The sequence below is a fragment of the Gaoshiqia sediminis genome, assembly GCF_025907915.1.
Classification (GTDB): domain Bacteria; phylum Bacteroidota; class Bacteroidia; order Bacteroidales; family Prolixibacteraceae; genus Gaoshiqia; species Gaoshiqia sediminis.
The window spans coordinates 1-57,671 of the sequence record NZ_JAPAAF010000003.1 but is presented as its reverse complement, the minus strand read 5'-3'; the positions used below and the strand labels follow the sequence as shown (position 1 = coordinate 57,671).

The following is a 57,671-nucleotide window of genomic DNA, read 5'->3' as shown; positions in this document are numbered from 1 at the left end:
AGGTGGAAATCGTTGTTCGAGCCGTCGAAGGTATTTTTTGCCTTCACATTCCGGCGGTAGTTATTGATGAACGTATTCTTCATGATCGTGTAAATCCACGCCTTGAAGTTCGTGTTCTGCGTAAACTTATCACGATAGGTCAGCGCTTTCAGGAACGTTTCCTGAAGGAGGTCCTGTGCTTTTTCCTGGTCCGAAGTCAAACTTAATGCATAGTACAGTAGTTTGTCCTGTAACCCTAAAAGTGCGTTGTTGAATTGAAGTTGTGTCATGGCAGCGAGTTTTATCGTTATTGTTTAGAACAAATATAAATAACGAGTAAGGATAAAAAAAGAATTCAAGGTCTTTTATTGTTCGATTTTATTTATTTGAGATAAAGAAAATTGATAGTCCTTGATTTCTAAGATGTAAGTATGAATTACGGATTTACGCGAATTTGTTTACCAATTGCGGCATGTTGTCAAACAAGAATATTTCGTGTCAGTTTTGACTACTGATGAGTGCTTAATGTGGTATTTAAAGTGGTAGCGTGACTAAATCAGGTCTTTTTCGCTGCAGATATTTCTTTACATTTGCAGCTTTCTTTTTAGAAATTTTAAATCAATGAAAATGTTTAATGAAAACCCAAAGCGGGCTGAAGTGCTCACTTTCAGACGTTGGGGCGGTCGCAGTTATTCATTGTTTCAGGCCATCCGAAAACAGGTACACATTGCTACGCTGGCAATTGCCTATCTGTACGTGGCCCTGCCCAATGAAAGCTTTGCCCAAACCGAACGTGTTGAAGTGAACATGGAGTATGACCTGGATGAGATCGAGGTCAGTGCCCAGCGAGCGCCTGCAACCTATTCGCAGGTGGCACGGATTGTATCCGTGATTGAGCGTGAACAAATTGAGTCGGCCCCGGCCGGTAGTATCCAAGACCTCCTGGAGTATGCTTTAGGTGTTGACATCAGGCAACGAGGTACCTACGGTATTCAGGCTGACGTTTCTGTCAGGGGAGGTTCGTTCGACCAAACCCTCATTCTTCTCAACGGAATTAATCTTTCCGATCCGCAAACCGGCCATCACAATCTCAATTTGCCGGTGAATCTCAAAAACATCAAGCGTATCGAAATCCTGAATGGTCCGTCGGCCCGTGTTTATGGCCCCAACGCTTTTTCCGGCGCTATCAACATTGTTACCGAAGCAGCCGATGCCAACTTGTTTGATCTGGATGTCGCTTTTGGAGAACATCAGTTGCGTGATGTGAATGTGGCTGCCAACGTGCAGCACGGCAAGCTGAACAGTTTTGTTGCCTTTAGCAACACGTCCTCCGATGGTTACTCCGCTAACACCGATTTTGAAACCTACAATTTGTTTTATCAGGGCAACCTAAAAACCGGTGCAGGGGATCTCGACTTTCAAATTGGGCATTCCAACAAGGCATTTGGGGCAAACAGTTTTTACACGCCAGCCTATCCCAATCAGTTTGAGGAAACCAAAACTACCTTCGCCTCCGTGAAAATGGGAACAGGGAAGGCGCTTCATTTTACGCCAGCCCTTTACTGGCGACGCCATCAGGACAGGTTTGAGCTTTTCCGCGATGAACCGGCTTCGTGGTACGCCGGGCACAACTATCACCTCACTGATGTGCTGGGGATGAACTTGAACAGCTGGTTTAACAGTGCTTTGGGGAAAACAGCATTTGGAGCTGAAATCCGTTCGGAAAATATCTGGAGCAACAAGTTAGGTGAGCTGATGACCGAACCTATTGCTGTTCCGGGCGAGGACGGACAAGAGTTTACCCGCTCACATTCGCGCACCACCGTGTCCTATTTTGCGGAACACACGTTTTACATCAACCGGTTTACCGCGTCCGCAGGGGCAATGGCCAACTGGATTTCGGACCGGAACTTTGAATGGAATGTGTATCCGGGAATCGACCTGAGCTATCAGTTGAATGATCAGTTTAAGGCTTATGCTTCTATCAATAAATCGATGAGGATGCCCACTTATACCGATTTATATTATTCGGCGCCAACCAACCAGGGGAACCCGGATCTGAAGCCGGAACATTCAACCACGTTGGAAGGAGGAGCCCGCTTCAAGAATCCTTGGCTAAACGCTCATGCCTTGTATTATCACCGGGTAGGGAAGGGCCTGATTGACTGGGTGCGCGAAAGCGAGGAATATTTGTGGGAAACCCGCAACCTGACCAAGATTGTTTCGGACGGGGCAGAGCTGTCGGTTGATCTGGATGTCACTAAAGCCATTGGGAAGAAGGTGTTTTTGCGCCATCTGGGGGCCAATTATTCTTTCAATACTCAAGATAAGGGCAGTAGTAATTACCTGTCCAACTATGCGTTGGATAACCTGAAGCACAAATTGGTGATCCATCTGGACCATGCGATTTGGAAGAATGTATTTGCCTCTTGGAAGTTCCGTTTTCAGGATCGTAACGGGAGTTACGAACGTTTCGAGAATGCCCAGTATGTTGGCGAAGCCAGCTACGATCCGTTTTGGCTGACCGACCTGAAGGTATATTATCGGTCGGAGGCAGCTCAAGTTTATGTAACTGCATCAAATTTGTTTGATCAACGTTATGTCGATTTGGGGAATGTGGTCCAGCCGGGCCGTTGGCTTAGTTGCGGAATTAAATATCGAATCAATTTTAAAAAATGATATCAGAGGGGGGTAACTCATTGGTCATTCATTCTGAACTTGTTTCAGGATCTGTTTCTACGTTGAAAAAGCGTTGGGATACTGAAATCATTTCAGAATGAAGCGCTTTTCCAGAGTTTACTCCCCCTCTTGTTTTTGCCCACAAAAAAGACTGCCTTTTGGGAGACAGTCTTTTTTGTATAATGTAAGTTTTTTAATATTTACGGAAGAAAATTCAGCAGCGTATCGCCCCTCAGTCCGCGGCGCAGTGTTTCCAGCGGGATTACCTCATTGTTGGCAATATTGCCCAAATTTACATTGGCTCCCAATAATTTGATGAACCAAACCTGTTGGCTTTTCAGCGGGGCCTCCCACAGGATGTCGTCGGCATTCACATGTTTGCGGATGTCGAGTACCAAATCACAATCAGCCGAACCGTCTTCTTTGTAAATACCAATATTGCCGCTTTCCCGTGCTTCGGCAATCACCTTCCAAGCGCCGGCCTGTAATTCAGATTGCATCCACGAGATCCATTGCTCGTGTGTAATTTCCTTACCTTTCAGTTTGGTGCCAACTTCTGATAAGACCACATAATCTTTGGCTAGGGATTCGATATAACCGCATTTTTTTCCATGCTCAATCGGTAAAACACCGTCAGATACTTCCACGGTTTCCACACCACTGTCGGCAATAAATCTCCGGTAATCGTCAAACATGTTCCGGGCAACAAATGCTTCAAAAAGGGTCCCCCCGAAATAGGGCTTTAATCCGGCCTGCTGGTAAAGTTTGATTTTTTCTTTCAGCTTCGGGGTCAATAAACCGGTTCCGAAACCAAGTTTTACCAAATCGGTATATTCGGTGCAAACTTCACAAAAATCTTCCGCCTCACGCAGGCTTAATCCTTTGTCCATAACCATGGTAAGACCTGACTGTCTTGGTTTTTCGGGCCTTTCAGGGATGAATGGCAAATTGAAATTCATTTTTTATAGTTTGGTTGATTGATGTTTCTTAATCAATTTACGGATGGATTCATTTTGGACCGCTTCCGGATAGTAATCGAACAGGTCGCGATAGCCGTTGAAGTCAATTTCCAATGCTTTTTCAAAGTATCCGGTGGCTGAAGTTTCATCTTTATTTTCAAGCAGGTATGCTGTCAGCCGGTAGTTGATGCCTGAATCTTCCGAGATTGCTTTGCTGGCACTTTTTAAAATATCGATGGCTTTGTTAAGGCTTCCGCGGTCGTATTCCATTTCAGCATACGAAACCCAACCGTCCGGGTTGTCCGGATCCAGCGATGTCGCTTTTATATATGCTGTTTCTGCCAGGTCAAAGGCATCCAATTCGTGGTTTATTTTGCCGTAAATCAGCCAGAAATCAGGGTTTTCATCATCCAGTTTCAAGGCTTTTTTCATCACCGACAAAGCTTCGGTCAGTTGGCCTTCCATCCACATGATCAGTCCCGACCCGTACCAGGCATTCGAATTGTTTTTATTGATGCGAATAGCTTTCCGGTAGTTCACCAGCGCTTCGTTGTAACGTTCCAGGTTTAGGAAACATTCGCCCAGGTAGCAATACGCATCGTCATTTTCTTTGTCACGTTCCAGGTATTCTTCGTAGCAAACAACCGCTTCCTCGTAGCGGTTGCTGTTCGAAAGCGCATTTGCTTTATTGAAATAAGCCTGCTCAAAATCATCCTGAAGTGCGATCGAAAAATCATATGCATCGATGGCTTCTTCGTGTTTGCCCATGCGATTGTAGGTAATCCCCATGTTGTACCACACCGAAGCGTTAAACGGGTCAATGTCAAGATAGTAGTCGTAGAATTGCAGGCTTTTTTCATATGCCTGAATTTTATCGTAATAATATCCCAGTTCATACAATACCAATTCATTTTGCGGGTTGGTATCATAGGCCCGTTCCAGAAAACTGATCGCCTTTTCGGTTTCGCCGGCCTGTCCAAGTGTTACGGCAATATTGTAAAGCAAATCGTCCATTTCTTCGTAGTTATGAAGGATGGACTGCTCAAAAGCAGCAATGGCCTCTTCAATCATGCCAACCATAATCAGCGAGGAACCTTTAATGAGGAAGACATCCGAATTGCTGTCCTCAATTTTTTCAGCGATAGTAATCAGTTCCAATGATTCTTCGGCCCGCCCGTCAATTAAGAGGATTTGGGCTTTTTTTATTTGAAGGGCAATGGAGTTGGGGTGAATTTCGAGTCCGTTTTCGACAGCTTGCTGGGCAAGTTTTATTTTTCCTTCATCCAAAAAGTATTCAACAATTCCTTCTATTTCAAATACATCAAAATATTCAAAGCGGTTGTCTTTGATCATTTTCTTGAAACGGTCGACAGCTTCAATGATTTCTTCGTTTTCAAAATAGTCCCTTGCGTCCTCGTCCATAAACAGATAATTGCAGGTGCAAATTTAATAATAGTTTTCAAATTCAACTTACTCCGGTTGGTGCTCTTTTCTTAAAAGGTCGTTCACCGTTTTTACCGGGTTGAAAGTGATGATGGGAACTTCCACGAACAGCGTGTTCCAATCAGACATGGCTCCGTTCCACAAGCCGGGCAGTTCCTGGGCTTTCAGTTCCTTGCCATCTTTCGATTTGCTGGAAATGAATCCGGTTTCCGGGTCGCTGTAGTTGGAAAGGTCGTATTTTTCACCTTTGTAGTTTTTAAAGGCACAAACCAAATCAACCGGGTTGAAATGGGTCGCTTCATCTATAAGGGCTTTTTGATCAGGGTCTTTCAGGTCGATTTGCGAGCTTTCAACCACTTGCAACGAGGTTGAACCATCGCTGTTCTTTGCCCAGAAAGGGCCTCCGCCCGGTTCGCCTTGGTTCTTCACCATACCGCAAACGCGAATAGGACGGTTAAATTTCGATTTCAGGTAATGGTACAATTCTTCTTTTTCGGAATAATATTGGTTGCTTGGCGGTTTTACGTTCAATATATTTTCGAGGAAATTGGCCGCTTCGGCAAAAAATGCACTGTCCAGGCTGTAGTAATGGTGTGTGTTGAGAATGCGTTGGTAATTGAATATTTTTTGTTGCAGATCGAGCAGCAAACCCGCCAGCGCTTTTTTGTATGTAACGGTTTCGGGCTTCAAATAATCGGGCACCACATTGTCGATATTTTTTATGAAAACCACATCGGCATCCAGGTCGTTCAGATTGGCCAGCAGTGCCCCGTGCCCGCCCGGACGGAACAACAGGCTGCCGTCATCGTTCCGGAAAGGCTCATTGTCCGGTGTCACGGCAATCGTGTCGGTGGAGGGTTTTTGCTGACTAAATGAAATGTCGTAGGTCACCACGAATGCCGCTTCGTATTTTTCTTTGATTGCCGATAAATGCGCTTCAAATCCTGTCTGATGTTCGGGCGAAACGGTAAAATGTATTTTTACGCTGCCGTTCTTGTTTTTGGCATAAAGCGCACCTTCCACGCAATGCTCTTCAAACGAAGTCCGGTTCTCCGTTCCGTATTGATGAAATTTGAGCAATCCCTTGGGCAGGTTGCCGTAATTCAGTCCTTCCTCAGTCAACACCAGGTTCAAAATTTCCAGTAATGATAACTGTTCCGGATCTTTCCCGGCCAATTGTTTCAAATCGTTGTAGAAAGCAAATTTTCTCAGGTTTGAAAAGAAGTATTGCATCTCTGATTTTGAAAGGACTTCCTGTTCCGGAACCCCTTTCTCCAATTGCTCTTTTGCTTCGAAAAGCGCCTTGAACATGCGGCTGGCAGCTCCCGATGCCGGGACAAATTTCAGCAAGCTGACGCCTTCTTTCGCGCAGGCATCAAAAAAAGCGACGCTTTCTTCAATTTCAGCGCCGTTTAGTTTGATAATTCCTTGCCCGATTGTGGCTGCATGTATGATGGATAGAAACGGAAAGCCTTTCTTGAAATTCTCAATCTGTGTGGAAACGGTTTGTACATTGCTCCCTCTTGCCTCCATGTCTGAAACGTCTTTTGCACTAAACATAGCCTGTTATTTTAGAGTTTTTATAAAATTAGGAAATCAGCCGTACATAAAGAACGGCTAACTCCGTGAGGGGTTTTAAAGTTTTCAACATTTGTTGATAACGTGGGCTGCTGGCTTTTGGTCATCCGGAAGGAAAAAGATCGAAGTAGCTGATTCCGTCAATTTTAATTCCAACAACTTTATCATTAATTTCGTGGCTCAATCAAGAGTAATGACAACAGAACAATTTCCCTGGGGCCATCAAAAACGGTATCATGATTTTCCAACCCATTTCAGGCAACTGTTTGACGGGCGGGTACAAAAGGTATCGGTCGATGCTGGTTTTACCTGTCCGAACCGCGACGGCACCAAAGCATTTAACGGTTGTTCGTATTGTAACAACGATTCCTTTAAGCCCGATTATTGCCGGTTGGATAAGAGCATTACCGAGCAGTTGCAACAGGGAATTGATTTTTTTGCGAGAAAGCACAAGACGATGCGGTTTCTGGCCTATTTTCAGGCCTATTCAAATACGTATGCAGATATGCAGGTTTTGAAGGCGCGTTACGAGGAGGCGATGTCCCATCCCGGAGTGATTGGCTTGGTTATCGGTACCCGACCGGATTGCGTCAATGAAGAAATTTTGGAGTATCTGGCCGACTTGTCAAAATCAGTTTATGTGATGGTGGAGTTTGGGGTAGAGTCGGTTAAAGATGAAACGCTGATCCGGATAAATAGGGGGCATTCATTTGCTGTTGCCAGGCAGGCATTGGAAGAAACAGCCCGCCGGGGAATCCATAATTGTGCTCATCTGATTTTAGGACTGCCCGGCGAAACCCGATCCGATTTTTTGGAACAGGCTCGCGTGGTTTCGCAACTTCCTGTTGAGAACCTGAAGCTTCATCAACTGCAAATTCACCGGGGAACCCGAATGGCTGTGGAATATCAACGGAATCCGGATGATTTCAACTTATTCTCGGCAGAGGAATATATCGATTTGATTGTGGATTATCTGGAACTGCTGAATCCCCGGATTATTGTGGAGCGGTTCGTGAGCCAGGCACCTGCGGGTATGCTGCTTGCACCCAAATGGGGGTTGAAAAATTTCGAGTTTGTGGCCAAGCTGGAAAAGCGGCTGGCTGAACGCGAAACCTGGCAAGGGCGCTTATACCGGGATGAATAAATAGCGTTTGGTCGTTTTGTTGTTGTGATGCCTGAAGTTTTTGAAATACTTGTGGTTCCGGGGTCATTTCCAGCATAATTTTTTGTTATTTTGCAGGGCAGACCGCTCTATCGCTGTTTCAGGTAAACTGGAAGAGAGGAAAGTCCGGGCAACGCAGGGCACCATGCTTCCTAACGGGAAGAAGGGCGAAAGCTTTTAGCCGCGTAACAGAAAATAACCGTCCGGCCCTGCCGGATAAGGGTGAAAAGGTGAGGTAAGAGCTCACCGGTTTCGGGGGTGATCCCGAAAGCCGTACGCGTCATGGGTTGCAAAGCCAAATATATCACGGCCGGCAAATGTTGCCGACAGGGTTGCCCGCCCTGTTCTGACCGTCAGGTCAGTCCCGGTTCGTCCGGGAGTCGTGAGGGGTAGGCTGCTAGATCGCACCAGCAATGTTGCGGCCAGATAAATGATAGAGGTTTCCGGTTTTCCGGAGATACAGAACCCGGCTTACAGGTCTGCTTTTTTTGACACCCATGAAGCCAATTATACTTTCATTTTGCCTGCTGTTGTTGTTCCGGCTCCTGTCGGCACAACCCTTATCCGGTCAATCTTCTGTTTCGTTGCAGAGCAATTTTTTGTTCTCGGACAAACAGCTTCCTTTTTGGTTGGAGGTGAACCGGTTGGGAACGGTCAGCAACAAACACGGCGCTCAGCAACTTTGGGGGATTGACTGGCAGCACCGAGGAAACCCATTTGGGAAGCGTGGATTTTCGATCGATTTTGGAGCTTCACTAAACGGGCGGACAGGAAATGAGCCATCGGTTTTTGCGACGGAATACTGGGGGAAATTTTATGCCCGAAAGGCTTATCTGCTGGCCGGGGCACAAAGCGATCCGGTTTATGCAGAAGGGCTTTCGCTCTCGAACGGTGATCTGTTTCAGTCGCGAAATGCGCGCCCATTGCCGCGTGTTGAGTTTGGGGCATCAGATGTTACGCCATTTCCATCCGGCGGGGCAAGTTTTTTTTCTTTCGATTTTAAATATGCCGAGCATTTCCTGATAGACGACCGGATTGTTTCGCATCCCGGTTTACACCACAAATGGATACGGTTTAATTTCAAGATTACACCTGAGTTAACGTTTCGTACAGCCTTGGACCATTGGGTTTTTTGGGATGGCTATTCATCGGAATACGGCGATTTGCCCGGTTTCAATTACTACTGGAAGTATGTTCGCGGCAAAGAGGGGGGAGATGAGTCGCCTGAAACCGATCAGAATAATGTAGCCGGAAATCAGCTTGGGCAATATGTATTTCAATTGAATTACCATCAGGATGGTTACTGTCTTGATATTTACTGGCATCATCTTTTTGAAGACCGTTCAGGGATGGAGTGGGACAATGCAGAAGATGGCTACGGCGGATTGGCGCTGACTTGGCTGAAAGAAACGCCACTGCTGAAATTAATTGTGATGGAATATGTCCATACGATGGATCAAAGCGGCGCATTTCACTTGGACAAACCCAATCCCGAAAATCCGGCTCGACCCACTGGACGGGGAAGGGATAATTATTTCAATAACAGCGTTTATCGCTCGGGTTTTGTGGCATACAACCGAATGATGGGACTGCCGCTGTTTGTTCCAACGATAAACGAGGATGGGGTTTCTGTTGGTTTTGCAAGTACCAGGTTGTGGGGGATTCATTCCGGTTTCTCCGGCTATTTTTCTGAACAGGTTCAGTGGACGGGGATGATGACCTGGTCACGCTATTTCGGAAATTACGGATCCCGGATTTCTCCGTCTCAGAAGCTTTTTTCTCTGGCAGTTTCCTGTCAGTATCAACCCAAACAAAAACCCATCAGTTACAGTGTTAGAATGGCAGCTGATTTGGGAGATTACGAAGAGCCTTCGCTGGGCGTGGAATTTAGCCTTCGCTATCAGCTTAAATAAACCATTTTATAATTATAGCCAGACAGGTTGCGCTTTTGGGTAATGCATTGGATCCCTGGATGTTTTCCTGAAAAGAAAAAACTGCACTTCTCGTCGAAATGCAGTTCTTCTGGATAAATATGGTGGCACTCTTTTTAAGCAGAATAACTATCTATACCGGCGGTTTCGGCTGTGCGGTCCACTTTTTTGATCAACCCCTGCAATACTTTTCCGGGGCCAATTTCGGTGAATACAGTAGCTCCGTCTTTTAGCATGTTTTCAACAGTCTGGGTCCATCTGACGGGTGCGGTCAGCTGGGCGATCAGGTTTTGTTTGATGGTTGCCGGGTCGCTTACCGGAGCGGCGTTCACGTTCTGATAGACCGGACAAACAGGCGTGCTGAATGTGGTTGCTTCGATGGCGGCGGCCAGTTCTTCGCGGGCTGGTTCCATCAGTGGCGAGTGGAAAGCGCCGCCAACAACTAATTTCAGGGCACGTTTGGCGCCTTTGGCGGTCAGCAGTTCACAGGCCTTGTCAATGCCTTCCATGCTTCCGGAAATCACCAATTGCCCGGGGCAGTTGTAATTCGCCGGAACAACTACTTCTTCGATTGAAGCACAAACTTCTTCCACCACAGCATCTTCGAGCCCTACAATAGCTGCCATAGTTGAAGGTTCTTTTTCGCAGGCCTTTTGCATAGCTGTGGCACGTTGCGATACCAATTTTAATCCGTCCTCGAAGGTGAGCGCCCCATTGGCGACCAACGCTGAAAATTCACCCAGCGAGTGTCCGGCCACCATTTCCGGCTGAAAGTTGTCGAGCGTTTTGGCTAAAATCACCGAGTGCAGGAAAATGGCCGGTTGGGTCACTTTGGTTTGTTTCAGGTCGTCAACCGAACCTTCGAACATGATATCGGTGATGTTGAAGCCCAAAATTTCGTTGGCTTTATCAAATAATTCTTTGGCCAGGGGCGAATTTTCGTAAAGATCTTTTCCCATGCCGGGAAATTGTGCGCCCTGTCCGGGGAATACATATGCTTTCATAATGAAACGTTTAAGTTTTTCAGGCGACAAAGATAACATGTTTTTTCAAGTGACGCGACTTCTGGAAATCAGATTTGTTTGATCACTGGAGTTTCTGGTATGATTGGATGTTATCGTCTTGGTGGTCAATAAGAACGTTTGCTTTTAGATGCGCAGTGCCCGTTATTCGCTATTCAATTTTTATTGCATGAATTGAAAATGTCGGATTATCTGTAAAAGCTGGCCTCGTATGTGGCCCGGTTATTTTTTGCGTCGCTCACCACCAGTTTGAAATGTTGCTTTTTGTTGAACTCCATGCGCTGCGGGTCGAAATAGTATTCGAGCAACCGGTTTTTGGCGTCGTACTCAAACAGTACCCAATTTCCGTTTATTTCGCCCCGGTAACTTTCGATCCCCGAGAAATCATCACCAATTTTAAAGCTGATTTTGTTCTTATCGGTAAGGATCGTTTTATTCTTAATGTTGACAGGCGTAATGGTAGGAGCTATTGTATCAACTGCAATGGCGAAGCTCCCGAGTTGCCTGATGTTTGCTGCCACCCAGCCATTTTCGTAGTTACCTCCAAGTGCCCATTTTTTGCCGGTCTTTTCATCAATAGCAGCTATCAGCGCTTTATCCTGCAGCTCGTTGGGGAGTTTTACTGCCTTCAGTTTTAGTCGGAAATAATCATGCACCGGCACTTCGTTGTTGTGCAGTTTGAAAATGGATGAATAATAAAGATTGTTTGAAGGTTTTTCCTGGTAATCCAAACGAAGGTCCGAATAAAAACTACCCGGCTTAAAGGATGCTTCCAGACCTGCTTTTTCCAATGAGTATGATTTGTTGAAGGGGATGAGGATTCCTTCTTTTTCCGGTTGCGAGATCTTTGTGGGTTTCGATTGAACTTTGAACGTCAACCTGCTGCTGTTCCCTTTCACGTCTTTTACCAGGTAGCTCACTTCGTGTATTTTCCCGTCATCCAGCATTGCTTTTCCCTGGTTTTCCAAAACTGGGTAGTTATTCAGCTTGTTGCCGGGCTCAATCCAGTTTTTGTGCAAACGGCGGTTGTATTTCTGGAAATGTCCGTAATCGATGTGACTGTTCAGGTACCGGGTTTCGTCAAAGCTTAGTTTATCCATCCGGAACGTATAGATCTGCTTTCCATCAACCGATAGCCCGATTTCATAAACGCCGCATTTACTCCAGCTTCCGTCGAGATAATCAAGGGCCTGCAGCCCAAATCCCACTTTCCCAAAAACAGTAATTACGGGGTTGTTTTTCAGGTGAAAGGCGCCATTGTAAAAAACGGTTTCAAAGCGTTGGGCGTGGGATTTTCCGTTTATATGTGCGTCTGCAGACAACGGATACAGCATGACCGATAAAATCGATGGCGGCATTTTGTCGGTAATATTGAATTGGTATAGCAGGGGGTTCAATGGCTGCTGCGTGCTGGTTTCCCGTATTTCGAAATGCAGGTGGGGGCCCCCGGAACTACCGCTGTTTCCGCTGTAGGCGACTATTTCGTTTCTGCGAACTTTAAACTTTCCTTTGGGAACCAAGAGATCAACCGCAAAAGATTCCTTTTCGTATTGTGCCGACTTGGCGAAAGCTGCCAGGTCGTCCCTGAGTTTTTGTAAATGTCCGTAAACAGAGGTCGAACCGTTGGGATGATCGATATACAGGGCCAGTCCGAAACCGCCGGGAGAAATATATATTCGTGAAACTTCGCCGTCGGCAGCCGGATAAACGGGAACTCCGTTTTGACCGTTGGTTTTGATGTCGATACCGGAATGAAAATGGTTAGATCGTAATTCGCCAAAGTTACCCGACAGCAACATCGGAATCTTTACCGGCGCGCTGTAATAATCCAGGGCGGGCGCCTGTGAAAATACAGTTTTAAAAAACAAGGTAAACAGTAGGAATGTATATCGTTTCATGGCAATGCAATGTTATTCAGATCGCTGATGATAACAGTGACAAATAAGATTTGACGGGGCGATGCTGCTATTCAACAAATAAAGCTATCTTCGTGTTATCAATTGGGCAAAAATATTAATTTTGTCGAAGAAACATACCGAAATGACTGAGCAGGATCAAATTTTACTGGACGATTTTAAGGCAAAACTCCGGCTGTTGATTCGACGACATGATCATTCAAAACAAGAAAAACAGCAATTGTCGGAACGAGTTTCCCTGTTGGAAAATGAAATTGCTGCCCTGAAAAGTGAAAATGAGCGCTTGGTTAAAAAGTATGATGATTTAAAGGCTGCGAAAGTTTTATCGGTTAGCGACCCTGAGAAGCTGCAGGTAAAACAGCGCATCAATAAGATAGTGCGGGAAATTGATAAATGTATTGCGCAGTTGAATGTATAGTCAATACATCTGAAAATGGCAGACGAGCTTTCAATAAATATTAATATCAACGGGCGGATTTATCCGTTGAGAATTGACCGGAAGCAGGAAGAGAAGTGTCGGAAAGCTGCGAAAATGATTAATGATATCGTTCTTGAATACAAAAAAAAGTACGCCAACCAGGATGCACAGGATTTTTTGGCAATGACGGCTTTTCAGTTTGTATTGAAAAATCTGGAAATGGAGCAGCTGGCTGATGAGTCACCGATTATTGAGGAACTCAAGCTGCTCGATGAACACCTGAACGATTACTTGTCATTGAACGAATAAAAATTCAATATATCGGAAGCCCGCATTTGATTCAGTCCCTTCATTTAAAGGAACTGAATTGAATTGCTGGCTTTTTTTTATTAACAATTAAAAGTAACAATTAACCAACATGGAAATAATACTATACGTAATTTCAGGTTTTTTGGGTGGTGGGGTACTTTCCTACTTTATGTGGGACAAAGCCATCCAGGGAAAGAAAAGAAAAATCATCAGCGAGGCTGAAGCTGAGGGTGAAGTCATAAAAAAGGACAAAATGTTGCAGGCCAAGGAGAAATTTCTTCAGTTAAAGGCCGAACATGAAAAGTACATCAACGAGAAAAACAATAAAATTACTGCCCTCGATAATAAACTGAAGCAAAAAGAAGCTGGTTTTCTGCAACGTAAAGACGAGTTGCAACGGAAGTTAAAAGAGTTTGAAACGGATAAAAAAGAAGTGGATGTAATCCGCGAAAACCTGTCTGTTCAACTGAACATGGTTCAGCAAAAAGAAGAAGAGCTGGAGCGCATGCACAAACAGCAGGTTGAACAACTCGAAGCCATTTCGGGATTGTCGGCCGAGGAAGCCAAAAGCCAGCTGGTAGAATCGCTGAAAAACGAAGCCAAGACCGAAGCCATGTCGTACATCAACGAAATCATGGAGGAAGCCAAGCTGACGGCCAATAAAGAAGCCAAGAAAGTAGTGGTGAAAACCATCCAGCGGGTAGCTACCGAAACAGCCATAGAAAACGCTGTCACAATTTTCCACATCGAAAGCGACGAAATCAAAGGCCGCATCATTGGTCGCGAAGGTCGCAATATCCGCGCCCTCGAAGCCGCTACCGGCGTCGAGATCATTGTTGACGATACGCCCGAAGCCATCGTGCTTTCCGGCTTCGACCCGGTTCGCCGCGAAGTGGCCCGTCTGGCTTTGCACCAGTTGGTAACCGATGGTCGTATTCACCCGGCCCGCATTGAAGAAGTGGTGGGCAAGGTGAAAAAGCAAGTGGAAGAAGAGATCATCGAAACCGGAAAACGTACCACGATTGACCTCGGTGTACACGGATTGCACCCCGAGCTGATCCGTCTGATCGGGAAAATGAAATACCGTTCGTCATACGGACAAAACCTGTTGCAGCACTCACGCGAAGTGGCCAACCTGTGTGCTATAATGGCCACCGAACTTGGGTTGAACCCGAAATGGGCGAAACGTGCCGGATTGCTCCACGATATTGGCAAAGTTCCGGATGATGAGCCGGAATTGCCACACGCAGTACTTGGGATGAAACTGGCCGAGAAATACAAAGAAAAGCCTGAGATTTGCAACGCTATCGGTGCCCACCACGACGAGGTGGAAATGCAAAGCCTGCTAGCCCCCATCGTGCAGGTGTGCGATGCTATATCCGGCGCCCGTCCGGGAGCCCGTCGCGAAGTGGTCGAGTCGTACATCAAACGGTTGAAGGCCTTGGAAGACCTGGCGCTTTCATACCCGGGAGTTTTGAAAACCTATGCGATACAGGCCGGTCGCGAGTTGCGCGTGATTGTTGGCAGCGATAAAATCTCGGACAAAGAAACCGAACAGCTGTCATACGATATCGCCAAACATATTCAAGACGAAATGACTTATCCGGGGCAAATTAAAATCACGGTGATCCGCGAATTACGCGCTGTGAACTACGCGAAGTAATTCTACAATCTGATAACATAGAAAAGGCTGTCTGACTTTAGTTGGGCAGCCTTTTTTGTTGGATGAAGGGAAATGACAGCCAAAAGCAGCTACTGTTGCAAGAAGGAAATGAGTGTTCTGCGCAGGAAAATAGGTCATCTAATAATTATTAATTGAATTTTTAATACTTGTCAATTTATTTTTTAATACGTATGAAAAAATATTTTAATACCTGTTAAAAATATATTTAATACGTATTAAAAATTTACTCCCTCTTGTTCCTGTTTTTATCAAGATGGGAGCTTGTATTATCGTCACAGCGAATGACAAGCTCACCGCTTAAACAATGCTAACCGGAAAAGCCCGATAAATAGCATGCTTATTCCTGATCAGGGCTTAGTTCAATATCCAAAAATGTAACAAGTTTACGGTGCCGGAAAGGAAATCTCCGACGGGATTAACCTATCTGAAAAGTCTCATTTTCGTTGGCAGCCTCTGTGTTTGGAAAGATAGCCTGCGCTTCCTGCAAGATGATTTCCGGTTGCTTGTAACGGGCCGAAAAATGGCCGATCAGCAGTTTTTTAGCTCCGGCCAACCGGGCAATTTGGGCGGCCTGCACTCCGGTTGAATGATAGGTCTCGCTGGCTGTTTTAAGGTCGTCGTGCGCGAAGGTGGCTTCGTGGTAAAGCAGGTCAACGCCGCTAATTGTATCGATGATTGTTTCGGTAAAAGCGGTGTCCGAGCAATACGCAAATGAACGTGGTGGCGGGGCTGGAATCACCAGCTGATTGTTTGGAATAACGGCACCGCTTTCTGCCACAAAATCCTCCCCGGCTTTTATCCGTTTGATGTCCCGGATCGGAATATTGTATAGTTTGATCTTCTCCTTGATGATATTGGGGGCTTTGGGTTTTTCGTCAAACCGAAACCCGCAGCACGGAATCCGGTGTTTTAGCGGAAAGGAGGTGATGGTCAGTTTGTCATCTTCAGAAATGACTTGCGGGCGCTTAAAGTTCAACGGGTGAAACACCAACCGGAAACCGGGATCGGTGATGCCTAAAAAGTCGAGCTGAAACTGGATGTACCGTTGCAGTTCGGAGTGGGCAAAGATATGCAGATCGTTTTTTCGCCCCAAAAGCATTTGGGTTGAAATCAATCCGATCAATCCGAAGAAATGGTCGCCGTGCAAATGCGAAATCAGGATATGGTTGAGCTTGCCAAAACCAATTTTGTTTTTGCGGATTTGATGCTGCGTCCCTTCGCCGCAATCAATCAAAAAAAACCGCCCAAGCACATTGAGCACTTGAGCGGTTGGATATCTTGAAGAAGTAGGCATTGCTGAACTACTTCCCAAAATTGTTAATTGAAATGGCATCTGCATGCAGCCAGGCTATAATTTGCCTTTTTGCTCCAGCAATTGTTCTGCTTCATCAACGGTTTTGGTAATCAGCAAAACCGTGTGGAGCATCGAAATGCGGATCAGATGTTCAACATCGGGTTGAAGGCCGGACAGGATAAAGGTACCGATAGCATCTTCGCACAGACGGTTAGCAACCAGTATGGCGCTCAATCCGGAAGAGTCAACGTATTTGCATTCGCTGATATCCAAAATGATGTTCCGTACACTTTCGTTGCCCAATACCACCAGTTCCGATTTCAGTTCAGGGGCATTATTGGTGTCCAGCTTGTTGCTCAGTACTTTAATAACTGAGTGACCTTCTTTTCTGATAATTTCAAAATCCATGAATGGAAAATTACGAAATTCTGATAAAACAATCGATAAGCCAGGCTTATTTTTCTTTATTTTCTTCAGCTTCCATTTGAGATTTCAAGGCAGCCAATTCGCTGATGTCACCTAAAGTTGTTTTCTCCAGGTTTTCTTTTACAGTTTTCACAGCTTTCTTGGTTTGCTTTGCCTGAGCCTTTTTAGTTGCTGTTTCTTCGGATTTTTTCTCATCTTCGAATACGCGTGAGTGAGAAAGAATAATCCGTTTTGCAGACTTGGAGAACTCAATTACTTTGAAATCCAATTTTTCATCCAGACTGGCTTGTGAACCGTCTTCTTTTACTAGGTGGCGAGGAGTTGCGAATCCTTCAACACCGTAAGGAAGAGCGATTGTTGCGCCTTTGTCGAACAACTCAACAACTGTTCCTTCATGGATTGAATCAACCGAGAAGATGGTTTCGAAAACATCCCACGGGTTTTCTTCCAGTTGTTTGTGGCCAAGGCTCAAACGACGGTTTTCTTTGTCGATGTCCAACACCACAACTTCGATTTCGGCGCCGATGGCTGTGAATTCGGATGGGTGTTTGATTTTCTTGGTCCAGCTCAGGTCGGAGATGTGGATCAGACCGTCAACGCCTTCTTCGATTTCAACAAATACACCGAAGTTAGTGAAGTTGCGAACGGTAGCTGTGTGTTTTGAACCAACGCCAAAGCGGCTTTCGATATCTTGCCATGGATCTTGACGCAGCTGTTTGATACCGAGAGACATTTTGCGTTCTTCGCGGTCCAACGTCAGGATCTGAGCTTCGATTTCGTCGCCAACTTTCAGGAAGTCCTGAGCGCTGCGCAGGTGTTGTGACCAGCTCATTTCTGAAACGTGGATCAAACCCTCTACGCCCGGAGCGATTTCTACAAATGCACCGTAGTCAGCCATCACAACTACTTTACCTTTCACGCTGTCGCCAACTTTCAGTTCGGCATCCAGGTTGTCCCATGGGTGCGGAGTCAGTTGTTTCAGACCCAGAGCGATCCGTTTTTTGTCATCATCGAAGTCGAGGATCACCACGTTCAATTTCTGATCCAATTCAACGATTTCGTTCGGGTGAGAAATACGGCCCCAGCTCAGGTCGGTGATGTGGATCAATCCGTCAACACCGCCAAGGTCGATGAATACACCGTATGAAGTAATGTTTTTAACAGTACCTTCCAGTACTTGTCCTTTTTCGAGTTTAGAGATAATCTCTTTTTTCTGCTGTTCCAGTTCAGCTTCGATAAGCGCTTTGTGCGAAACAACCACGTTGCGGAATTCCTGGTTGATTTTAACCACTTTGAACTCCATGGTTTTGCCTACGTAGATATCGTAGTCGCGGATCGGTTTCACATCAATTTGTGAACCTGGCAAGAAGGCTTCGATTCCGAATACATCGACGATCATACCACCTTTTGTACGGCACTTGATGTAACCTTTGATGATTTCGTCGTTGTCCAAAGCGGCATTTACACGGTCCCATGAACGCATCGCGCGTGCTTTTTTGTGCGACAGGATCATTTGTCCTTTTTTGTCTTCCAGGCTTTCGATGTAAACTTCTACCGGGTCGCCCACTTTTAATTCGGGGTTGTAGCGGAATTCATTCAAGCTGACGATGCCGTCAGATTTGTAACCGATGTCAACCACTACTTCGCGTTTGTTCATCGAGATTACAGTTCCTTCCAACACTTCTTTTTCCTGAACGGTGTTCAGCGTGTTGTCATAAAATTTTTCGAGGTCATTTTTGCGTTGACCGGCAAATCCCTCATCTTCTGATTCGAGTGCATCCCAGTCAAATTCTTCTGAGCTTGCAGCCACTTCCTGGGCAGGAGCGCTTGCAGCTACTTCAGCTTGCTGTTCGAGTTCTTCCTTGGGCTCAAGGTTCTCTGTGTTGTTTTCTACCATTTAAAATACAATTAATTAATAAGTTAGACATTATATTTTACTAATGCGCCGCAAAATTAGTGTTTATCCGTCTTAAAACAAAGATTTTCAGTGCCTTTTTTGCTTTTTGAGCAGTGGTTTTTATCGTTTTTATCACAACGGGCAGTTAAGCGGCAATTGTGAATTTTATTCAATTCCGAACTTTTGACAGATATGATATGAGTGAATTTGGATTTGTAGATGTAAATTTCATGCATGTTTCATTTGATTTGTGGCAAAACACCGTAGTTTTGTTGGGCAAATGATATCATTTCAAAAACAACCATACTTGTGCCTGTATTGGCCGTATGAGGATAAACTTCCATTCAACAAAGAGCAATGAAACGAATTTTGGTTACAGGTGGTGCGGGTTTTATTGGTTCCCATCTTTGCGAACGGTTGCTGGCCGAGGGCAACGAGGTGACTTGCCTGGATAATTTTTTTACAGGGTCAAAATCGAAAATCATTCACCTGTTGGGCCAACCATATTTTGAGTTGGTGCGCCATGATGTAACTATGCCGTATTATATTGAGGTGGACGAAGTTTATAACCTGGCTTGTCCGGCCTCGCCGGTCCACTACCAGTACAATGCGATAAAAACGATAAAGACTTCAGTAATGGGGGCCATCAATATGCTTGGCTTGGCCAAACGGGTAAAGGCAAAGATTTTGCAGGCCTCTACCAGCGAAGTATATGGCGATCCCGAGTTGCACCCGCAGCCGGAAAGTTACTGGGGAAACGTAAACCCGATTGGCGTGCGTTCGTGTTACGACGAGGGCAAACGCTGCGCCGAATCCTTGTTTGTAAACTACCATAACCAGAATGGTGTTCGTATTAAAATTGTGCGCATTTTTAATACCTATGGTCCTCGAATGGAGCCCGACGATGGTCGGGTTGTGTCTAATTTTATTGTGCAGGCGTTGCGGGGACAGGATATTACTGTGTTTGGCAACGGACTACAAACACGCAGTTTTCAGTATGTTGACGATGTGGTTGAAGGCATGATCCGCATGATGAACACCGACGATTCGTTTACCGGGCCGGTGAATATTGGCAATCCAAATGAATTTACCATTATGGAATTGGCCCAAAAAATTATCGACCTCACCGGTTCAAAATCAAAAATTGTGTTTGAGCCGCTTCCGGTGGATGATCCTATTCAGCGGCAACCCGACATTAGCCTTGCCATGGAGAAACTGGCTGGCTGGCAGCCGGAAGTTCAATTGGACGAAGGACTCAAAAAAACAATTGCTTATTTTGATAATTTATTGAAATCATAAATACACATATTATGAAAGGCATTATTTTGGCCGGTGGCTCCGGTACGCGTTTATACCCGATAACCAAATCCATATCGAAGCAGATTATTCCGGTTTACGATAAGCCCATGATCTATTACCCGCTTTCGGTGCTGATGTTGGCCGGTATTCGTGAAATCCTGATCATTTCTACTCCGCACGACATTCCCTTGTACAAAAATCTGCTGGAAGACGGTTCGCAACTTGGGATTCAGATTCAGTACGCAGTGCAGCCTTCGCCCGACGGGTTGGCGCAGGCATTTATTATTGGCGAAGAGTTTATTGGAAACGATTCGGTTTGTATGATTTTGGGCGACAATATTTTCTACGGATACAACTTCCGGGCTATTTTGGAAGAGGCAGCCTCGCTAGAAGACGGCGCTTTGGTTTTTGGCTATTATGTGAACGACCCCGAGCGATATGGCGTGGCCGAATTCGATGAAACCGGCAAAGTGCTTTCTCTGGAAGAAAAACCCGCCGAGCCGAAATCGAATTATGCAGTAACCGGTTTGTATTTTTATTCGAACGATGTGGTTCAGAAAGCCAAATCGTTAAAACCGTCGGCGCGCGGAGAGCTTGAGATTACCGACCTGAACCGCCTGTATCTGGAAGAGGGACGCCTGAATGTGAAACTGCTTGGGCGTGGCTTTGCCTGGCTCGATACCGGAACACACGACAGCCTGTTGCAGGCATCAAACTTTATTGCCACCATCGAGCAACGTCAGGGGCTGAAGGTTTCCTGCATTGAGGAAATTGCCTTTAAAAAAGGCTACATTAACCGGGAACAACTTTTGGAGCTTGCCAAGCCCTTGCTGAAAAATCAGTACGGTGAATACCTCCACAAGCTCGCAAATAAGAAAATATCATCATTTTAAAATTTTTTCAAAACGAATGGAAATTTACAAAACACCCATTGACGGATTGATTGTGTTGGAGCCAAAGGTGTTTCAGGACGACCGGGGTTATTTTCTCGAAAGCTTTCATGCGGGTCGATATAAAGAGTTGGGTATGGATGCTGGTTTCATACAGGATAACGAGTCGAAATCCGTTCGCGGGGTTATTCGCGGGTTGCACTATCAACTGGCGCCGCACGCACAGGCTAAGCTGGTAAGGGTTATTGAGGGGAGCGTGTTTGATGTGGCCGTCGATTTACGGAAAGGTTCGCCTACTTTTGGGCAATGGTTTGGCGTAGAGCTTACGGGTGAAAACAAAAAGCAGTTGTTCATCCCGCGTGGTTTTGCCCATGGCTTTTCGGTGTTGAGCGAAACGGCCGTTTTTAGCTATAAATGCGATAACTATTACCACCCGGAATCTGAACGAGGGATTATCTATAACGATCCTGACTTGAAGATTGATTGGAAGATACCGGAACCGGAAGCCATCATTTCTGCAAAAGACCAGAAAAATTCTTTATTTCGTGAAGCTGACATCAACTTTTAAGAATGCTTATGAAAATTTTAGTGACAGGGGCAAACGGACAATTGGGCTCAGAGATACGTAAACGGTCTGCCCGGTTTCCCGGCCTTGAATTTGTTTTTACCGACATCAACGAACTCGATATAACCAATTTTGAGGCAGTCGACACGTTTTGTAAACAGGAAAAGCCCGATTTTCTGGTCAATTGCGCAGCTTATACTGCCGTTGACGTGGCCGAAACGGATGAGGAGTTGGCCGAGCTTCTGAACACCAAAGTGCCTGCTTATTTAGGGAGAATTGGTAAACAACATAATTGCAAAGTCATCCATATTTCGACCGATTATGTATTTGACGGTGCCAATTGCCAGCCTTATGTCGAAACCGACCTGGTGGATCCCGACTCGGTGTACGGAAAAACCAAGCTGAATGGCGAAATCGCTTTGCTGAAAGAAGATGCCTCTGCGATTATTATCCGCACTTCCTGGTTGTATTCGGCTTATGGAAACAACTTTGTAAAAACCATGATCCGGCTCGGACTGGAGCGCGACGAGCTGAAAGTGGTTTACGATCAGGTGGGCACGCCAACTTATGCCGGTGACCTGGCCAGCGCTATATTGACCATCATTTCGAAAACGGCAGCCGATGAGCATTGTTGGAAAGCAGGTATTTATCACTATTCCAACGAGGGTGTTTGCAGTTGGTACGATTTTGCCAAAGCCATCCACGAAATGTATGGCATCAGTTGCAACGTTCACCCGATTGGTACCGACGAGTACCCAACTCCGGCCAAACGGCCGGCATACACGGTCCTGAACAAATCAAAAATTAAACGTATTTTTGGTATCGACATCCCTTATTGGCGCGACAGTCTGCAAGGGTGCATTCAAGAATTGAAAAACCTTTAAATTGAAAGATATGGTGACGAATAATGATGTTTTAGATGCAGTTGTGAAGAAGGCCAAAACCTGGTTGAGCGACGTGTATGATCAACAAACCCGCGACGAAGTGAAGCGGATGTTGGAGGCAGAGGATAAAAGCGAGCTCATCGATTCATTTTACCGCGATCTGGAATTTGGAACCGGAGGTTTGCGCGGAATTATGGGGGCCGGTTCAAACCGCATGAACATTTACACGGTTGGGGCAGCCACGCAAGGGTTGAGCAACTACCTGAAAAAAGTGTTCGCCGGATTGGACCAGATAAAAGTTGCAATTGCATACGACTGCCGGAACAACAGCCGGTTATTCTCTGAAAAAAGCGCTGAAATATTTGCAGCCAACGGCATTAAAGTTTATTTGTTTGAGGATTTACGCCCCACACCCGAAATGTCGTTTGTGATTCGTGAATTGGGCTGTCAGAGCGGAATTATTTTAACGGCTTCGCACAACCCCAAAGAATATAACGGTTACAAGGCTTATTGGGAAGATGGTTCCCAAATTGTTGGCCCGCACGATGTGAACATTATCGACGAAGTTCAACGGGTAAAGGCAGAAGACATTCGATTTGAAGGCAACCGGGAGCTGATTGAAATTATTGGCGACGAGATTGATCAAAAGTTTCTTGCCAAGGTGAAAACAGTTTCCCTGGCGCCCGAAATTGTGAAAAAGCACAAGGACCTGAAGATTGTTTACACGCCGATCCACGGGACCGGAGTGAAACTGATCCCGGCCGCATTGCGGGCTTTTGGCTTCGAAAACATTTTCAATGTGCCGGAGCAGGATGTTGTGAGCGGTGATTTTCCTACGGTGGTTTCGCCCAATCCCGAAGAACCTGCCGCCATGGATATGGCCATGAAAAAAGGGTATGAAGTGGATGCCGATGTGGTTCTGGCTTCCGACCCTGATGCTGACCGGATCGGTGTTGCTGTCCGCAACGAAAAGGGCGAATTCATCATTATCAATGGAAACCAAACTGCTTTGCTCTTCATCTATTACATCATTACGCGGATGAAAGAAAGCAACGCTTTTAAGGGCAACGAATTCATTGTGAAAACTATCGTAACCACCGAAAAGATTGCCGAAATTGCTCAAAAAAACGGTATTGATTATTACGATGTTTACACTGGTTTCAAGTACATCGCCGAGATCATCCGCGAGTTGGAAGGGCAGAAAAAATACATTGGCGGCGGCGAAGAAAGTTTTGGTTTTATGCCGGCCGATTTTGTGCGCGATAAAGACGCCGTTTCCGCTTGTGCCTTGATGGCCGAGATTGCAGCCTGGGCAAAAGATCAGGGGAAAACCCTGTTCGAATTGCTGCAGGATATTTATCTTGAATATGGCTATTCGAAAGAAAAGATGAAGTACATTGTCCGTCCGGGAAAAACCGGGGCCGACGAGATTCAACAAATGATGGTGAACTTCCGAACCAATCCTCCAAAAACATTGGGAGGCAGTCCGCTGAAAATTGTAAAAGACTATGCTGATTTAACCGAACGCAACCTATTGACTGGCGAAACGAAAAAGATCAACCAAAAAATCACTTCTGATGTAATGCAGTTTTTTACCGAAGACGGAACCAAAATTTCAGTTCGTCCATCAGGCACCGAACCCAAAATCAAATTTTATTTTGAAGTGGCCGGGGAACTAACCAGCAGAAATGATTTTGAGCAGGTTGAACGTTTAGCTGAACAAAAAATTGACTCAATCATGCAAGAACTTGACCTATAGCCAACCTATGTTAAACTAAATTTTATTCAAACCATGAGAAAACCTGTTTTTGTAATGCTCACGCTGGTGAGCATAAGTGCTTTTGCTCAGCCCGAAATGCCTAAAATGGTCCCGGAGATGACCGAAATCTGGGACCCTGAAGTTACCGTTGTTACACCTGGCGAGTCCCCGATGGATGCCCCTTCCGATGCTATTGTCCTGATTGGTGAGGGGAAGGAATTGGGTTACGAATGGACCAATGCATCCGGCGAAAAACCGGGCTGGGATTTCGAAAATGGCGTGGCCACGGTAAAAAGAGGTGCTGGCATCATTCAAACAAAACGCCAGTTTAAAGATTTCCAGTTGCACGTGGAATGGCGCACACCGGCCGAAGTGGTTGGCGAGAGCCAGGGACGCGGCAACAGTGGTGTTTTTTTGCAGGGAATTTACGAGGTGCAGGTGCTGGATAATTATAATAACCGCACTTACCGCAATGGTCAGGCCGGTAGTATTTACAAGCAGCATGCTCCGCTGGTAAATGCCTGCAAAGCTCCTGGTGTGTGGCAAACGTACGACATCATTTACACGGCGCCCCGTTTCAACAATGATGGGACCTATTTTACCCCTCCCCGGGTGACAGTCATCCACAATGGTGTCCTGGTTCAAAACAATATGGTGGTTCGAGGCCCCACTGAATATATCGGAATTCCCGAGTATTCGGTGAAACCTCACGGTGACGGACCAATCATCCTCCAGGATCATGGCAACCCGGTTAGTTTCCGAAATATCTGGATTCGCGAATTGTAAAATCACAAAAGGTCACAGCGTTTTTCTGTGGCCTTTTTTTTTGCAAAACGTCATTCAGCAGACTCTGGTTTGTAAATGTTAATTTCTGGCTGCTCTGTTTCTTAATCTGTCTGTTTCATTAGGAGGATTTTTCTATCTTTGCGCCATCAAAAAAATACAGATTCATGCAAGAGAAAATCCTCATTCTTGACTTTGGTTCCCAATACACACAGTTAATCGGACGTCGTGTGCGCGAACTGAACATTTATTGCGAAATCCACCCGTTTAACCATTTCCCGGCCATTGACGAAACAGTAAAAGGAGTTATCCTGAGTGGCAGTCCCTATTCTGTTCGCGACGAAAATGCACCGAAACCCGATTTGTCGGCAATTAAAGGAAAACTGCCTTTGCTGGGCGTTTGTTACGGGGCGCAGTATTTGTCACACTATTTTGGTGGCGAAGTATTGCCTTCCAATTCGCGCGAATATGGCCGGGCCAATTTGGGATACATTGATCAGGAAAATGAACTGTTCAAACATATGACACTGAATACGCAGGTATGGATGTCGCACGGCGATACCATTGAGCGCCTGCCTGTAGGTTATAACGTAATTGCCTCGACGGCTGACGTGAATAATGCGGCTTATAAAATTGATGGCGAAACAACGTATGCCATTCAGTTTCATCCAGAGGTTTACCATACCACCGAAGGGACACAACTGCTGAAGAATTTTGCTGTCGATATTTGCGGGTGCAAGCAGGATTGGACTCCTGCTTCTTTCATCGAAAGCACGGTAGCCCAACTGAAGGAAAAACTGGGCAACGACAAGGTTGTTCTTGGCCTTTCGGGCGGAGTGGATTCTACCGTTGCGGGCGTGTTGCTGAACCGGGCAATTGGCAAAAACCTCACCTGTATTTTTGTGGATAATGGCTTGTTGCGCAAAAATGAGTTTGAAGCAGTATTGGATTCATATAAGCACATGGGCTTGAATGTGATCGGCGTTGACGCCAAACAAAAATTCTGGAATGATCTGGCAGGTATAACTGACCCGGAACAAAAACGCAAGGTTATTGGCCGCGACTTCATCGAAGTGTTCGATGTGGAGGCGCACAAAATACAGGAGGTCAAATGGTTGGCGCAAGGGACTATTTACCCCGATGTGATTGAATCTGTTTCGGTAAACGGACCTTCAGCCACCATCAAATCGCACCACAACGTGGGCGGTCTTCCCGAAAAAATGAAACTGAAAGTGGTTGAACCGCTAAATCTGCTTTTTAAAGATGAGGTTCGGCGAGTAGGAAAAGCGTTGGGCATTCGCGATGAACTGCTAGGGCGGCACCCTTTCCCGGGACCCGGATTGGGCATCCGTATCCTGAGCGATGTTACCCCTGAAAAAGTTCGGATTCTGCAAGAAGCAGACGCCATTTTTATCAATGGCCTGAAAGAATGGAAACTGTATGATCAGGTTTGGCAGGCAGGTGTGATGTTGCTTCCGGTCCAGTCGGTTGGAGTAATGGGTGATGAGCGCACTTACGAAAATGTGGTTGCCCTGCGTGCCGTGATGTCAACCGACGGCATGACTGCTGATTGGGTCCATCTTCCTTATGAATTCCTGGCAAAAATGTCAAACGAAATCATTAACAAAGTTCGCGGCATCAACCGCGTGGTTTACGATATCAGCTCAAAGCCACCTGCAACAATCGAGTGGGAATAAGATAAACAAGAGGGAGGCTTTCGGCTTCCCTCTTTTGTTAACATTTATTAGCGCCCCCGCTTTTGACGTCGGGCTATATTATTTTATCTTTATCGGTTATTATTAAAAGATACAAGAGGATGAGCAGTAAATTAAAAATAACAGGTTTCAGCCTGTTTTTCCTGTTTTTGTTTCTGGCGGTTATTCCGGTTGCGCAGGCGCAGGACGTTCAGGGAAATATGATGAAATTCGGGCGGTTGTTACGCCTGATTGAAAGTTACTATGTGGATACTACCAATATTGACAAACTGACCGAAGGTGCCATCACAGATATGTTAAGCAAGCTAGATCCACATTCGGTTTATATTTCCAAAGAAGAAGTTGAGAAGATGAATGAGCCACTTCAAGGCAGTTTCGAAGGGATTGGCATCTCATTTAATATATTGAAAGATACGCTGATGGTGGTAACGATCATTCCGGGTGGGCCTTCCGAAAAAGTGGGCCTGTTGCCCGGCGACCGGATTATGGTGATCGACGGTAAAACAGTGGCCGGTACCGGACTGAAGAACAGCGATGTGATGAGTATGCTCCGCGGCGACAAAGGCACAAAAGTCGATCTGAAAGTGATGCGTAAACGACACACCGACTGGCTCGACTTTACCATCATCCGCGATAAAATTCCCATCAACAGCCTGGATGCCTCCTACATGCTTGACGACGAAACCGGCTACATCAAACTGAACCGCTTCTCCGCCACGACAACCGATGAGTTTCTGGCGGCCATCAAAGAATTGAAAACGAAACCTGGTTTCCGCAACCTGGTGCTCGATTTGCGCGGCAATGGCGGCGGCTATCTGAAAGCAGCCATCGATTTGGCTGATCATTTTTTGGGCGCCTATCGCCTGGTTGTTTATACCGAAGGGGTTCACGACACGCGAAAAGACTACAAGGCCACTGCGTTGGGCGAATTCGAGCAGGGAAAACTGGTTGTTTTGATTGATGAAGGGTCGGCTTCGGCCAGCGAAATTGTTGCCGGTGCCGTTCAAGACTGGGACCGTGGCCTGATCGTCGGTCGCCGCTCTTTCGGAAAGGGCTTGGTGCAGCAACCTTTCCCGCTGACGGATGGTTCGGTGGTGCGGCTTACCACGGCCCATTATTACACGCCCAGCGGACGGTGCATCCAAAAGCCGTATGAAAATGGTGTGGAAGAATATCGAAAGGATTATCTGACCCGTTTCGAAACCGGAGAGCTCTTCTCCGAAGACAGCATTCATTTTGATGAAACGAAACTGTACGAAACCCTGAAAAACAAGCGTCCTGTTTATGGTGGCGGCGGTGTGATGCCTGATGTTTTCGTCCCGATTGATACCTCGGCCAATTATGCCTATTTCAACCAGCTTATCCGAAAAAATATACTGTATTCGAATGTGCTAACTTATATGGATGCCAACCGGGAAAAGCTGTCTAAAAAATATACTGATTTCGGTACCTTCATTAGCAAGTTTGAAGTGGATGAGGTGATTATTGAAAAAATGATTGCTGAAGCTGATCAGGAAAAAATTGAAAAAGATGAGGCTAGTGTTGCTTTTGCTCGTCCACTGATCAAAAAGCAGATTGCAGCGCTGCTGGCTCGCGACCTGTTTGGTCCCGGTTACTATTACCAGGCGATCAATCAGGAGGAAGAAATCATACAACAGGCGCTGGAGGTGCTGAAAAACGCATCGCAATACGAAAAACTGTTGGTAGAAAAGTAAACGCATGGCTGACTTGGTTTTTGATTGGCTCCAAGCCAATTTTATTGAAGTACTCGGGGCCGTACTGGGGCTGGTTTACATTTTTCTGTCCATCAGGCAAAATATATGGACCTGGCCGGTTGGCTTGCTCACATCCGCCCTATATGTGTATGTTTTTTTAGTGTCGAAGTTTTATGCCGACATGGCTCTACAGGTTTATTACGTGGGCGTGAGTATCTACGGTTGGTATTTTTGGCTAAAAGGAAAACCGGACCGGAAAGATCATCTGCCTGTTAGCCATACCCCAAAGAAACTGTGGCTGGCTCTGGCGGGTGTATCTCTTGTTTTGTTTTTGCTCATTGCTTTTGTGCTGAAGAACTATACCGATTCGCCGGTTCCGTTGGGCGATTCACTTACAACGGCCCTGAGCCTGGTGGCCACTTGGATGCTGGCCCGAAAATATCTCGAACATTGGCTGATTTGGGTGTTTGTGGATTTCTTTTCCGTCGTCCTGTATGCGTTTAAGAGCCTTTGGCCAACGGTTCTTCTGTTCGTAGTTTATACCATAATGGCGGTGCTGGGCTATTGGAGCTGGAAAAAATCTTTGGAGGCGGAATCCTGAAAATTTAATCTTACAATGAAGAAAATTATCGCAGTTACCGGGCCCGAATCAACAGCTAAAAGTACGCTGACAAAAGAACTGGCCAGCTGTTTTCATGCACTTTCATTTTCGGAATATGCCCGTGAATATTTGGCTGAAAAGGGTCATGATTATACCTACAATGATGTGGAGGAAATCGCCCGGGAGCAGCTTCGGCAATATAAACTGGCTCGGCAATCCACGGCTGAAATGGTCATTTTTGATACCTGGCTGATTATCACGAAAGTTTGGTTTGAATGGGTTTACCAAAGAACTCCGGGATGGCTGGAACAGGCTATCCGGGAAAATCCGGTTGACCTTTACTTACTCTGTAAACCGGATATTCCCTGGGAGCCGGACCCGCTTCGGGAGCATGGGGGAGACGAACGGGAACGTCTGTTTCAGTTATATAAAAATGAATTGACTTCGCGTGGCTTTCGGTTTGCAGAGATCGGTGGAATGGGAGAGGAGCGGATTCAACAAGCCATTCAGGCAGTAAAAGAAATTATTTGATGGTTTGCAGGAAACAGGCTTGTAATTCAACCGGAAAAAAAGGAATTTTGTTTATGCTTTATAATGAATAGGCCTGTGGCCTCATAATAAATTGTTCACTTATGAAAATCGCATCGGATATCACGCAATTGATTGGTGGAACGCCTTTGGTGCAGCTAAACCGTGTTGTCGAGGGCTGTTGTGCACGGGTTTATGCCAAGCTGGAATCGCAGAATCCCGGAGGTTCAGTAAAGGACCGCCTTGCCCTGGCAATGATTACGGCAGCCGAAGCCGAAAACCGGATCAACACCGAAACGGTGATCATTGAGCCAACCAGTGGAAATACCGGAATTGGCTTGGCCATGGTTTGTGCGGTGCGCGGCTATCGCCTGATCATCGTGATGCCCGAAAGTGTTTCTGTGGAACGAAGAATGATTTTAAAAGCGTATGGCGCCGAGTTGGTACTCACTTCGGCCAAAGGCGGGATGAAGGAAGCTATTGCCAAAACCGAAGAATTGGCAGCTGCCCTTGGAAACGCCTTTGTGCCTATGCAGTTTGAAAACCCGGCCAATCCTGCCATGCACCGGGCCACAACCGCGCAGGAAATCTGGAACGATACCGACGGAAAAGTTGATATTTTTGTGGCAGGCGCAGGCACCGGCGGAACCATTACCGGCGTTTCGGAGGCACTGAAACAACACAAAGCTGATTTGTACAGCGTGGTGGTTGAACCGGAAACATCGGCCGTCCTTTCAGGGAATCCCGCAGGTCCGCACAAAATTCAGGGCATTGGCGCCGGGTTTGTCCCCAAGGTGCTGAATACAGCTATTTATGACGAAGTTTTTCGCGTAACGGATGAAGCGGCTTTTGAACAGGCAAGAGCCTTGGCTAAAAAGGAAGGGATATTTTGCGGAATTTCATCCGGGGCAAACGTATTTGCAGCTTTGCAAATTGCCCGCCGCGAAGAAAACAAAGACAAGCACCTAGTTGTCATGATATGTGACACAGGCGAACGATATTTAAGTACAACCTTATTTAATGAAGATAAAAATGCAATCTGATCATACCATCCTCCAAAAGATAAATCAGACAGTTAAGCAACTGGCTGATCCGAAAACCTACGATATGGTTTGCCACGAACATCGGTTGGGCGAACCGTTACCTTCAACCGAAAAGCTTGCCCGAATTGTCAACATGGTGCGCGAAATTTTATTTCCCGGCTATTTTGGAAATACCAGTTTACGTCCCGATACCATCCGCCATTACATGGGCGTTTATGTTGACGAGCTTTTTGAGCTGCTTTCGGAGCAAATTCTGGCCGGTTTGTGCTTTACATGCGATAAGCAACCGGAAGAAATCGATATGCCCGAACGAAACCGGTTTGCCCAGGAGTTGGCAGCCGATTTTATTGCCTACTTGCCGGAAATCCGCCGGATACTGGTTACCGATGTGGAGGCCGCTTTTGTGGGCGATCCTGCCGCCAAAAGCCGCAGCGAAGTTATTTATTGCTACCCGGCCATCCGTGCTATTTCCAATTATCGGATTGCTCACCGTTTGCTGGAGCTGGGAGTGCCGCTTATTCCGCGTATTATCGGCGAGATGGCTCATTCCGAAACCGGTATCGATATTCATCCCAAAGCACAAATCGGCGAATCGTTTACCATTGACCATGGTACGGGTGTGGTGATCGGTTCGACCTGTATCATTGGTAACAATGTGAAATTGTATCAAGGCGTTACCCTGGGGGCAAAAAGTTTCCCGCTTGACGAACACGGAAACCCGATTAAAGGGGTGCCGCGGCATCCGATTGTGGAGGACAATGTCATTATTTATGCTCAGGCAACGATTTTGGGACGCATCACGATTGGAAAAAATTCGGTGATTGGTGGTAACGTTTGGGTAACCAACAATGTTCCGCCCGACTCCAAAATTGTTCAGTCCAAGGCGCGGGAAACCGCTTTTAGTGACGGCGGCGGTATTTAATAGACTGTCAAGAATTATAATCGCATATTAACAGATCAATCCATGTGCCGGGTATAACACGATTCGGCCCTATTTATAGTAACATGATGAACAATAGTCAATTGGTGGCAACCACCTACGCCGGACTGGAAGAGGTTTTGGCCGCCGAGTTGCTTGCATTGAATGCCGATGAAGTACAACCGGCTCGACGTGCAGTGTATTTTTCAGGAAACGAGGAGATGATTTACCGTGCCAATTATTCATTGCGCACAGCATTGAAGATATTGGTTCCTCTGCGTACATTTAAAATAATGAAGGCCGACGATCTCTATCATCAGGCTTTCAAAATAAAGTGGGAAGAATATTTTGATGCGGACAAAACCTTTGCGGTTCAAAGTACCGTTTTCAGCGACCTGTTTAATAACTCGATGTTTGCATCGCTAAAACTGAAAGATGCCATTGTGGACCGTTTTCGCCGGGCAGGCAGCAAACGACCGTCTGTTGATACCCGTAACCCACAGGTACAGATTAATTTGCACATTGCCAATAATAGTTGCACCATTTCGCTCGACAGCAGCGGGGAGTCGCTTCATAAGCGGGGTTACCGGGTGGGTAACCACGAAGCGCCCATCAGCGAAGTGCTGGCCGCCGGGATGTTGAAGTTGGCCGGCTGGAACGGCGAGCAATCATTGTTCGACCCGATGTGTGGCTCCGGCACCATCGTGATTGAAGCTGCCATGATGGCTAAAAATGTATTGCCGGGCGAAATTGGCCGGAAATACGCTTTTCAACATTGGAAAAATTATCAGTCCTCTCTGTTTGAAAAAATAAAATCGGAAACCGATCACCGCAAACCTGATTTTAAACTTTACGGTTCCGATATTTCGCGTGGCAGCGTGGACCTGGCTTTCAAGAATGCCGAAAAAGCGAGGGTGAACGACCTGATCAAGCTGGAGGTTGCAGATTTCCGTACGTCGGAGAAAAAAACAGATTGTGGCTTCCTGGTATTCAACCCGCCTTATGGCGAACGCATTGAGACCGGTGATGAAGCGTTTTATAGCATGATTGGCGAGCGTCTTAAACATCATTATCCCGAAACAGAAGCTTGGATCATCAGTACCAACGACTGTCTGAAATCCATTGGCTTGAAACCAGCCCGAAAAATCCCGCTTTTCAACGGAGCGCTGGCGTGCAGCTTCCGGAAATACGAACTGTACAAAGGATCGCGGAAAGAGTAGGGATGCCTGTACTTATACAAGGTTTAAAGAAGTTGAGATGAACGTTATTTGTTTTGGGCCTTTCGTTTGAACAGCTGGAGAAACTTGTTCCACAGTTCATCAAAATTGTCATAGTTCTCACGATAACTGAGGCCGATGCCCTGGGTGTAGGGCGATGTTTCGTAAATGATATTGTTGTTGGAATGGTTGTATGCTTTAAACTGTAACTTCCCGTTATTGGTGATCTTCACATTCAAGTCGAAGTCGCCCACAATATTGTTATTATTGGCCGTGGTGGCCTGTGTCCCGTTGTTGCCGATATTACCGTTCAACGTAACCCGGTCGTTAAAGATTTGTGTACTTAGGGCAAGTTCAATTTCATCGTCACTAATTTGATCGCCGGGGCGGTAATTCACGCCAATGTCGAAATCGTTGCTGATTTGAGAAAGCCAGTTGCTGAGTTGGTTGGAAAACAGTTCGCTGGCCGTGGATCCTACTACATTGGGATTGGAAGCCTCGTAGCTGCCCCTTAGATATTCAGGAGTGTAAAACCGGCCCAGCACCAGTAGCGACAAAATTTGTTTGTTCATATCTTCCTCTGTACTGAAAAACTGCCGTACTTCTTCTTTTATCCGGTTTTCGATAGTGGGAAAATCGATGCCAAACCCGATTGTGGGATTGTTCAAATTGTCGGTAAGCGATATTTTGCATTGCACCGGGATACGCTGATAATATTGGGCATTGGGGGTATTGGGGTTATTTTGGTCAGATTCTTTGTCAGGATTCAGTTCACTTAACGAAGCTTTCAACCGGTAAATGGCATTTAGATTGATGTTGGCATTATACGGGTCGCCGTTCCAGTTGATGGTGCCGCCTTGTTCAATTTCAAATTTTTTGTTGATCACGTTTTGCAAGGTGAACAGGTAATCTCCACGGTCAACCAGATATTCGCCATACAACGCGATATTGAAATCAGGATCAATTTCGAGCTTAAGGTTTCCGCTGCCCTGGGCCCGGATCATATCACCAATTTGAGAGTTGTATATCAACTGAAACCGGGCATCAGGGGTCACATCGATGTCGAAATTCATGAATACCTGTGATTCCTGCTGCGGTAATTTCCGATCGAGAGTAGTTGTTGCTGTTTCTTTGGGCGACAGAAATTGCAGAAAATCATACACTTGGGCTTCCTCTTCGTAGTCCAGCGAGATGTTGATACTAGTTCCGTTCATGGTGCGTACTGCGCCGTCGAGATAAAGCTGGCGGCCATGCCCCGAAATACGAAGGTTGCCATTGCCGTATGCTTTCCCGTAAAAACGCTCATTGTCGCGGACGGTGGTGTTTATCGCCAGTATTTTTTGAGTACGCAGCAACATGTCATAATCCATGTTCGAGAAATTGTCATGGCGGATGGAGCCGTCAAAGAGGCCTTGGTTGCCATCAAAATCATGGACGGTAATCTGGTCGAAAATGATGGAATCGCCCCTGAATTGTACTGTGTCGCTAAAGTAGTAGCTCACTTGCAGGTAACCCAATGATAAGCCGGCATTATGGGCGTAAACATCGCCTCTCATGAATATCTTTTCAGGCTTTCCGTAAATCTTCACTTCCCCGGTTGCATCGCCGTGTACATTGTCGAAGGTGTTTTCAAGCACAGGCTGAAGCAGTGTCAGCGACACATTTTCCACATTCAGGGTAAAGTCGAGGCTGTCGCGTGTGGGGGAATAGCTACCGTAGCCGTAAACGGTTTGCCGGTTATTGTTATTCACAATCAATTCAGACTGAACGGACTCCGATGGCCGGTCCCATTTACTGAGAACGCTCACATTTCCTACTTGCTGGCCGCTGTATCTTAGCCCGTCAATTTTCAGGTCCGACAGAAAAAGCGCTTTCTCGTACACATCAAAAACACTGGCGGTTCCGCTCAGCAATCCTTGCAGGTTGGCATCCTGTCCGGTGATTAGGTTCAGGTTGTTCAGGTTGAAATTGTTCACGGTCATATTCAACCGGGCTGTTTTGTCCTTTGAAATATTTCCGTTGAACCGGAACTCCTGATTTTGATTTGAAATACGGAAATTATTCACCCCAATTGTTGTGGAATCAATCGAAATAGTTGATGGATGGATGTTCCAAAGCGAATCCGCGATGTAGATGCGCGTGGGCAAAATGTTCATCTCCACATGCGGAACACCTTTCAGGGGCTTCGAAAACTGAATGTTCGTTTCCAGTTCGCCACTGTAAGTTTTTTCATCGTAATTGTTCCATATAAGTTTGGCGCCCATATTGTTTTGTTGGGCATCAGCCAAAACAGCCAGGTTGTAAAGCTTTTGGCCGTCACTGACCTGCAATTCCTCCAGCCGGCTTTTCAGTTCCAATTTGTCGCTACTGTGGATGGAAAGGGAATATCCCCTAAAAATGAGGTTGTTGTACTCAATTTGCGGAATTTCGGAATAGATGTCGAGCTTGTTTTTTGCTTCGTCAAAATAACCGAAAACCTGCGCCGGGCTCAGGTACAGGTTGGGTAAAAACGTTTGGGTGATTGGTTCGGCATCCTTAATATTCAACTCAAGATTGAACTTGTTTAAACCGGGAGTTGAAGACTGCATAACTCCCGAGGCGGGCAGGTAGCGGTACAGCAGATTTTTCAGTCCCTGGCCGATCGTTCCAAAGGAATAGGTGCCCCGGATGTTGGCATCGAGATAATCCGAACGCAGTTCCAGGTTCTTTACGCTGTCAACATATGTGTTGATGGTCAGGCTGTTTAGGGTGAGGAAATTATTTTCGTTTGAATACAGGCCTTCTTCAAACCAAATGTTTCCATTCAGGTTGTCGATTCCATTTCCGCTGAAATTTGCCTTCAGGTCAACGGCCAGGTCCGATTCGCGGTGAATTTTATCGATATTGAGGGCTGCCAGGTTGGCCCGGTCAAGCAGCAATTCAAAGTCGAAAACTGGTATCTGAGGGTTCAGGTCTACCTTTCCCGCAAATCGTCCTTTTAGGTTTTGATCGTCAATGCTCAGATCGCCCTCAAATTTCTGTTCCTGAATTTGGCCGTCGAGCACAATGTTCTTATAGCGGTAACCGCGGAAAAATACACTGTCAACTACGCCGTCAATGTCGGCGGTTAAAATTTTCCGGTTGCGCTGGTAGTTACCATTGATCTGACCGTTGAAAGTAATATCTCCCAGGTTATTGATTTGGGAGAACTTGCCCAAGCGAAAGTTTACGGTTTTCAGATGACCTTTAATTTCAAGCGAATTGTTTGCCGATGGGATAAACGAAAGGTCGGTTTCCATTCGTCCAAAGTTGGAACGTAAGGTACCATACGCCACAAAATCGCTCAGAAATCCGGTAAAATTTCCTTTATAATGAATGATGCCGGCATCGTAGAGCATGGACGGTATCTCCGGGTATTTTTTCGCTGAACTGTCGGGCAGTCTTACCTTGGCAATGTCCCTGAAATCGGTGGACAAATTTTTCAGGTCGAAGTACAAATAAGCTTCATCCAGGTTGGGCAGACCGTTGATGTAAAAGTCGCAGGTCAGTTGGGTGTGGTCGCCAAAGCCCACTGAGAGTTCCTTGGCTTTCAAATCGGCAATGGTACCATAAATGTGGCCGGAGAGGTTCATTTGCAGGTCCATTCCGTTCAGTGCCGGCACCAGTTGCCCCACATCGCGAAAATCGATCATGGATTCACGGATGTTCAAATCAATTTGTGATAGCGAAAAATCGGTGCCTGTTTCCAGCCCGGTTTGATCGATGATGAAGTTGGCATTGGCAATTTGCGACCTCGGCGTGCTGAATTTCAGATCATTCAGTTTAATGATGTGTTTGTAGGATACGAAATTGGTGCTCAGTTCATTCAATATGAATGATTTGTGGTCGTCGAAACTAAGCTGGTTAATCCGGAACGACACCGAATCGGGGTGCAGCACTATATCGGTAACATCCAGGTTGATATTGTGCAGGTCGATCAAATGGGTGCCTTCTTTCTGATAATAGGAATAACCAAGCCGGGTGTCGTTAAAAATGAAATTGCGGCAGGAAATGTTCCAGCCGGGGAGTTCGGCTTTTCTCTCCGGATTTCGGAGGGCATCCATTAAAAAGGTGTAGTTGGGCAGGTGGTTCTCGTCGAGCGATACGTAAATCTTGGTGTCGAGCAAGGCTAGCGACGATAGATTCACCTCTATTTGCTTGATTCGGAAATGATCGATCGATGCTACCAGATTCCCGATGAAAAAGAGCGTATCGGCCTGCTGGTCTTCAATTAAAACTTCATTCAGGATAACTTTGTTAAAAAAGGCGATGTCCACACTCTTTACGCTCAGCCGTGTACCCAGCTTTTCAGAATAGTGTTTGGCAATTTGCCGTACCACAATGGTTTGTATGGCACTGGTTTGAAAAGCCAGATAGGCCGTCAGCAGGAATGCCAGCAGGATCCCCGTCAACCAAAGTGCTATTTTGAATGTTTTTTTAATAATTTTGCCCTCGCTTTTACCCGGCAAAATAAACTAAAATCGGCAGATTTAGCTTGATTTGCCGGTAATTTAATTTTGAAAATACAACGCAATTCAATGGAACAAACGCGAAATATTACCATCCTGGGGATCGAATCGTCTTGCGATGATACGTCGGCAGCCGTTATTCAGAACGGGTATCTGTTATCGAATATTATTGCCAGCCAAAAAGTACATGAAGCGTATGGTGGTGTGGTCCCGGAGCTGGCCTCGCGGGCGCACCAGCAGAACATTGTCCCGGTGGTCGATCAGGCCATTAGGCAGGCTGGCATCAATCGCGATGAAATTTCGGCGGTGGCTTTTACCCGCGGCCCGGGCTTGCTGGGCTCGTTGCTGGTGGGAACTTCGTTTGCCAAAGGTTTTTCACTTTCCGCGGGCATCCCGATGATCGACATCAATCATTTGCAAGGACACGTGCTGGCCCATTTCATCAAAGAAAAGGAGGTTGAATTTCACGCGCCCCGGTTCCCGCATTTGTGTTTACTGGTGAGTGGCGGTAATTCGCAAATCATTTTGGTGAAGGACCACCTGGAAATGGAGGTGATCGGTCAAACCATTGATGATGCTGCCGGCGAAGCTTTCGATAAATGCGCTAAGGTGATGGGCATGCCTTATCCGGGCGGACCGTACATCGATCGGTTGGCCAAGGAAGGAAACCCGCTGGCCTATCAGTTTGCGAAGCCCCGTATCAAAAATCTCGATTATAGTTTTAGTGGTTTAAAAACCAGTTTCCTGTATTTTTTGCGCGATCAGCTGCAAGAAAATGAAAACTTCATTGAAGAAAATAAAGCCGATTTGTGTGCATCACTGCAAAAAACGATCATCGACATTTTGATGAACAAGTTGGTGAAGGCAGCCAAACAAACCGGTATTCGCGAAATTACCGTGGCCGGAGGGGTTTCGGCCAACTCGGGTTTGCAAAATGCATTGCGTGCCGAATCCGAAAAACGCCATTGGAACTTGTTCATCCCCAAATTCGCCTTTACGATGGACAATGCTGCCATGATTGCTATCACCGGCTATTACAAATTTTTAAAGGGAGAATTCATTGGACAGGATGCGGTGCCATTTGCCCGGATGAATATTAATGAGTAAAGAATTGGGAAATAGAAAATTGGTCATTGGACCATTAGTAAAAGGCATTGACAATTCGAAACTTAGAACTTGAAACTTGGAACTTATCAGGTGAAAGAGGATGTAAAAATACCCGTTGTGTTGGTCACCGGATTTCTGGGGGCGGGGAAAACTACGTTTATCAATGAAATTATAAAATCGCACCGACACCTGAAACTGGCTTTGGTCGAAAATGAGTTTGGCGCCACTTCTGTTGATCAGGACTTGATTGTGGGGATGCGAAGTGAAAACATTTTCGACCTGAGCAATGGCTGTATTTGTTGTAGTATTTCCAATGAATTTTCGTTGACTCTGCTCGATTTGGCCGACAAAGCCGGAGAAATTGATTATTTGCTGATTGAAACAACGGGGGTGGCCAATTTGTCGAACGTGGTCCGTCCGTTTTACAGCGATGAAGACCTGAAAGCCCGCTTCAACTTATTGGGCAGCATTTGTTTGGTGGATGCCCTGAACGCGGAGCAGCAATTACAGGGCACCGAACAGCAGATGCAGGTTATCTTGAGCGATTTTCTTTTAATGAACAAAACTGCCGGTGTGGATGAAAAAACGCTTGCCGACCTTGAGCGTCGCCTGCTGGCTTTCAATTCTCATACTACGATCCGGCAAACCAATTTCTCCCGTTTGATTGATTTTCAATTGGAAACTTTTGCCGAAAGCATACAAAACCGATTTGAGCAAAAGCTAGTCCAACCCGTGATGTTCCGTGTGGTTGAAACGAAAAAATACACCACGTTTACCCACCAGTTTCGAGGCGATGTCGATTTGGCGCGCTTTCAGTATTGGTTCAATTATTTTGCGGCAATCAATCAGTCGCACATTTACCGGGTGAAGGGAATTCTTTATCCGAAAGGTTCGCCTGAAAAGGTGATCGTCCAATCGGTTGGCGGGGCTGTTTCGTATGAGGGAGGTTCTTTCATCAGCCCGCTGGAAGAAAAAGTGAATACGCTGGTGTTTATCGGAAATGGTATTGACAACGAGCGGATTGCAAGCGAGCTGGATCGCTATTTGAACCATAATTAGTGAATTGAGAAAAATTTAAACGGACTGGGAAAAGTTTATTTCTTCAGTGTCAATACCAGCTCATGTACTGGAGCAGGATAACAACGCCCACTGTGGTCAACGCGGCCACCCCGATGGCCAAACTGCTCATGGCGCCTTCGGTTTCGCCCATTTCAATAGCTTTTGTCGTGCCCAGTGCGTGGGCAGCTGTTCCCAGTCCGATACCACGGGCGACGGGATGAACGATTTTCATTAAGCGGTACAGGAACGGCGCCAGGGCAGCACCAGTTATGCCGGTAATGATGATCGACAAAATGGTAATTCCCTCGGTTGCGCCAAGCAAATCGCTCAACCCAATGCCAATGGGGGTGGTTACGCTGTGGGGCAGCAGCGAACGCTCCAGTAATTCATTCAACCCAAACAGACGGCAAAGCACAATTACCGATGTCAGGGCCGAAATAACCCCAGCCAGGATTCCTCCCAAGATGGCGTATTTGTGGGTGATGAGCAGTCGGCGTTGCCGGTAAAGCGGTAGTGCCAGCACCACAGTTACCGGTCCCAAAAATGCGTGAATGACACTTCCGCCTTTCATATAATTGTCAAAAGGGATAGCTGTCAGGCTCAGCACGATAATAATGGCGACAATGGATAGCAGCAGCGGATTAACACAGCTTTGGCGCGAGCGGAAACGGATGTACGAGAACCCGTAGAAACAGGCTACCGACAGTAGAATGCCAAACAGATGGGTGTCAGTCAACTTTTCGATCATGCTTTTTTTCTGATTTGATAAGTAGCTGGGTAACCAGGCTGGTGACAGCCAATACCAACAGTGTGGAAAGGATGATTACTGAAATAGCCTCGATATAATTTCCTTTCAGACTTTGGTACGAGACAAGGATGCCCACCCCCGCCGGGATGAAGAAAAAGCCCATGTTTCCCAACAGGAAATCGGACGTTTCCGCGATGTGCCTTTCCTTTATCACGCCCATCAACAGCAATATCAGCAGCAGGATCATGCCGGTGATACTTCCCGGAATGGGCAGGTTGAACAAATTGCTCAGCAGCTCGCCCCCAAAACTCAGTCCCAGAATTACGAGTAGTTGCTTAAATATTTTCATCGCAGGCTATGTGTTTCGAAATTTCAAACCGCGGGATGGCGCCAACCACTATTGATAGGTAAACGGACGAACGTCGATCAGGTACATGCCCGCAGTTTTTGCAGCCTCCATGCCCAGGACGCCGTCTTCCAGCACCTGGCATTTTTCAGGCTTCACCTTTATCAGTTCGGCGCATTTCAGAAAGGTTTCCGGCTCAGGTTTGTGGCGTGTTACATCGTCGGCAGTAACAATGGCGTCAAAATAATGCGTCAGGTTAAGCGTTTCGAGTTGCACCATGGCGCTGCGACGGCTGGCCCCGGTCCCCACAGCCAGCGGAATTTTGCCGTGATACTTCATCACCAGGTCAACCACCGGTACATGCGGGCGCAACAGGTTGGCGCTTTCCCAGAAGGTTTCCTGTTTCATACGGACTATTTCTTCGGGATCAATGCCCTGCAGATTGTTGTCGGCAATTACCCGTTCGGCAAAACGAATGGTTGGCATGCCGGTCATTTCTTCAATAATTCCTTCGTTGAACGTGCAGTTGTAGTGGGCACATACCTTGTGCCAGGTGGCGATGTGAACCGGAAGCGAATCCGACAAAGTCCCATCCAAATCAAATATCAAGGCTTCGGCCTCCGGGTGTTTATCCAATTTCATTTTTCTGATTTTGTGTGGCAAAATTAGCAAACAAATCCGGAGCATCAGTTGATTTCACGGTCGGGAACAGGGATTCATCAAAATCTTAAACTTGATTTAATTATGGGCATTTCCTTGAAAAATAAATCTTAAGACCCGAAAGGCTTTGTATAAAACAGAAATATTCCTAATTTTGCGCGACCTAAAATATAGGTGTAATTTTTTAATGTTTAATAAATTAGATGTTTTATGAAAAACCAGTATGAAACCGTTTTCATTGCAACTCCCGTTTTATCTGATGTTCAGATAAAGGAAGCGGTACAGAAATTCAGAGACATCATCACCGAGAACGGTGGCGAAATTGTCAATGAAGAGCACTGGGGATTGCGCAAACTAGCTTATCCCATTCAGAAAAAGAGTACAGGTTTCTATCAGTTGTTCGAGTTCAAAGCCGAACCGGAAATGATTGAAAAATTGGAAATCCAGTACCGTCGCGACGAGCGTATTATTCGCTTCCTGACTTTCAAGCAGGACAAATACGCTGTTGAGTACAGTGAAAAAAGAAGAAACAAAACTAAAGCTGAAAAGGAGAACTAAGCTATGGCAAGCAATCAAGGTGAAATCCGTTACCTGACCCCGCCGTCAGTCGAAATCAAAAAGAAAAAGTACTGTCGCTTTAAAAAGAACAAAATCAAATTCGTGGATTATAAAGATCCTGAGTTCCTGAAGAAATTCCTGAACGAACAAGGTCGTATCCTTCCACGTCGTATTACTGGTACTTCGCTGAAATACCAACGTAAAGTGGCCAAAGCAGTAAAAAGAGCCCGTCATTTAGCCCTGCTGCCCTTCGTAACTGATATGTTGAAATAAGTAAAAGAAAAGAAAAATGGAAGTTATTTTATTACAAGATATTCAAAATTTGGGGAGCAAAGATGACATCATCAAAGTAAAAGATGGTTACGGACGTAATTATCTGATCCCTCAGAAAATGGCTATTGTTGCCAATTCATCTACCAAAAAGGTTTTGGCTGAAAATATCCGTCAACGTGCCCACAAAGAAGCCAAGCTGAAAGATCAGGCCTTGGCGCTTGCTTCCCAACTGGAAGGCAAAGAAGTGGTGATTGGCGCCAAAACCAGCTCGTCGGGTAAAATTTTCGGTTCAGTCAATACCATTCAGTTGGCGGAAGCTATCAACAAACTTGGTTTTGAAATCGACCGCAAACAAATCCGCATTGCCGAAGACAGCATCAAAGAAGTCGGTAAATACACCGCCAAAATCAAACTTCACAAAGAAGTAATCGTTGATTTTAACTTTGAAGTAGTTTCGGAGTAAATTAATTTTTTCAAACACACACACAGATTCAAACGTTTTTTCAAACAAATAAAAGCCGGCAGCTTCACACACTGCCGGCTTTCTTGTATCAAAATCAATCGATTCTGACCAATCATCAATCATCAATCATCATTTATTTAGTTGTCTTCTTCCTCGGCAAAAAACCGTTTGTTTTTAATGACGTTTACAATGGCGTCCACAATGTGATCGTCCTGCAGGGTTGAGTAGTTGAAAATAATGTCGTAGTCATTGTTGTTCAGCTTTCTTCCGGCCACATGTTCCACAAAAAGTTCACGCTGGCGATCGATTTGCAATACATACTGCTGTGCATCGGCGTGCGACAGGTTGCTGATTTGCATGATTCGGTTGATGCGCCATTCGAGCGGGGCCATCAGCTTGATGCTGAGCTTGCGCGACACGTCCTGGGCGATCACCCCGGCAGCGCGCCCAACAATGATGTAGTTGCCTTTTTCGGCCAGCTGAAGAATTACTTTACGCACTGTTTCGATTACTTGCTGGTCTTCGGCATCGTAAACTTTTTCGGTTGAAAAGGCTGTGCTCACTTCCTCTAAGCTAACTTTGGCCTCGCCCAGAAAAACGTTCCTGACTTTCTCAGTATCCATATTGAGCTCATTGGCAGCAGCTTCAATAATCTCTTTACTCACCCATTTCCACTCCACATCTGTTTTTGTTTCAGAATGAAAACTGTATCCGGTCAGGATTTTCGAAAGCTTGGTCGCTATACGCTTGGCCGAGCAACCGCATTCCCTCGAAATCATGATAACCGGGCCGGGATAGTGGTTTTTTACAGGCTTGTTGGCCTCATTTTCAAAATAATTGCTCAGGAAATTTTTCATAATCGCTGTTTTTTTGTTGATGCAGTTAAACAAATCTACAATTCAAGCCAGTACAACGCCATATAAAATGTTCTACAATACGCATTCTGGCCAATGTTTAAAAACAAGCTTACAGAACATGCCCTAATTTTTTATCTTAGCCTGAAAAAGAGAAAAATGAAACGAATAATCAATACGGCATTGGCATCGTTTGGCATGTCGGGCATGGTGTTTCACGGACCTTCGCTGAGGGTGAACCCAAATTTCAGGATTTGCAAGATTTTGGAGCGTTCAAAAAACCTGTCTGCCAAAAACTATTCCGAGGCAACGATCGTGCGCAGCTATGAAGAGATACTGAACGACCCGGAAATTGATCTGGTGGTTGTAAACACCCCGGATGACCTGCACTACGAAATGACCAAACAGGCCTTGGAGGCGGGCAAACATGTGGTGGCCGAGAAACCCTTCGCTCAAACGGTTGACGAAGCGAATGAACTGATTGCCCTGGCCAATTCGAAAGGCCTGATGCACACGGTCTATCAAAACCGGAGGTGGGACGGCGATTTCCTCACGGTAAAAAAGTTGCTGAAAGACGGCAGCTTGGGGCGTCTGGTGGAGTTTGAGTCCCATTTCGATCGCTACCGAAATTTTATTCAGCCCGGTACCTGGAAAGAAGCCGGAAACGAACGGGCGGGGGTGTTGTACAATCTTGGCTCCCATATGGTCGATCAGGTGCGTGTATTGTTCGGTATGCCAATGTCGGTAACGGCCCATTTGGGCATTGTGCGCGAAAGCGGTGCAGTGAACGATTACTATGACATCCGGCTCCAATACGAAGGCTTTGCCGCTTTGCTGAAATGTTCGTACTTGGTCCGAAAGCCTGGGCCCAGGTATAGTTTACACGGTAATTTGGGCTCGTTCCACAAGTGGGGGATTGATCCGCAGGAGGATGCCTTGAAAGCCGGGCGTTTGCCCAACGAAGCGGGATGGGGGAGTGAACCTGCTGCCGATTGGGGTGAGCTGGATACCGAATTAAATGGCCTTCACTTTACCGGCAAGGTGGAAACCATCCCGGGCAATTACAATCTATTCTATGAAAATGTGTATGACGTACTGGCGAATGGCGCCGAATTACTGGTGAAACCCGAAGAAAGCCGCGATGGGCTAGTCATCCTGGAAGCCTGCCTGAAAAGTCATAAAGAAAAACGGACGGTATTGCTGTAATGGTAACCCGTTTCCTTCTCAACGTAAAGGCTGCTTTTACCGGGCAGCCTTTGTGATATTCTTGATCACCCTTTTCTCGTTGATCTTTCCCGTATACAACACCAGCGTGTAGCTCAGTTTAAGGGGGACACCCCGTTTCAGTTCAACCGGGTCGCGACCCGGGAAAACAGCGTTTTGCATGCTGTTCTTTTTGCGCAAAATCCAGGTTTGCCGATCCTGCTGATTTTCTGGTGACGCATAAATCAACATGCCGCCATGATTGCCGCTTTTGGCCATCGAACCGGAAATATTTACATACCGGCCAGCGTCAACAGCCGTGTTTTGCGGTTCAATATTTCCGCCTTCGCCGCTGAATTTTACATCGTCGGGTAACTTCATCCTGACCGAAAAGCCGCCATAGCCTTTTTCATCGTCCGAGCCGCCCAACTTTAACTCGTCAACCAGGGCGGTCAATGCCAGATCGAAGCGGATGATCCGGTAATTTCCGTTTTGCACGAAGAAGGTGTACTGGCAATCTTCTTTCAGGTAAGCTTTCGCGCCGTTTTCATACAGGGGCGATTTCCAAAAGGCCGTGGTGCGAAAACTGCCATCCCCATCGTTGATGCGTTTATATTCAACGTCTTTTACATCGATGCTGAAGTTTTTTAACTCCCAGGGATCGCCAACGGGTTGGTCGCCGATCAGGATTTGGTGCCAGGCCCAAAATATGCCCCGGTGGTGCAAGTGGTCTTCCGGCGCATTTTCGGTAATCTCCGTGCCGTCAGGAAGAAAAACCGGGTGCCAGAAGTTGTTCCGGCCCTGTTCGCTGTTTATGCTAATTTCATCTTTTTGATAGAATGCGACATTTTTCTCGCCATCAAGGATCATAAAACCACCAGCTTGTTTTTTCATGCCGATTTGGGCGAAGAGGCCGTGGATGCCCAAAAACAGCAAGCCGCCGCAGATTAGGATTGATTTTTTCATGTTCAGGTTTTCAGGTTTGACCGGTGTTAAACACTCGTCTAAGATATAAAAAATGAAGCTAATGCTGCTTATCGAAACTTCAATTTGCTTATGTTATTGCAGTCCTTTTTTAAAATTGAAAATCGTTGACGGTTGCACCGGTTCCCCTGCCCGGTACTTCAGCAGCAGCCGTTTGATCAGGTTTTTCGAAGGTTGTTCGTGTTTCAGGTCGATCATGAAATTCCGGAAACCCTCCCGGAGCAGCTGCTCCTTGTATTGAAACAGGTTGACCGGCCTGTCGGGGATTACCAGGGTGATGCCATCGTGGGTGAGCTTGCTGTAGGTTTTGTTGAAGTTGTCCTTGAAATGATTTCCGGCGTCGTCCAGGCCAACCGGCATGCGCGAGTAAAACAACTCGGGCAGGGTGTGCAACAGCACAAAACCGTCTTTGCGCTGCATGGCTTTCAGGTTGTCAAAATCATTTTCTACCGGGTAGCAAAAGCCCTTAATTTTTTGTGTTGAAAGGAACCGGGCCGCTGCATCGTTGTAAACATACACCTGCTCGTTGCAGCAAACCTGACTGTCTTTCGAAAAGAACAATTTTTGCGACAAATGGCTGATAAAAAATTGCCGGATACCGCTTTCCTCAGCTTTTTGTAAAAGCCTTTCCCAGGCAGGCAGCTGCCCTTCAGCTATAAATTTGGGCAGCTCCAGGTGTATTTTATACCTGTTTTGCTGAATGACCGGAGAGCTGAAATCAAACTTTTCCAGCTCGTGCCGCCCGAACGACAAAATCAGTCCGTCAACATCCGTCAACCGGATCGTGTTGAGCCAGTCAGGCGAATCGATGCGCACGAATAAACATGGTTTAGCCGCTTGGCTGCCGACGCTCAATTTTTGCTTAATAGCCTTTTTTTGGTGCAACGGCAAGCGGGCGGTTGGCGCCGGAACATTGGGCAAACGCGAAGGAAACGATTGCTCGCGGCGGCCAATCCAAAACACCTCGTCGCCAGCCGACAGCTTTTCTTTCCCTTCGTGGGTAAACGAGTAGCAACCACTTTCTTCCCATACATCTTCCAGTTTTACATTGCAGGTTTCCTGCGTTTTTGCCTGCAAAATCCGCAGCCGGTCTCCGTTTTTCAGTTCATGGTCCGAGACAAAGGTGATTTCATCCCGGTTTACGCGGATGATTGTACCAACCGGTATGCCGGTATTCGACGTGTCGGCGATGGCCTCTTTAACATCATTCCCCAGGAAATAATTTGTTTTTGCCCGTCCAAAATCCAGTTGCAGCATTTCTTCCGCTTCAACGGTCCGTTCGGGATGATCGAGTGCCAGCCGGTAGGCGGCAGCCACGCGGAACACGTAATCGGCCGATTTCATCCGGCCCTCCACTTTCAGCGAATGAATGCCCAGCTCTGCCATGCGGGGCAGATTCGGCAATTGCTGATTGTCTTTCAGGTTGAACAGGTATTTTTGCTGCTGACTGTCCTGGTAAACCATGCGACAGGGCTGACTGCACAGCCCGCGGTTGGCGCCCCGTCCGCCCACGTAACTGCTGAAAAAACACTGTCCCGAAAACGAGTAGCACAAGGCCCCGTGGATAAACACTTCCAGCTCGCAGGCCGGTTGTCGGGCTATCTTTTCCAGTTCGGGCATAGTGAGCTCGCGGGCCAGCACCACCCGTGAAAGACCCAGCCGGGCGGCAAAAGTTACTCCCTGTGAATTATGTGTGCCCATCTGTGTGCTGGCATGTATGGCCAGTTTGGGGAAATACTGTCGTGCCAGGTCGTAAACGCCCCAGTCCTGAACAATAATTGCGTCCACGCCCACTTTTTCGAGGTAAAACAGGAAATCGAGCAATTTGTCAATTTCAGGATTTTTGATCACTGTATTTAGGGTGACGTACACCTTCACCTTGTTCCTGTGCGCTTCCTGTAATATGGCAGGCAGCTGGTTTTCGGTGAAATTGTTGGCGCGGGCCCGGGCATTAAACTGTTTTAACCCCAGGTAAACGGCGTTTGCCCCTCCGCGAATGGCCGCCCGGAACGATTCGACATTGCCCGCGGGCAGCAGTAATTCAGGTTTGTTTTGCCCCATTATCCGTTAATGTTTCTGCAAAAATAGGATTTAAATTTTGTGTGTCGATGCTGCCAAAATTTCTTTTTTCGCTATTTATCATCATCACGGAAACTGTGTTCATGTGCTGAGAGGTGCAGTTCATGGCTCAAAATGGCTCATTCATGAAGTTTTTTCGATTCTGCTTTTTTGTTTAGTTGTAATAATCTAACTTGTCGGGTAATTTATTGGTTTAGCATATTCATTTTTAAGCGAAGCCAATTTCTTGGATATTCTGACAAGTACCAGCGGAAGATTTAATACTACAGATAATACTTGCCGGTATATAACAGGCCTACAGACAAAAAGAGGAGAAAATAAAAACTCCCACCGAAGCGGGAGTATAGGTTTTAACACCTTCGGCATATAGCCTTATTGTGATAAGACGTAAAATGATTTCTTGTTTGTGATGGCTAAAGTAGGGAATTGATTCATACGACGCAATAGAAAAACGAAAATAAAACTGAAATAGCCGGAACAGATCTTTTTCCATAGTTCTGAGCTTTGGAGAAACTAACAGGCAAAAACAAAAAACTAAAAAACCAACGAATATGGCACGAATACTAGGATTAGACTTGGGCACCAACAGCATTGGCTGGGCTGTGATAGATGCAACAATGAAAGACCGAAAAATAGAAGGTTACAATTCGATTGTAGATTCCGGGGTGAGGATTTTCCCGGAAGGAGTGGAACCAACCACTATCGGACAGGGAGATAAAGAGCAATCGAAAAACGCGACTCGACGAGAACACCGGCAAATGCGCCGCCAGTTTTACCGGAAAAAATTGAGAAAAATAAAGCTGTTGGAAGCTTTGATTCAGTTGAAGATGTGTCCTTTGACTTTTGGGGATCTTCACATATGGAGTAAATGGGACAAAGCTCGGAAAACCGATGGGAAGCAATTTCCAACGGAACCTAACTTTGTGGCTTGGCTCAAGTTGAATCCCTATGAACTGAGGGCAAAAGCATTGAGTGAACCGACTAGTTTAGCAGAGTTAGGACGTATTTTTTATCATTTCATTCAGCGTCGCGGATTTTTAAGTAGCCGGAAAGGGAGCGATGATGGTGCCATCTTTAAAGGGAAAGAGAATATGTCGGGGATTGATGCTACCAGAGTCCTGATGAATGGAGAAACCTTAGGAAAATCCTTGTACCAAATTTCATATAAAAATGGAGAAAAGTACAACAATAAAACAGGTGCGGAAGGGAAAGTATTACGGGTACGAGCCCGGTACACCCAGCGGGATATGTACATTGACGAGTTCCAGAAGATATGGGAACAGCAAGCTGCACGTTTAGGATTGGATCAGCAGAAAATGCCAGTGCGAAAAATCCGCTTTTTGAAAGGAAGCCTGAACAGTAGCCGCAACCAGCATAAATTGGAGCACTATTCAAAGAAATATGGATGTAATCAAGTTATAGTAGATGGGAATAAGGTTACAACTATTTCCGAAATGCCATTGAAGGAATTTTTTGCCGGAGAAATCAAGGAGTCAAACGGGCAGCTAAAATTTAAAAGCAACGAAAGTTTATTGTTTTGGCAACGTCCGCTTCGTTCTCAAAAGAATTTGCTGGACAATTGCCGTTTCGAAAATAAATTGCCGGTATTGATGGCTAACGGACATCTTCGTGTTAAAGATGGAAAAGTTGTTTTGCGCAGTAAAAAACCTTGTCCGTTGTCTCATCCTGAATTTGAACTGTTTCGGGCTTATCAATTCATCAATAACATCAAATACGGAAAAGGACAGAAGTTGACTGCGGAACAGCGGCAGCTGGCATTAGATGTGATGAATACGAAAGTTAGCAATTTCAATTTTGAAGAGATACCCAAAGCATTAGGTCTAACCTATGAAAAATTCAATTATGAAACCGACCAAAAAATCGCGGGAAATAACACAATTAGGAACCTGAAACCGCTTTTTCCTGACGAAGTCTGGAATAAGCATGGTGAAGAAATTTGGCATTGTTTTTACTTTTTTGAAGATAATGAAAAGTTGTTTGTCAAACTGAAGAAAGATTTTCTACTAAAAACCAACGATCTGGAAAAAATCGCTAAAATCCGGCTAAAAGAAGGTTATTCGAATGTTTCGCTGAAGGCAATCCGAAATATAAACCCGTTTGTGGAGAAAGGCTATTTATATGCTGATGCTGTGGTCTTGGGTGGCGTGAAAAATGCTTTTGGCAACCGTTGGGAGAATTTCAAAATTTATCATGATGAAATAGAACACGCTGTCTGTCAAATTCTAAAAGAGGACAATAAGGAAGGCGAAGCTATTGGTAAGATTAAAGACTATTTATCGTCACCGGTGAACAGCTACGGATTTTCGAAGGACGATCCGGCTTTTTCGCAACTTTACCACCATAGTCAGGAAGTTTCCACGGAAGAAAAATTGGAATTCGTGCCCGAACTGGAAAACCTTCGCAACCCGATAGTACAGCAAGCCTTGCAGGAAATGCGCCGTTTGGTGAATTCGTTATTGAAAAAATACCGCGAAACGGATCCTGATTTTTCTTTTGACCGCATCCATGTTGAAATGGCGCGTGATCTGAAGAACAATAAAACCAAGCGTAGGGAGCTCACCATTAAAATTCGTGAAAATGAAGATAAGAACGATAATGCACGCAAGCGGTTGGCTGAATTTGGTTTGCGGCCTACACGAGATAACCTGCTGCGTTACCTGTTGTACGAAGAAATTCAGAACCACGTGTCGGGGCCGGTGCTTTGCCCATATACCGGCAAGGTTATCAGTATGGCTGATCTGATTGGCGGGGGTAATACGGTGCAAATTGAGCATATGATTCCGTACAGTGTATCGCTCGACGATAGCTTCGGAAACAAAACGTTGTGCGAAGCCAATTTCAACCGTATGAAAGGGGAGAAGACTCCTTACGAATTTTACCTGGAGAATCCCGATTACAGGCTTTGGGGCATAAATAAATACAAAGAACCGGAAGATGGATGGAAGGAAATATCAGAACGTGTTTTCAAGTTGTTGCCTTATCCGAAAGCTAAGCGCTTCGTGTCGAAACGGGAATTCAAAACAAGTGATTTCATTGAGCGGCAACTTAACGACAGCCGCTATATCAGCCGGAAAGCTGTTGAATTGCTATCAGCTATTTGTGACGATGTTCGTATGCTTCCCGGGCAAGTAACGGCTGAACTTCGCCATTTGTGGGGGATTAACAATATTTTGAACCCGGTGTTTGGCATGGAGAACCTCCATGTGGAAGTGCGGGAGAAAGAACGGATGGCTTATTATGTGCTTACCGACGAAGATAATAAGGTTGTGAGCATGCAGCGGAAAACAAATGACCGTCCGCAAGTGGCTCCAGAACAACTGGTATTAGCAGGAGACATAAGCAAGGGTAAATTTATATCGAAAAACCTGCACCTGAAAGTGGATGCGCCCAACCTGAAAGACGGTGGATATTGGGTTATTGTAACGGTTTCGGAACCGCATAGTTTTCAGCCAGTATATGCCGAAAAACCATCGGGCGACGAGCAACATCTTGTATTTAAAGGCCGGATTGAAAAGCAATTATTCACGAATGATACGATTGGGAAGAAGATTAGGGTTGATGGGAAGCAAGATGGCGCCTATTGGGCCAGCTTCAGCGTTAAGGATAAAGAATTTAAGCTGGCTGAAGGGAAGGGGAAACTGAAAGCCACTGGTTCTAAGGTTGCGTTATTCGGCGAAATTCGCAACGGCCAGTTTGCTTGCCACATCTACCAATGCAAAACCAACCTGCCCGACGGTAAATACTGGGTTTTGCTCGAACTCGATTTTGAACAGGCTGAATATGTGCGGGCTGTAAACCCCAAACCGGAAGCTACAGAACAGCAATTGATGAGTTATGCCACGGTAGATGAGGAAGGTTGGCTGGCAGCCGACCCCGATCCGGGCTACCGGCGAAAAGTTGCTGAACCGAAAGGTCGTTACTATTGCCTGTTCAACATTGAATCGGTGGAACCTGAATTATATCCGGTGGATAACGAAACACCCGCACCGTCGAAAGGGCAACGACTGACCGAAGCCGTAGTTTGGGTGGACGAAGCAACCGGCGAAATAAGATACGATCCTAAAAAGAACCGCGACGACCATCGCCACCATGCCATTGATGCCATTACGGTTGCTTTAACCGAACAGGGCTTTTTGCAACGATTGAGTACTTACCATGCACAGGAGGAAAATGTAAAACGGGGAATTGACAGTACCGAAAAGTTCCCGGAACCATGGTTGGGATTTACCGATGATGTGAAAAAAGCCGCCGAAGCCATGTTTATTTCGCACAAGCAAAACAACAAAGTGCTGACCCGAATTTCGAAGGCTATTGGCAAAAATGGCGAGACATACCATAGTGTAGGCTATGCAGCCCGCGGTCAGTTACACAAAGAAACAGTTTTTGGTAAACGTCGCTCACCAGGACAGGCGGACGATTCGTTCCACATCCGCAAGGATCTTACCAGTTTGAAAGACAAAAAACAGATTAATAAAGTGGTTGACGATTCGATACGGCAACTCATTTTAAACCATTTGAGAGACAATTGCGGAATTGACACCTCGAAAGATAATTTCACCGTTCCCAAGGATGCCTTTTTAAAAGATGGGCAACACCGTTTATTTCTACCTAATCGGAAGGGTGGAGAGCCTGTTCCTGTGAAGAAGGTGCGAATGCGGGAGAATATCGGGAATGCGATTCAGCTAAAAGAGAATATCAAGCAGTATGTAAACCCAAGAAACAATCACCATGTAATTCTCTATGAAGATATTGAAGGAAACCTGAAAGAGCAGGTTGTCTCGTTCATCGAGGTGGTGGAACGTCAACGCCAAAATGAACCTGTTTGCAAGCTTCCCGAAGACGGCAAGCGAATAATTGCCACCCTCGAAATAAACGATATGTTCTTGCTGGGAGTGGACGATACGATTGAGATAAGTAATACAAATGCTGTCTTGCTGAATAAACATTTGTACCGGGTTCAGAAAGTGTCAAGTTCGTATTATACATTTAGGCACCACCTGGCCTCATCTTTAGATGATTCTAAAACGGAATTTAGTATTCGAAGTATGAAAGGATGGAAAGAGGCTAACCCGATTAAAGTAACCATTGACCCGCTGGGGCAAATCCGGCGGGTGTAATCAAAAGAACAACCTAACCCTCATTTCCCCGGGTAGGTAGGGGAAAGCCAATTAACAATCAAAAAAAAATCTTTTATGGGTATGAATGAATCCAAAAAACGCGATTTCATCGGACAAATGATTGGTGTTATCGAGAGTAATCAACCAAGTTTAACCGGGGCCGGTTTCGATCCCGCCACAAAATTAGCCGACTTGAAAACCAAATACACCAGCGCCCAGGCCGCCGAGGTGGGCCAGCAGGAAGCGAAGGCTGCCCTGAAAAATGCCACGGCCGCTGCTGTCGAAACGCTGGATACCGCTTACAAGCAGGCATCGAATTTTGCCGATCTCATTTCGGGTATCTATGGTAAAGACGATGCCATTGTGAAGGAAATCCGAAAAATGAGAAAGTGATCCGTACGTTGGCAGCCGAATGTTTCTGCAATGTTGCCGATTCGATCTGCACGGTTGCAGCACGCTTCGGCAGTATCGCATATTAATTTGGCAGCGTTGCAGTTTAAATCTGCGGCGCTGCCGAACTCTTCGGCAGTCATGCCGCGTCGATCGGCAACACAGCAGAACCTGTATTCCGTCTTGCCGATTTAATCTGCACCATCGTAGATCGAATCGGCACTAGTGCCGGTTAAAGATTCGGCGTTGCCGATCGGTTATTCTCACAAGGAGCAGATTTCAATTGGTCTGATACTGATCAAAAGCGAAATGCCCGAAGGTCTAAAAGATGCTTCGGGGATCGGAAACCTTTCGGCGACTTTTTGGCCTGAACGTGTTTAACTCTTAAATAACCACGAGCCGCATGGAACAAATACCCCTTGAATACGGATACTTTTATCACATTTATAACCGGGGAATAAATAGTTGTAAGATTTTTCGCGAATCATCCAATTACGAGCATTTCCTGGGTTTGTATGATAAGTATATTTCGCCGGTGGCCGATACGTATTCGTGGGTGCTCATGGGAAATCATTTTCATCTGCTGGTACGAATTAAAAACGAACAGCAAGTTTTAGACCTTGAAGGTTTCTCAAACCTTCAAGGTCTAAAAAACCGCGACCGGGTAAACCAGCAGTTTGCCAACCTTTTCAATGCCTACACAAAAGCTTACAATAAGCGTTATAACCGTACCGGCAGCCTGTTTGAGCATCCGTTCCGTCGGGTTCGCGTTGATTCGTTGGCCCGGCTCAAATACCTGGTCTATTACATTCACCATAATCCAATTCATCACGGTTTTTGTGAACATTATCTGGACTATCCGTGGAGTTCGTACCTGACCATCTTATCGCCCAAACAAACCCGGTTGAAGCGCGATGAAGTGCTGCTTTGGTACCGGGAGGCTGATCTATTTAAGAAATATCACAGCCAGCAATCGATTGATAAGTTTCGGGAACTTCAACTCGATTTTGTTCATCAAAATAGACCTTGAAGTTTTTTTACCTTCAAGGATAATAAAGAAAAGCCTATGCTAAAACGAACCTTATTTTTTTCGAATCCCTATCATTTAAGCTTGAAGGACTGCCAGTTGGTCATTCAGTCGAAAGATGAGTTGGTGACCAAGACTGTTCCGGTCGAGGACGTGGGTTTTTTGGTGCTCGACCACCCGCAAATCAGTTTTAGTATGAAGCTGGTGGAGCAGTTAAATGCCAATAACGTGGCGATGGTATTTTGCGACAGTTCGCACATGCCCTCGTCGATGTTGCTGAACCTGGAAAGCCACAGCCTGCAAAGCGAACTGTTCCGGGCACAGATCAGCGCGTCAGAACCGTTGAAAAAGAACCTGTGGAAGCAAACCATCGAGGCCAAAATTACCAACCAGGCACAGCATCTCGAAAAGCAGGGGCAGAAGGCACACGAGCTTCGGGCCTATGCCCGTAGCGTGAAGAGCGGTGATATTGAAAACCGCGAAGGGCTTGCCGCCCGCGTGTATTGGTCGCGCCTGGTGGGCAATGGCTTCATCCGCGACCGGTATGGCGATCCGCCCAATCACCTGCTTAACTACGGGTACATTCTGCTGCGGTCGGCAGTGGCCCGCGCGCTGGTGGGATCTGGCTTGTTGCCTACGCTGGGAATCCACCATCACAACAAATACAACGCTTTTTGCCTGGCCGACGATATTATGGAGCCTTACCGTCCGTTTGTCGATCAGTTGGCCATGCGGGTTTACGGCGATTATCCCGACGAGCTCTTCTTGACCAAGGAGATGAAAGCCGAGATGCTAGGCCTGATGGCTGGCGATGTTTGGATTGACGGAAGCAAACGTCCGCTGATGGTGGCCTTGTCGCAGACTACGGCTTCGCTAAGTCGCTGTTTTAGCGGCGAAGGCCGGAAAATTGTATATCCCGAATTCAATTAGCTAGACTTTCAAGGTTTTTAAAACCTTGAAAGTCTAAGAGAGAACGTCATGGAACAAACCCGTTTAAATGCCTATCATATTATGTGGTTGTTTGTCTTCTTCGATTTGCCTGTAACAACAAAAAAGGAGAGGAGACAGGCCAGCCGTTTTCGCAAAGATTTGATGAAAGACGGGTTTTCCATGATGCAGTTTTCGGTATATATTCGTCACTGCGCCAGTAAGGAAAGTGCAGCGGTACATGTTAAGCGGGTGAACGATTTTATACCGGAGAAAGGGCAGGTGAGCATCCTTTCGGTTACCGATAAGCAGTACGGAAACATCACCAACTACTGGGGTAAAAAAGATGATCCTTTGCCCGAAGGCCCCCGGCAGCTGGAATTGTTTTAAAATTAAGTAGGATGCAAATGGATTTTTTTCAACCTTTAAACGTTGGAAAAATGATAACATACAATAACGGTATTGTGTTATCCTGAACTTGTTTCAGGATATCCAAAGAATATAATGGTCGTTCCTTGACATTTTGGCTATTCTTATTATTTTCGTTGGCGATAGGATTAAAAAAATCGTGCATCATTCCGCTTCTTTGGAGTCGCGAGGGCAGTTTCTCAACTGTAAAATGCTCCGTAAAGCCCATAAAACAAAGGCTAAGAAGCCCAAGGTTGTGGTTTGATGTAAAATGATAAAGACTTTCAACAATCCAGCTGCACCCAGCTGGTGCCATTGTGTTGTGGTTTGATGTAAAATGATAAAGACTTTCAACTAAAACCAAAAATCAACTAAACCTAAACCAGTTGTGGTTTGATGTAAAATGATAAAGACTTTCAACATAAGGTAAGCACCTATAAGTCGATCATAGTTGTGGTTTGATGTAAAATGATAAAGACTTTCAACGAAGGCCGCTTGGCTGAACTACGCGAAGAAGTTGTGGTTTGATGTAAAATGATAAAGACTTTCAACGAACAATTTGATTTATGGAATGCTCATATAGTTGTGGTTTGATGTAAAATGATAAAGACTTTCAACCGAGTACCGGTTTACACTGAAGGGCAAAAAGTTGTGGTTTGATGTAAAATGATAAAGACTTTCAACTACATCGGATAAATCTTCAAGAGAATATAGGTTGTGGTTTGATGTAAAATGATAAAGACTTTCAACCACCATACGGAGGGTCTGTAAGCATCAAATGTTGTGGTTTGATGTAAAATGATAAAGACTTTCAACGCTGGTTGCTGGTTGCTTTCAACCTTTGCAGTTGTGGTTTGATGTAAAATGATAAAGACTTTCAACAGTTCGACGATATGAAGACCCTCGAACGCGTTGTGGTTTGATGTAAAATGATAAAGACTTTCAACCATAGCCGAAAACAACCCCGACCGGGCTATGTTGTGGTTTGATGTAAAATGATAAAGACTTTCAACGAATCTAATAAAATAGAATCGCTCATAGATGTTGTGGTTTGATGTAAAATGATAAAGACTTTCAACCTAGAGCAAGCCTCCCCACTATACACGTAAGTTGTGGTTTGATGTAAAATGATAAAGACTTTCAACTCATTTCGGGCAAATTCAATTTCGTTCCGTGTTGTGGTTTGATGTAAAATGATAAAGACTTTCAACACGGCCATTCTCGGGTACTTTCTCCCAGTGGTTGTGGTTTGATGTAAAATGATAAAGACTTTCAACACAATGTGTTTTCATTGCTACTACAAATGAGTTGTGGTTTGATGTAAAATGATAAAGACTTTCAACATCGTCGGATTTGACGAACTTATACCTTCTGTTGTGGTTTGATGTAAAATGATAAAGACTTTCAACCGTCAAGATAAAATTTACAAATTCTATCAAGTTGTGGTTTGATGTAAAATGATAAAGACTTTCAACTTCATGTCGGCGTTGTGGTGCTTGAAGGCGTTGTGGTTTGATGTAAAATGATAAAGACTTTCAACCGAAGCTGAAGAGGTTGGTAACTCTAGTTTGTTGTGGTTTGATGTAAAATGATAAAGACTTTCAACTTCACCCAGTTCCGGGTGATTGACCGTAATGTTGTGGTTTGATGTAAAATGATAAAGACTTTCAACGATTACCTGCATCACCAGCCGGAACACCTCGTTGTGGTTTGATGTAAAATGATAAAGACTTTCAACTAAGTTTCTAGATGTTTGTGGAACCGAAACGTTGTGGTTTGATGTAAAATGATAAAGACTTTCAACACCTTTGACGGCGAACAACCGCAGTCATATTTAAAATCGATCCAGCTGCTTTGAGGGCCTTTTTATTTGTTTTTGTAAGTTTGTGACTTTCCATCTATAAAGACCTCATAAGCATGGCCAAAAAAATGAAACCGCTGACTTCTGTTCTGATCAAGCCTTCAGGGCCGGATTGTAACCTGAACTGCTCGTATTGTTTTTACCTGGAAAAGTCGGCTTTGTTCGATCCGGGCAAAGCGCACCGGATGAGTCCGCAGGTGCAGGAAGAGACCATCCGCCAGGTGATGCAGCAATCGGGAGAAAGTGTTTCGCTGGCCTGGCAGGGTGGGGAACCCACTTTGATGGGGCTGGATTTTTACCAACGCGCCATCGAACTGGAGATGAAGTACGGGCACGGACAAATGGTGGGCAATGGCCTGCAGACCAACGGTCTCCTGCTGAACCGCGACTGGGCCAAATTCCTGAAAAAATATGACTGGCTGGTTGGCCTGTCGCTCGACGGGCCAAAATTTATCCACGACCATTACCGCTTTGACCAGGGTGG

At 45.8% G+C, this 57,671-nt stretch carries 47 protein-coding genes, 1 other RNA gene and 1 CRISPR repeat array (1 of these 49 running past the window's edge); of the genes, 32 read left to right on the top strand and 16 right to left on the bottom strand.

What is annotated here, in order from left to right; translation table 11 throughout:
- Nucleotides 1-269, bottom strand: the 5' portion of a protein-coding gene (locus N2K84_RS03430) for an RNA polymerase sigma factor (RefSeq protein WP_282590375.1). The gene continues 238 nt to the left of window position 1, outside the view; the window shows 269 of its 507 coding nt (coding positions 1-269); it begins with the start codon at nt 267-269; the stop codon falls past the left edge of the window.
- Nucleotides 270-600: 331 nt separating this feature from the next.
- Here N2K84_RS03430 and N2K84_RS03425 point away from each other — a divergent pair, with 331 nt between their 5' ends.
- Entirely contained in the window at nt 601-2,658 is a 2,058-nt protein-coding gene (locus N2K84_RS03425) for a TonB-dependent receptor plug domain-containing protein (protein WP_282590374.1), read from the top strand.
- Between the two features lie 200 nt (nt 2,659-2,858).
- On the opposite strand, the gene N2K84_RS03420 is transcribed toward N2K84_RS03425, so the two are convergent.
- Genes N2K84_RS03420 through N2K84_RS03410 form a run of 3 tightly spaced genes read right to left on the bottom strand, consistent with a single transcriptional unit; the run spans nt 2,859 to nt 6,620 of the window.
- Entirely contained in the window at nt 2,859-3,617 is a 759-nt protein-coding gene (locus N2K84_RS03420; protein ID WP_282590373.1) for a phosphosulfolactate synthase, read from the bottom strand.
- Between the two features lie 3 nt (nt 3,618-3,620).
- Nucleotides 3,621-5,039, bottom strand: a complete 1,419-nt coding sequence (locus N2K84_RS03415) for a tetratricopeptide repeat protein (RefSeq protein WP_282590372.1) — start codon at nt 5,037-5,039, stop codon at nt 3,621-3,623.
- A gap of 48 nt (nt 5,040-5,087) precedes the next feature.
- Complete coding sequence (locus N2K84_RS03410; RefSeq protein ID WP_282590371.1) at nt 5,088-6,620, bottom strand: DUF4301 family protein; 1,533 nt, start codon at nt 6,618-6,620, stop codon at nt 5,088-5,090.
- 211 nt (nt 6,621-6,831) lie between these two features.
- Between N2K84_RS03410 and mnmL the strand changes: the two genes are divergently transcribed.
- The 3 genes from mnmL (at nt 6,832) to N2K84_RS03395 (ending at nt 9,713) form a co-directional block, all read left to right on the top strand.
- Entirely contained in the window at nt 6,832-7,782 is a 951-nt protein-coding gene (gene mnmL, locus N2K84_RS03405) for a tRNA modification radical SAM protein MnmL/YtqA (RefSeq protein ID WP_282590370.1), read from the top strand.
- A 94-nt stretch (nt 7,783-7,876) separates the two neighbouring features.
- An RNA gene (gene rnpB / locus N2K84_RS03400) (RNase P RNA component class A) lies at nt 7,877-8,290 on the top strand.
- A gap of 7 nt (nt 8,291-8,297) precedes the next feature.
- Nucleotides 8,298-9,713: a capsule assembly Wzi family protein gene (locus N2K84_RS03395; RefSeq protein WP_282590369.1), complete on the top strand. Its 1,416-nt coding sequence runs from the start codon at nt 8,298-8,300 to the stop codon at nt 9,711-9,713.
- A 134-nt stretch (nt 9,714-9,847) separates the two neighbouring features.
- Here N2K84_RS03395 and fabD read toward each other — a convergent pair whose 3' ends face one another.
- Together fabD and N2K84_RS03385 are read right to left on the bottom strand one after the other, a co-directional pair.
- Nucleotides 9,848-10,735 carry an ACP S-malonyltransferase gene (gene fabD / locus N2K84_RS03390; RefSeq protein ID WP_282590368.1) on the bottom strand — a complete coding sequence of 296 codons (888 nt, stop codon included), beginning with the start codon at nt 10,733-10,735 and terminating at the stop codon, nt 9,848-9,850.
- Nucleotides 10,736-10,941: 206 nt separating this feature from the next.
- Complete coding sequence (locus N2K84_RS03385) at nt 10,942-12,651, bottom strand: M23 family metallopeptidase (protein WP_282590367.1); 1,710 nt, start codon at nt 12,649-12,651, stop codon at nt 10,942-10,944.
- Between the two features lie 142 nt (nt 12,652-12,793).
- On the opposite strand from N2K84_RS03385, the gene N2K84_RS03380 reads away from it, so the two are divergent.
- From N2K84_RS03380 to rny, 3 genes are all read left to right on the top strand, one after another.
- Nucleotides 12,794-13,087, top strand: coding sequence for a hypothetical protein (locus N2K84_RS03380; RefSeq protein ID WP_282590366.1), 294 nt, complete (start codon nt 12,794-12,796; stop codon nt 13,085-13,087).
- A gap of 15 nt (nt 13,088-13,102) precedes the next feature.
- Nucleotides 13,103-13,396: a cell division protein ZapA gene (locus tag N2K84_RS03375; RefSeq protein ID WP_282590365.1), complete on the top strand. Its 294-nt coding sequence runs from the start codon at nt 13,103-13,105 to the stop codon at nt 13,394-13,396.
- Nucleotides 13,397-13,505: 109 nt separating this feature from the next.
- Nucleotides 13,506-15,059, top strand: a complete 1,554-nt coding sequence (rny, locus tag N2K84_RS03370; protein WP_282590364.1) for a ribonuclease Y — start codon at nt 13,506-13,508, stop codon at nt 15,057-15,059.
- A gap of 436 nt (nt 15,060-15,495) precedes the next feature.
- Here the strand turns inward: rny and N2K84_RS03365 are convergent, their stop codons facing one another.
- The 3 genes from N2K84_RS03365 to rpsA are packed head-to-tail and all read right to left on the bottom strand — an operon-like array spanning nt 15,496 to nt 18,697.
- Entirely contained in the window at nt 15,496-16,419 is a 924-nt protein-coding gene (locus tag N2K84_RS03365) for a ribonuclease Z (RefSeq protein ID WP_282590363.1), read from the bottom strand.
- A 9-nt stretch (nt 16,420-16,428) separates the two neighbouring features.
- Nucleotides 16,429-16,782: an STAS domain-containing protein gene (locus N2K84_RS03360; RefSeq protein WP_282590362.1), complete on the bottom strand. Its 354-nt coding sequence runs from the start codon at nt 16,780-16,782 to the stop codon at nt 16,429-16,431.
- A 46-nt stretch (nt 16,783-16,828) separates the two neighbouring features.
- Complete coding sequence (gene rpsA, locus N2K84_RS03355; RefSeq protein WP_282590361.1) at nt 16,829-18,697, bottom strand: 30S ribosomal protein S1; 1,869 nt, start codon at nt 18,695-18,697, stop codon at nt 16,829-16,831.
- A gap of 357 nt (nt 18,698-19,054) precedes the next feature.
- Between rpsA and N2K84_RS03350 the strand changes: the two genes are divergently transcribed.
- From N2K84_RS03350 to N2K84_RS03290, 13 genes are all read left to right on the top strand, one after another.
- Nucleotides 19,055-19,996, top strand: coding sequence for a UDP-glucuronic acid decarboxylase family protein (locus N2K84_RS03350; protein ID WP_282590360.1), 942 nt, complete (start codon nt 19,055-19,057; stop codon nt 19,994-19,996).
- Nucleotides 19,997-20,007: 11 nt separating this feature from the next.
- On the top strand, nt 20,008-20,889 hold the full coding sequence (gene rfbA / locus N2K84_RS03345; RefSeq protein ID WP_282590359.1) for a glucose-1-phosphate thymidylyltransferase RfbA: 882 nt from the start codon (nt 20,008-20,010) through the stop codon (nt 20,887-20,889).
- A 16-nt stretch (nt 20,890-20,905) separates the two neighbouring features.
- Nucleotides 20,906-21,454 carry a dTDP-4-dehydrorhamnose 3,5-epimerase gene (gene rfbC, locus N2K84_RS03340; RefSeq protein ID WP_282590358.1) on the top strand — a complete coding sequence of 183 codons (549 nt, stop codon included), beginning with the start codon at nt 20,906-20,908 and terminating at the stop codon, nt 21,452-21,454.
- Between the two features lie 8 nt (nt 21,455-21,462).
- On the top strand, nt 21,463-22,335 hold the full coding sequence (gene rfbD / locus N2K84_RS03335) for a dTDP-4-dehydrorhamnose reductase (protein WP_282590357.1): 873 nt from the start codon (nt 21,463-21,465) through the stop codon (nt 22,333-22,335).
- Nucleotides 22,336-22,345: 10 nt separating this feature from the next.
- The gene (locus N2K84_RS03330; protein WP_282590356.1) at nt 22,346-24,094 is read left to right on the top strand and encodes a phospho-sugar mutase; all 1,749 of its coding nucleotides are present in this window, start codon (nt 22,346-22,348) and stop codon (nt 24,092-24,094) included.
- Nucleotides 24,095-24,127: 33 nt separating this feature from the next.
- Nucleotides 24,128-24,880, top strand: coding sequence for a 3-keto-disaccharide hydrolase (locus N2K84_RS03325; protein ID WP_282590355.1), 753 nt, complete (start codon nt 24,128-24,130; stop codon nt 24,878-24,880).
- 164 nt (nt 24,881-25,044) lie between these two features.
- The gene (guaA, locus tag N2K84_RS03320; protein ID WP_282590354.1) at nt 25,045-26,574 is read left to right on the top strand and encodes a glutamine-hydrolyzing GMP synthase; all 1,530 of its coding nucleotides are present in this window, start codon (nt 25,045-25,047) and stop codon (nt 26,572-26,574) included.
- A 119-nt stretch (nt 26,575-26,693) separates the two neighbouring features.
- Nucleotides 26,694-28,307: a S41 family peptidase gene (locus N2K84_RS03315; RefSeq protein ID WP_282590353.1), complete on the top strand. Its 1,614-nt coding sequence runs from the start codon at nt 26,694-26,696 to the stop codon at nt 28,305-28,307.
- Between the two features lie 4 nt (nt 28,308-28,311).
- Nucleotides 28,312-28,908, top strand: coding sequence for a nicotinamide riboside transporter PnuC (gene pnuC / locus N2K84_RS03310; protein ID WP_282590352.1), 597 nt, complete (start codon nt 28,312-28,314; stop codon nt 28,906-28,908).
- Between the two features lie 15 nt (nt 28,909-28,923).
- Nucleotides 28,924-29,439 carry an ATP-binding protein gene (locus N2K84_RS03305; protein ID WP_282590351.1) on the top strand — a complete coding sequence of 172 codons (516 nt, stop codon included), beginning with the start codon at nt 28,924-28,926 and terminating at the stop codon, nt 29,437-29,439.
- 101 nt (nt 29,440-29,540) lie between these two features.
- The gene (cysK, locus tag N2K84_RS03300) at nt 29,541-30,479 is read left to right on the top strand and encodes a cysteine synthase A (RefSeq protein WP_282590350.1); all 939 of its coding nucleotides are present in this window, start codon (nt 29,541-29,543) and stop codon (nt 30,477-30,479) included.
- Nucleotides 30,457-31,401 (top strand): serine O-acetyltransferase EpsC, encoded by a 945-nt coding sequence (gene epsC, locus N2K84_RS03295; protein WP_282590349.1) that lies wholly within the window; start codon nt 30,457-30,459, stop codon nt 31,399-31,401. Before cysK ends, epsC begins: the two co-directional genes overlap by 23 nt.
- Nucleotides 31,402-31,484: 83 nt before the next feature.
- Nucleotides 31,485-32,618 (top strand): THUMP domain-containing class I SAM-dependent RNA methyltransferase, encoded by a 1,134-nt coding sequence (locus N2K84_RS03290; protein WP_282590348.1) that lies wholly within the window; start codon nt 31,485-31,487, stop codon nt 32,616-32,618.
- Nucleotides 32,619-32,662: 44 nt separating this feature from the next.
- Here the strand turns inward: N2K84_RS03290 and N2K84_RS03285 are convergent, their stop codons facing one another.
- On the bottom strand, nt 32,663-37,045 hold the full coding sequence (locus N2K84_RS03285; RefSeq protein ID WP_282590347.1) for a translocation/assembly module TamB domain-containing protein: 4,383 nt from the start codon (nt 37,043-37,045) through the stop codon (nt 32,663-32,665).
- A gap of 126 nt (nt 37,046-37,171) precedes the next feature.
- Here N2K84_RS03285 and tsaD point away from each other — a divergent pair, with 126 nt between their 5' ends.
- The gene (gene tsaD, locus N2K84_RS03280) at nt 37,172-38,209 is read left to right on the top strand and encodes a tRNA (adenosine(37)-N6)-threonylcarbamoyltransferase complex transferase subunit TsaD (protein ID WP_282590346.1); all 1,038 of its coding nucleotides are present in this window, start codon (nt 37,172-37,174) and stop codon (nt 38,207-38,209) included.
- A gap of 69 nt (nt 38,210-38,278) precedes the next feature.
- Complete coding sequence (locus N2K84_RS03275) at nt 38,279-39,268, top strand: CobW family GTP-binding protein (protein ID WP_282590345.1); 990 nt, start codon at nt 38,279-38,281, stop codon at nt 39,266-39,268.
- Nucleotides 39,269-39,317: 49 nt separating this feature from the next.
- Here the strand turns inward: N2K84_RS03275 and N2K84_RS03270 are convergent, their stop codons facing one another.
- From N2K84_RS03270 to N2K84_RS03260, 3 genes are read right to left on the bottom strand one after another with little or no spacing between them, the layout of a single operon-like run.
- Complete coding sequence (locus tag N2K84_RS03270) at nt 39,318-40,016, bottom strand: LrgB family protein (protein WP_282590344.1); 699 nt, start codon at nt 40,014-40,016, stop codon at nt 39,318-39,320.
- Nucleotides 39,997-40,365, bottom strand: a complete 369-nt coding sequence (locus N2K84_RS03265; RefSeq protein ID WP_282590343.1) for a CidA/LrgA family protein — start codon at nt 40,363-40,365, stop codon at nt 39,997-39,999. Before N2K84_RS03265 ends, N2K84_RS03270 begins: the two co-directional genes overlap by 20 nt.
- A 48-nt stretch (nt 40,366-40,413) precedes the next feature.
- A complete protein-coding gene (locus N2K84_RS03260) occupies nt 40,414-41,004 on the bottom strand; it encodes an HAD-IA family hydrolase (RefSeq protein ID WP_282590342.1) in 591 nt (196 codons plus the stop codon).
- A 228-nt stretch (nt 41,005-41,232) separates the two neighbouring features.
- On the opposite strand from N2K84_RS03260, the gene rpsF reads away from it, so the two are divergent.
- The 3 genes from rpsF to rplI are packed head-to-tail and all read left to right on the top strand — an operon-like array spanning nt 41,233 to nt 42,316.
- Nucleotides 41,233-41,580 carry a 30S ribosomal protein S6 gene (rpsF, locus tag N2K84_RS03255; protein ID WP_282590341.1) on the top strand — a complete coding sequence of 116 codons (348 nt, stop codon included), beginning with the start codon at nt 41,233-41,235 and terminating at the stop codon, nt 41,578-41,580.
- A 3-nt stretch (nt 41,581-41,583) separates the two neighbouring features.
- Nucleotides 41,584-41,853, top strand: coding sequence for a 30S ribosomal protein S18 (rpsR, locus tag N2K84_RS03250; RefSeq protein WP_282590340.1), 270 nt, complete (start codon nt 41,584-41,586; stop codon nt 41,851-41,853).
- A 16-nt stretch (nt 41,854-41,869) separates the two neighbouring features.
- On the top strand, nt 41,870-42,316 hold the full coding sequence (gene rplI, locus N2K84_RS03245) for a 50S ribosomal protein L9 (RefSeq protein WP_282590339.1): 447 nt from the start codon (nt 41,870-41,872) through the stop codon (nt 42,314-42,316).
- A gap of 137 nt (nt 42,317-42,453) precedes the next feature.
- On the opposite strand, the gene N2K84_RS03240 is transcribed toward rplI, so the two are convergent.
- A complete protein-coding gene (locus N2K84_RS03240) occupies nt 42,454-43,173 on the bottom strand; it encodes a cytidylate kinase-like family protein (protein ID WP_282590338.1) in 720 nt (239 codons plus the stop codon).
- A gap of 156 nt (nt 43,174-43,329) precedes the next feature.
- Between N2K84_RS03240 and N2K84_RS03235 the strand changes: the two genes are divergently transcribed.
- A complete protein-coding gene (locus N2K84_RS03235) occupies nt 43,330-44,376 on the top strand; it encodes a Gfo/Idh/MocA family oxidoreductase (RefSeq protein WP_282590337.1) in 1,047 nt (348 codons plus the stop codon).
- A gap of 36 nt (nt 44,377-44,412) precedes the next feature.
- Here the strand turns inward: N2K84_RS03235 and N2K84_RS03230 are convergent, their stop codons facing one another.
- Both N2K84_RS03230 and N2K84_RS03225 read right to left on the bottom strand, forming a co-directional pair.
- Entirely contained in the window at nt 44,413-45,339 is a 927-nt protein-coding gene (locus N2K84_RS03230) for a DUF6807 family protein (RefSeq protein ID WP_282590336.1), read from the bottom strand.
- A 93-nt stretch (nt 45,340-45,432) separates the two neighbouring features.
- Nucleotides 45,433-47,418 (bottom strand): peptidase U32 family protein, encoded by a 1,986-nt coding sequence (locus tag N2K84_RS03225; RefSeq protein ID WP_282590335.1) that lies wholly within the window; start codon nt 47,416-47,418, stop codon nt 45,433-45,435.
- Nucleotides 47,419-47,987: 569 nt separating this feature from the next.
- Here N2K84_RS03225 and cas9 point away from each other — a divergent pair.
- The 6 genes from cas9 to N2K84_RS03195 all read left to right on the top strand — a co-directional run.
- Nucleotides 47,988-52,574: a type II CRISPR RNA-guided endonuclease Cas9 gene (gene cas9, locus N2K84_RS03220; protein ID WP_282590334.1), complete on the top strand. Its 4,587-nt coding sequence runs from the start codon at nt 47,988-47,990 to the stop codon at nt 52,572-52,574.
- 81 nt (nt 52,575-52,655) lie between these two features.
- Nucleotides 52,656-52,967 (top strand): hypothetical protein, encoded by a 312-nt coding sequence (locus N2K84_RS03215; RefSeq protein WP_282590333.1) that lies wholly within the window; start codon nt 52,656-52,658, stop codon nt 52,965-52,967.
- A gap of 400 nt (nt 52,968-53,367) precedes the next feature.
- A complete protein-coding gene (locus N2K84_RS03210; protein WP_282590332.1) occupies nt 53,368-53,994 on the top strand; it encodes a hypothetical protein in 627 nt (208 codons plus the stop codon).
- A gap of 36 nt (nt 53,995-54,030) precedes the next feature.
- Nucleotides 54,031-54,921: a type II CRISPR-associated endonuclease Cas1 gene (gene cas1 / locus N2K84_RS03205; protein ID WP_282590331.1), complete on the top strand. Its 891-nt coding sequence runs from the start codon at nt 54,031-54,033 to the stop codon at nt 54,919-54,921.
- A gap of 48 nt (nt 54,922-54,969) precedes the next feature.
- A complete protein-coding gene (gene cas2, locus N2K84_RS03200) occupies nt 54,970-55,308 on the top strand; it encodes a CRISPR-associated endonuclease Cas2 (protein WP_282590330.1) in 339 nt (112 codons plus the stop codon).
- Between the two features lie 271 nt (nt 55,309-55,579).
- A CRISPR array of direct repeats spans nt 55,580-57,130; the repeat unit is 36 nt; unit sequence GTTGTGGTTTGATGTAAAATGATAAAGACTTTCAAC.
- Nucleotides 57,131-57,243: 113 nt separating this feature from the next.
- The coding region (locus tag N2K84_RS03195; RefSeq protein WP_282590329.1) for a radical SAM protein at nt 57,244-57,671 on the top strand (428 nt) is incomplete at its 3' end.

Bases quoted from the DNA above. Each gene is read 5' to 3' on its own strand.
- N2K84_RS03425 (WP_282590374.1), top strand. From the start codon at position 601: ATGAAAATGTTTAATGAAAACCCAAAGCGGGCTGAAGTGCTCACTTTC.
- N2K84_RS03420 (WP_282590373.1), bottom strand. From the start codon at position 3,617: ATGAATTTCAATTTGCCATTCATCCCTGAAAGGCCCGAAAAACCAAGA.
- N2K84_RS03415 (WP_282590372.1), bottom strand. From the start codon at position 5,039: ATGGACGAGGACGCAAGGGACTATTTTGAAAACGAAGAAATCATTGAA.
- N2K84_RS03410 (WP_282590371.1), bottom strand. From the start codon at position 6,620: ATGTTTAGTGCAAAAGACGTTTCAGACATGGAGGCAAGAGGGAGCAAT.
- mnmL (WP_282590370.1), top strand. From the start codon at position 6,832: ATGACAACAGAACAATTTCCCTGGGGCCATCAAAAACGGTATCATGAT.
- N2K84_RS03395 (WP_282590369.1), top strand. From the start codon at position 8,298: ATGAAGCCAATTATACTTTCATTTTGCCTGCTGTTGTTGTTCCGGCTC.
- fabD (WP_282590368.1), bottom strand. From the start codon at position 10,735: ATGAAAGCATATGTATTCCCCGGACAGGGCGCACAATTTCCCGGCATG.
- N2K84_RS03385 (WP_282590367.1), bottom strand. From the start codon at position 12,651: ATGAAACGATATACATTCCTACTGTTTACCTTGTTTTTTAAAACTGTA.
- N2K84_RS03380 (WP_282590366.1), top strand. From the start codon at position 12,794: ATGACTGAGCAGGATCAAATTTTACTGGACGATTTTAAGGCAAAACTC.
- N2K84_RS03375 (WP_282590365.1), top strand. From the start codon at position 13,103: ATGGCAGACGAGCTTTCAATAAATATTAATATCAACGGGCGGATTTAT.
- rny (WP_282590364.1), top strand. From the start codon at position 13,506: ATGGAAATAATACTATACGTAATTTCAGGTTTTTTGGGTGGTGGGGTA.
- N2K84_RS03365 (WP_282590363.1), bottom strand. From the start codon at position 16,419: ATGCAGATGCCATTTCAATTAACAATTTTGGGAAGTAGTTCAGCAATG.
- N2K84_RS03360 (WP_282590362.1), bottom strand. From the start codon at position 16,782: ATGGATTTTGAAATTATCAGAAAAGAAGGTCACTCAGTTATTAAAGTA.
- rpsA (WP_282590361.1), bottom strand. From the start codon at position 18,697: ATGGTAGAAAACAACACAGAGAACCTTGAGCCCAAGGAAGAACTCGAA.
- N2K84_RS03350 (WP_282590360.1), top strand. From the start codon at position 19,055: ATGAAACGAATTTTGGTTACAGGTGGTGCGGGTTTTATTGGTTCCCAT.
- rfbA (WP_282590359.1), top strand. From the start codon at position 20,008: ATGAAAGGCATTATTTTGGCCGGTGGCTCCGGTACGCGTTTATACCCG.
- rfbC (WP_282590358.1), top strand. From the start codon at position 20,906: ATGGAAATTTACAAAACACCCATTGACGGATTGATTGTGTTGGAGCCA.
- rfbD (WP_282590357.1), top strand. From the start codon at position 21,463: ATGAAAATTTTAGTGACAGGGGCAAACGGACAATTGGGCTCAGAGATA.
- N2K84_RS03330 (WP_282590356.1), top strand. From the start codon at position 22,346: ATGGTGACGAATAATGATGTTTTAGATGCAGTTGTGAAGAAGGCCAAA.
- N2K84_RS03325 (WP_282590355.1), top strand. From the start codon at position 24,128: ATGAGAAAACCTGTTTTTGTAATGCTCACGCTGGTGAGCATAAGTGCT.
- guaA (WP_282590354.1), top strand. From the start codon at position 25,045: ATGCAAGAGAAAATCCTCATTCTTGACTTTGGTTCCCAATACACACAG.
- N2K84_RS03315 (WP_282590353.1), top strand. From the start codon at position 26,694: ATGAGCAGTAAATTAAAAATAACAGGTTTCAGCCTGTTTTTCCTGTTT.
- pnuC (WP_282590352.1), top strand. From the start codon at position 28,312: ATGGCTGACTTGGTTTTTGATTGGCTCCAAGCCAATTTTATTGAAGTA.
- N2K84_RS03305 (WP_282590351.1), top strand. From the start codon at position 28,924: ATGAAGAAAATTATCGCAGTTACCGGGCCCGAATCAACAGCTAAAAGT.
- cysK (WP_282590350.1), top strand. From the start codon at position 29,541: ATGAAAATCGCATCGGATATCACGCAATTGATTGGTGGAACGCCTTTG.
- epsC (WP_282590349.1), top strand. From the start codon at position 30,457: ATGAAGATAAAAATGCAATCTGATCATACCATCCTCCAAAAGATAAAT.
- N2K84_RS03290 (WP_282590348.1), top strand. From the start codon at position 31,485: ATGATGAACAATAGTCAATTGGTGGCAACCACCTACGCCGGACTGGAA.
- tsaD (WP_282590346.1), top strand. From the start codon at position 37,172: ATGGAACAAACGCGAAATATTACCATCCTGGGGATCGAATCGTCTTGC.
- N2K84_RS03270 (WP_282590344.1), bottom strand. From the start codon at position 40,016: ATGATCGAAAAGTTGACTGACACCCATCTGTTTGGCATTCTACTGTCG.
- N2K84_RS03265 (WP_282590343.1), bottom strand. From the start codon at position 40,365: ATGAAAATATTTAAGCAACTACTCGTAATTCTGGGACTGAGTTTTGGG.
- N2K84_RS03260 (WP_282590342.1), bottom strand. From the start codon at position 41,004: ATGAAATTGGATAAACACCCGGAGGCCGAAGCCTTGATATTTGATTTG.
- rpsF (WP_282590341.1), top strand. From the start codon at position 41,233: ATGAAAAACCAGTATGAAACCGTTTTCATTGCAACTCCCGTTTTATCT.
- rpsR (WP_282590340.1), top strand. From the start codon at position 41,584: ATGGCAAGCAATCAAGGTGAAATCCGTTACCTGACCCCGCCGTCAGTC.
- rplI (WP_282590339.1), top strand. From the start codon at position 41,870: ATGGAAGTTATTTTATTACAAGATATTCAAAATTTGGGGAGCAAAGAT.
- N2K84_RS03240 (WP_282590338.1), bottom strand. From the start codon at position 43,173: ATGAAAAATTTCCTGAGCAATTATTTTGAAAATGAGGCCAACAAGCCT.
- N2K84_RS03235 (WP_282590337.1), top strand. From the start codon at position 43,330: ATGAAACGAATAATCAATACGGCATTGGCATCGTTTGGCATGTCGGGC.
- N2K84_RS03230 (WP_282590336.1), bottom strand. From the start codon at position 45,339: ATGAAAAAATCAATCCTAATCTGCGGCGGCTTGCTGTTTTTGGGCATC.
- N2K84_RS03225 (WP_282590335.1), bottom strand. From the start codon at position 47,418: ATGGGGCAAAACAAACCTGAATTACTGCTGCCCGCGGGCAATGTCGAA.
- cas9 (WP_282590334.1), top strand. From the start codon at position 47,988: ATGGCACGAATACTAGGATTAGACTTGGGCACCAACAGCATTGGCTGG.
- N2K84_RS03215 (WP_282590333.1), top strand. From the start codon at position 52,656: ATGAATGAATCCAAAAAACGCGATTTCATCGGACAAATGATTGGTGTT.
- N2K84_RS03210 (WP_282590332.1), top strand. From the start codon at position 53,368: ATGGAACAAATACCCCTTGAATACGGATACTTTTATCACATTTATAAC.
- cas1 (WP_282590331.1), top strand. From the start codon at position 54,031: ATGCTAAAACGAACCTTATTTTTTTCGAATCCCTATCATTTAAGCTTG.
- cas2 (WP_282590330.1), top strand. From the start codon at position 54,970: ATGGAACAAACCCGTTTAAATGCCTATCATATTATGTGGTTGTTTGTC.